Below are 57,393 nucleotides of genomic sequence, written 5' to 3'. Positions count from 1 at the left end.
GCCGCAGGATTTCGCCGCGCCGCAGCCCTTCGAGGAGATGTCCGCCGGGGCGGCGACGGTTCGTGTGCGGGCCAATGCCGATGCGTTTTCCCAGCCTTCGGCAAACATGCCCTTCGCGGATGAGCTTGATTTCAAGGTGGGTAACGGGCTTTTTCGCAAGCTCTGGGTGTCGTCACCCTCCTCGACCCTGGCCTCAGACGGTTTGGGGCCGCTCTTCAATGCGCGCTCCTGTCAGCGGTGCCATCTGAAGGATGGGCGCGGCCATCCGCCAGAAGGACCTGACGACAACGCGATCTCGATGTTCCTGCGGGTGTCGATCCCCGGTGGGGATGCGGGCCGGATGGCGGAAATCGCGGATTACATCGCCACATCGCCTGACCCGGTCTATGGCACGCAGATGCAGGATTTCAGCTTGGCAGGTCATGCGGCGGAATACCGGCTGCAGATAGACTATGAAGAGATCGAGGTGCCGCTATCGGACGGGGAGGTTGCCCATCTGCGCCGTCCAACCTACACGGCGGCCGATCTGGGCTATGGCCCGCTGCATCCCGGCGCGATGCTCAGCCCGCGGGTGGCGCCGCAGATGATCGGGCTGGGCCTGCTCGAAGCCATCCCGGCGGCGGATGTCCTCGCCAATGCCGATCCGGACGATGCCGACGGCGATGGGATCTCGGGCCGCGCCAACATCGTCTGGTCTGTCGAATATGACCAACCCATGTTGGGCCGGTTCGGCCTCAAGGCCGGGGCGCCCACGGTCATGCATCAATCCGCCGGCGCCTTTGCGGGCGACATCGGCATTTCCAATCCGCTCTTCCCCGCGCCCTGGGGCGAATGCAGCGCGGCGCAGGGGGATTGCCGGGCCGCACCGCATGGTGACGGCGATGAGCGGGTTTACGAGATCGGTGCCGAAGGGCTGGACCTTGTGACCTTCTACAGCCGCAACCTGGCGGTGCCGGCCCGGCGAAACGTGGGTGACAGCCAGGTGCTGCGCGGCAAGGAAATCTTCAACAGCATCGGCTGCGCGTCCTGCCACCGGCCTGCCTATGTCACTCATCGGCTGGAGGATCAGCCCGAGCAGAGTTTCCAGTTGATCTGGCCTTATACGGATCTGCTCCTGCACGACATGGGCGAGGGGCTTGCCGATCACCGCCCTGAAGCACGGGCCACCGGGTACGAATGGCGCACGCCGCCCCTGTGGGGTATCGGCCTGACCGAGCAGGTTTCGGGGCATAGCTATTTCCTGCATGACGGGCGCGCGCGGTCGCTTCTTGAGGCGGTCCTTTGGCATGGTGGCGAAGCTCAGGCACAGCGCGACAGTGTCGTCGACATGCCCGCGGAGGATCGCGCGGCTTTGATCCGTTTTCTGGAGAGCCTATGAGACGTTTCTGGTCTGTCCTCTTGCTGTGCCTTGGCCTGCCTGCCTTGGTGCAGGCGGATGAAATCTCCGACCTGATCCGGGATGTCGTGCAGCAGGATATCGTCACCGGTTTCGAGGCGCTTGAGGATGCCACGGGTGCGCTTGCGGAAGCCGCCGATACCTCCTGCGCCGGCCCAGAACTGATATCCGCCTACAAGGCTGCGTTCCGGTCCTGGGTCCGGGTCAGCCATCTTCGATTTGGCCCGTCCGAGGCGGAAAACCGCGCCTTTGCCCTTGCTTTCTGGCCGGATCCGCGGGGCAAGACCCCGAAGGCGCTACGCAAGCTCCTGTCTGACGACAGCGCCACGCCGTTGGACATCACCGCCTATCGCGATGTGTCGATTGCGGCGCGGGGGTTTTATGCGCTGGACTATCTGCTCTTCGATGACACCCTCCTCGCCGGGGGACGTAACGACCGCTACTGCGCGCTCCTGCGGGTGATCGCCGCAGATATTCACGCAACCGCCGGTGAGCTGGCGGACGGGTGGCGCGCCTATGCGCCGGGCCTGATCACACCGGGGCCGGAAACGCCCTACCGCACGCAGGAAGAAGTGCTTCAGGTGCTCTACAAATCCGCGCGGACCGGACTGCAATTCACCGCCGAAATGCGGTTTGGTCGCCCGCTCGGGACACTCGAAAAACCGCGCCCCAGAAGGGCCGAAGCCTGGCGGTCCGGGTTGAGCCTCACCCTCGTCGGGGAGGCCGTTGCGGGCAGCGGCGGGTTGGCGCTCGACCTGTCGCGCACCAATCCCAACCTTGAAAAGAAGCTCGACAATGCGCTCAGCCGGTTTGCCGCCAGTGTGACCACGCTGGACGATCCGGTCTTTGCCGGGGTGACGACGCCCGAGGGGCGGTTCAGGATCGAGGTGCTTCTGACCGAGTTGAACGGCATTCGCCGTATCGTGGACCAGGATCTTGGCCCGGCGCTTGGGGTGTCGGCGGGGTTCAATGCGCTCGATGGTGATTGAATGACAACGCGGCGGCATTTCCTTGCGGGATTGCTGGCCACAGGGCTGGCCCCCCGGCCGGGCTGGGCGGAGGCCGGTGATCCGGCCTATCTTTCGGCGGCGCGGTTGCCCTCGGGCGAGTTTGCCTTGATCGGGTTGAACCGGTTAGGGGTGGCGGTGTTCAAGATACCCTTGCCCGGTCGGGGCCATGCCGCCGCGGCCCACCCGACAACGCCCCTTGCGGTGGCCTTTGCCCGACGTCCGGGGCGGTTTGCCCTGGTTGTCGATTGCCTGCGCCACGCGGTCACCGCGCAACTGGACGCGCCAGAGGGGCGGCATTTTTATGGCCACGGCGCTTTCTCTGGTGATGGCAGATACCTTTTTACAAGCGAAAACGACTACGATGCCGCGCGCGGGATGGTCGGGGTCTGGGACGGCCGGAAAGGGTTTCGGCGGGTGGGAGAGTTTTCCTCCGCCGGGGTTGGTCCGCATGATCTTCGGATGCTGCCCGATGGCGAGACGTTGGTGGTGGCCAATGGGGGCATCGAGACCCATCCGGAATGGGGTCGGGCCAAGCTGAACCTGCCGGAGATGCGCCCCAACCTGAGTTACCTGTCACTGGACGGCACGGTGCTGGAGCAGCAGGAGCCGCCCGCAGAATGGCACCTGAATTCGATGCGGCATCTGACGGTAAGCGGCGACGGGCAGGTTGCCGTTGCCTGTCAATGGCAGGGTGATCCGGCGGGCACACCGCCCCTTGTGGCAACCCACCGTCGTGGCCAGTCGATCGAATTTCACCCGATGGGCAACGGGATGGAGCGAGACATGCAGGGCTATGTCGGCAGCGTCGCTTTTGCGGGCGATGGCCGGTCCCTTGCCTTTACCGGACCGCGCGAAGGTATTGCCGGGAGGATGGGTGCCGATGGGCAGATGCAGGCCCGTATGACCGCGCCCGACATTTGCGGGGTCGCGCCGCAAGGGCAGGGTTTCGTGTTCACCACCGGGGTGGGGGAGGTGCTGCAGGAGACTGCCGCGCACCGAGGACAGATCGCGCGCCATGATGTCGCCTGGGACAATCACCTGATCCCTGTCGGATGAGCGCCCGCCGGTGACGGCCCGCGTCAGGCCGAGGCGAACCCTTCGATAAGCTGGCGCAAACCGAAAGCCGCGCCGGCGAAGATCGCTGCGAAAGTCAGCGGCGCACCGTAGGCCAGCACGGAAAAAGCCGAGATGCCCTGACCGATGGTGCAGCCCATGGCGATCACCGCGCCGAAGCCCATCAGCACCGCGCCCAGGAACTGCCGCCGCAGTTCGCGCGGGTCTTCGCAGGCTTCCCACCGGAAATGGCCTTTGATGAGGCTGCCGCAAAAGGCGCCCGCAAGCACGCCGCAGACAGACCCGACACCAAAGCTCAGGCCGCCCGCGCTGGAGGTCATCAGGAACAGCATGGTTTCACCGGTGGGGGCGGTGAACGTGTGACTGACGATCGGTTGGGCGCTGAAGCCGGTATTGGCCACCCAGGTTGTCCCAGCCCAGCCCGACGTGATGGCCAGCCCCACGACTACGCTCCAGAAAAGGGCGCCGCGCCGCGCAAGAAAGGCGCGGGAGCACAGTGCAAAAACGGCGATCATCCCGCTTATCAGCATCCCCCAAAAGGCGACAGGCAGCCCCGACAGCCGCGTCAGCAGTTCGGGATAGCCCCGTGTTTGTGCCGCCAGCGACGTGGCCTCCATGAAGGCCACGCGGGTGGTGGCAAAGGGTCCGGAGAGCATCGCATAGGCCGAAACGCCCATGACGAGAACAATGACGAATGATCTGAGATCGCCCCCACCGACCCGGGCCAGCGCGCCAAAGCCGCAATTGCCCGCAAGTGCCATGCCGTAGCCGAAGAGTAGCCCGCCGATGACATGGGCCAGGGGCGAGAATGGTGCGATGTAGTAACCGGTTAACGTGGGGTCGAACGCTCCGGCCAGCACGAGGGCGAAGGTGGCAAAGCCCGCCGTGCCGATCGCGAGGATCCACATGCGCAGGCGGACATCGCTGTTTTGGTACATGAAGTCTTCGATGGCCCCAAGCGTGCAGAACCGCCCCAAACGCGCCGCCAGACCCAGAAGCCCGCCACCGGCAAACCCGATGAGCGCGACAATCACCGCATCGGAAACGGCTTCCAGCATCGTTGATAATCCCCCCTTGGTTCAGCCGCCGCAAACGGCGCCTTTACGCGTTCTTGCAGAACAGGTCGTAGACGACATCGAGGATCTGAACCGCGCGGCGGTCGGTCAGGCTGTAGTAGATCGCCTTTCCCTCCCGGCGCGGCGTCACCAGCCCCTCGGTCCGCAGGCGCGAAAGCTGTTGCGACACGGCCGCCTGCCGCGCCGATAGCAGCTCTTCAAGCTCGGTGACCGATTTTTCGCCGGTGGCCAGATGGCACAGGATCATCAACCGGCCCTCGTGGCTGATCGCCTTGAGAAAGCTCGCCGCTTCGCAGGCATTGCGCACCATCCGGTCCATCTCTTCGTCGGACATATCCTTGGTGATGACAGGCAGGTTCATGGCAGAGTGACTATCCAGCATTCGTTGCCCCGTAGTTAAACATTTTTGCCGCCAAGCTCAAACCGTCCCGGCCTGTTTTTGTGTCATGTGCTGCATATTTCGCAGCCTTTGCTGCAACAGGTGTCATTCGATCCGGTCTGCGTTGTCTTCGATCAGGCGGGCCAGCAGAAACCAGAAGAATTCATCGCCGTTGTACCCTTCCATCCGGCCCAGCTCCTGACCGTCCTGGACCAGGACGAAGGTGGGCGTAAAGACCGGTTGCGTGGTGAACCGGATTTCCTCCGGCAGGTCGCGCAGGTCAACCCGGCGCAAGGGGGCGGTGCGGCCTTCGTCGGTCTTGGGATAGATATGCGAAATCTCATCATCCCACCGCGCACACCAATGGCATCCCGCCTGCTCGACCATCACAAGCTCGGCCGCGCGGACTGCGGGTGCGAGCATCAGAATGACGCCCATAACGGCTGGCAGAGCAAGTTTCATCACGGTCCCGATTGACGATTGGCTTAAACATATAATATCTTGAATATGTATCTGGATCAAGCGCACTGAAAAGCGATTGGGAGGGTTCGGCATGTTGGACGTCACGATCCTGAGCGCGTTGGCAGGCGGCTTGATCGTTTTTTTCTCACCCTGTGTCCTGCCGATCGTGCCGTTCTACCTTAGCTACATGGCAGGTGCGTCCATGTCGGAGATCAGCGCCGAGGGGGCGCTGGCGCCGGGGGTGCGCAAACGGGCTTTCCTCGCCTCGATCATGTTCTCCCTCGGGATTGTCACGGTCTTTGTCCTGCTAGGCGCGGCGGCCTTCGGGCTAAGCCAGGCCTTTCGCGGGGCGCAGACGGAATTCCGGCTTATTGCGGCGCTGATCGTTTTTGTCCTGGGGTTGCATTTCCTGGGCGTGCTGCGGATCGGGTTCCTCAACCGGGTGTTCCAGATGGAGGCCGGAGAGACCACGGGCATGTCCATTCTGGGTGCCTATGTCGTGGGCTTCGCCTTTGCGGCCGGGTGGACGCCCTGCGTGGGCGGGGTGCTGACCGCGGTGGTGTTCACGGCAAGTACCGAGGCGACGGCGATGCGCGGGTTGATGCTCTTGCTGGTCTTCGGGTTTGCGATGACCGCGCCCTTTGTCATCGCGTCGCTTTTCATCGGGCCGTTTCTCCGGTTCGCGGCGCGGTTCCGCAAACATCTGCCCAAGGTCGAAAAGGCCATGGGGCTGCTTCTGATACTATTCGCTGCGTTGATCGCCACGGACAGGGTGAACTACATTGCCCAATGGCTGCTGGAGACCTTCCCGGTCTTCCAGAACATCTGACAGGAGAGAGATCATGACCCGTTTTCTGACGCTGTGTGCCGCCCTCATGCTGGCCTCGCCGGTGATGTCGGCAGAACTGGGTGACGACGGCCTGCACAAGGCGGATTGGATGCGTGATACGTTCAAGGACCTGTCGGAAGACCTCGAGGAGGCCAATGCCGAGGGCAAGCGGCTTGTCATCATGGTTGAGCAGCGCGGCTGCATCTACTGCACCAAGATGCACAAGGAGGTGTTTTCCCGCGACGAGATCGCAGGCTATATCCGCGAGAATTACTTCGTGGTGCAGATGAACCTGCATGGCGATACCGAAGTCACGGATTTCGATGGTGAGGTGCTGAGCGAAAAGGCGTCGGCGCAGAAATGGGGTGTGCTCTTTACACCGACGATTCTGTTCCTGCCGGAGGCGGTCGAGGAGGATGCGACCGCCGCGAAAGCTGCGGTGGCGATGATGCCGGGCGCGTTTGGACCGGGCACCACGATCGACATGTTCACATGGGTCAACGAAAAGCGGTACGAGCTTGATTCCGGGGAAGATTTCCAACGTTACCACGCCCGCCGGATACAGGAACGCGACAACGGATCCTTTGATTAAACCGGCGATGGGCGGTGTCATAAATTCAACAATTCGAATTTATCGTTGATCGCGCGCAGCGTTGTGGTCTACGATATGCAAAAAACAGAATATGTTTCGGGAGGACGCATGAAGAGACTTACTGCATCAGTGGTGGCACTGGTGGCGACGACAACGGCGCCCATCGCCGCAGAGATCGCGCCGTCCGACGTCACCTATGTCGATGGCGCGGTCGACGTATCGCTGACCGGCGAGCCGGGCGATCCGACCCGGGGGCGCGAGATCGTCGGCAGCAAGAAGCTCGGCAATTGCGTGGCCTGCCACGAAGTGTCGGACCTGGCCGATGTGCCGTTCCATGGCGAGATCGGGCCGATGCTCGACGGGGCTGCGGATCGCTGGAGCGAGGCGGAGTTGCGGGGAATCGTCGCCAATGCCAAGATCATGTTCGAAGACAGCATGATGCCGTCCTTCTACAAGACCGAAGGCTTCATCCGTCCCGGCAATGCCTATACCGGTGAAGCCGCCGACGACACGTTCGGCCCGCTTTTGAGCGCGCAGCAAATCGAAGATGTGGTCGCCTATCTGTCGACCCTCAAGGAATAATCCGGGCGGCTGGTCCGGACCCAGATCAGGAGATCAAGAGATGGAATTGACACGACGCGACGCGATCATTCTGGGGGCTGGCGCCCTTGTGGCCGCGGGCTTGCCGCTGAGCGCATCCGCCGCTGGCGAGGATCTGATTGCCGCCTTCACCGGCGGGGCAGAACTGGGCGAGGGTGGCATCACGCTGACCGCGCCGGAAATCGCCGAGAACGGCAACACGGTGCCGATCGAAGTCGATGCGCCGGGTGCGGCCGAAATCATGGTGCTGGCACTTGGCAACCCGACGCCGCCGGTCGCCACGTTCAAATTCGGCCCGCTATCTGCCTCGCGCGCTGCATCGACCCGCATCCGCCTGGCCGGAACGCAGGAGGTGGTGGCCATCGCCAAGATGGAAGACGGCACATTTGCCAAGGCATCCAGCACCGTAAAAGTCACAATCGGCGGCTGCGGCGGCTAATCAGGTTCGAAGGAGAAACAACATGGCAAAAGGTGTAAAACCCCGCGTCAAAGTCCCCAAAAAGGCCGCTGCTGGCGGTACGATCACGATCAAGACCCTGATCAGTCACAAGATGGAAAGCGGTCAGCGCAAGGACGATGATGGCAACGTGATCCCACGCTCGATCATCAATCGCTTCACCTGCGATTTCAACGGTGAGAATGTGGTTGATGTCACGCTTGAGCCAGCGATTTCGACCAATCCGTATTTCGAGTTCGAGGCCACGGTGCCCGAGGCCGGGGAGTTCAAGTTCACCTGGTACGACGATGACGGATCGGTTTACGAAACGGCCAAAAAGATCGCGATCGAATAGGCGCCGAAGGCTCAGGGGAGGGACAATAATGATAAGAACAAAAGGTGCCATTTGCGCATTTTTGACGGTGGCTTTCGGGTCGACGGTGCAGGCCGAACCGGTCGATGACACGCTGATCCTCAATGAAGAGGTGACGATGGTGACACGGACCGCGGCGCCGGCGCATCTCGAAGGTGTGTTGGATGAGGTCCTGTCGGGTTGGCATTTCCGCGGGACTGAGACCCGGGCGATGCAGGCGGATGATTTCGACAACCCCGGCATGATCTTCGTCGAACAGGCCGAGGAGGTCTGGAATACGGCCGACGGGTCCGCGGGCAAGTCCTGCGCCAGTTGTCACGGTGATTCCGCGGATATGGCGGGTGTGCGCCCGGTCTATCCCAAGTGGAACGAAGAGGCGGGCGAGGTCCGCACGCTTGAGATGCAGATCAACGATTGCCGCGAAAACCGCATGGGTGCCGAGAAGTGGAAGTATACCGGCGGTGACATGGTGAACATGACGGCGCTTATTGCGTCGGTCTCGCGCGGGATGCCGGTGAACGTCGCCACGGATGGCGGTGCGCAATCGACCTGGGAGGCGGGTAAAGATCTTTATTACACCCGTACCGGTCAGTTGGAGCTGTCTTGCGCGAATTGCCATGAGGACAATTACGGCAACATGATCCGCGCCGACCACCTGAGCCAGGGGCAGATCAACGGGTTTCCGGTCTACCGCCTGAAAAACACCAAGCTCAATGCGGTCCATGCGCGGTTCAAGGGCTGCGTGCGCGACACGCGGGCGGAAACCTACAAGCCTGGCAGCCCCGAATTCGTAGCGCTTGAGCTCTATGTCGCCTCGCGCGGTAACGGGCTTTCGGTCGAAGGGCCGTCGGTTCGCAATTGATCCCTGATGGCCCCGTTCCGCGCGCGCGGTGCGGGGCTTTCTTTACGGTATAATATTCAAAAAACCGCATATGTGCGGTGAAACGGAAAAGAGACCCATGATCTCACGGCGTGATTTTCTGCAGACCAGCATGGCGGCGAGTGCCATTCTCGGGGCATCCTCTTTTGGCAATTGGGGCCGTCTTGCGGCGCAGCAAGCCCTGACGCAGGACCAGCTTTTGCAGTTTGATACATTCGGGAATGTCTCGCTCATCCATGTCACGGATATCCATGCGCAGATGAAACCGATCTTTTTCCGGGAGCCGTCGATCAATCTGGGCGTTGGCGAGAACAAGGGCGCGGTGCCGCATATCACGGGCGCTGATTTCCGCAAGCTCTACGGGATCGACGACGGCTCCGCCTCGCATTACGCGCTGACCGCCGGGGATTTCGCGGCACTGGCGCAGGGCTATGGCCGGGTCGGCGGGCTGGACAGAGTGGCGACCGTTATCAACGCAATCCGCGCCGAGCGGCCCGATGCGCTGCTGCTCGATGGTGGGGATACGTGGCATGGCTCCTACACCTGCTATCACACCCAAGGCCAGGACATGGTCAACGTGATGAATGCGCTCAAACCCGATGCGATGACGTTTCACTGGGAGTTCACCCTGGGGTCCGAGCGCGTCAACGAGATTGTCGAGGGGCTGCCCTTTGCGGCGCTGGGGCAGAATATTTTTGATGCGGAATGGGATGAACCGGCGGAGCTTTTCCCGCCTTATGAATTCTTTGAACGCGGCGGCGTGAAAATCGCTGTGATCGGGCAGGCCTTCCCCTACATGCCGATCGCGAACCCCGGCTGGATGTTCCCGGAATATGCCTTTGGCATCCGCGACGAGAACATGCAGGAGATCGTCGACGAGGTGCGCGCCGAGGGGGCGGAACTTGTTGTGGTCCTGTCCCATAACGGCTTTGATGTGGACAAGAAGATGGCCGGTATCGTCACCGGCATCGACGTGATCCTGTCCGGCCACACCCATGATGCGCTGCCCGAACCGGTGCTGGTGGGTGAGACGGTGATCGTGGCCTCCGGCTCCAACGGGAAATTCGTGAGCCGCGTTGATCTGGATGTGCAGAACGGGCGCATGATGGGGTTCCGTCACAAGCTCATCCCGATCTTTTCGGATGTGATTGCGCCGGACCCGGAAGTGGCAGCCGTCATCGACGCCGAACGTGCGCCCTACATGGAACAGTTGACCGAGGTGATCGGCCAGACCGACAGCCTTCTCTTCCGGCGCGGGAATTTCAATGGCACCTGGGATGATCTGATCTGCGATGCGCTTCTGTCGGAACGCGAGGCTGATATCGCGCTCAGCCCCGGGGTGCGGTGGGGGCCGTCGATCCTGCCGGGGCAGGACATCACCCGCGAAGATATCTGGAACGTCACGTCGATGACCTATCCGCAGGCCTACCGCACTGAAATGACGGGTGAATTCCTGCATGTGGTGCTGGAGGACGTGGCCGATAACCTGTTCAACCCCGACCCCTATTACCAGCAGGGCGGTGATATGGTTCGCACCGGCGGACTTGGTTATCGGATCGACGTTACCAAGCCGCAGGGTGAGCGGATTACTGAGATGACGCTCCTGAGCACCGGCGAGAAGATCGACGCTGCCAAGACCTATCAGGTCGCGGGCTGGGCCTCAGTCAACGAAGGCACCGAAGGGCCGGCGATCTGGGATGTGGTCGAAAGCTACATCCGCAAGCAGGGCACCGTGTCGATCACTCCGAATGACAGCGTCCAGGTGGTGGACGCGTAACCGAAATCCGCCAATACGGAGGCGAAAATCATGTCAAAGACCTTCATGGGCAAGACGACGTCACGGCGCGCTTTCCTGCGCGGTGCAGCCGCCGCGGGTGCAGGCGCCATTACCGCCGGGACGGCCAAGGCCGGAACGCCCGACCCGCTGATCACCGAGGTTCAGCCTTGGGCCGCGGGCCTGGGCGACGGGGTGGATGCGACACCCTATGGCTTGCCGATCGAGTTCGAAGACGATGTGATCCGTCGCAATGTCGAATGGCTGACCGCCGATACGATCAGCTCGATCAATTTCACGCCGATCCACGCGCTTGACGGCACGATCACGCCGCAGGGCTGCGCCTTTGAGCGCCACCATTCCGGGGCAATTGAACTCCGCAAGGAAGATTACCGGCTGATGATCAACGGGCTGGTCGAGACGCCGTTGATCTTCACCTATGCCGATCTCGAACGGTTCCCGCGTGAAAACCACGTCTATTTTTGCGAATGCGCGGCCAATACAGGCATGGAATGGGCGGGTGCGCAGCTTAACGGCGCGCAGTTCACCCATGGCATGATCCACAACATGGAATATACCGGCGTACCCCTGCGCACCCTGCTGGAAGAGGCCGGATATGATCCGGCAGGCAAATGGGTTTATGTCGAGGGCGCGGATGCGTCGTCAAACGGCCGGTCGATCCCAATGGAAAAGGCGCTTGACGATGTGCTGGTTGCCTTCAAGGCCAATGGCGAGGCTTTGCGTAAGGAACATGGCTATCCTGTGCGCCTTGTGGTGCCGGGATGGGAAGGCAATATGTGGGTCAAATGGATCCGCCGGATCGAGGTCATGGATGGCCCGGTCGAAAGCCGCGAGGAGACGTCGAAATACACCGACACGCTCGCCGATGGGATCAGCCGCAAATGGACCTGGGTGATGGATGCGAAATCCGTTGTGACCTCGCCCAGCCCGCAATCGCCCATTACCCATGGCAAGGGGCCGTTGGTCATTACCGGCCTCGCCTGGTCGGGGCGGGGCGCGATCACGCGGGTCGATGTGTCCAAGGACGGTGGCAAATCGTGGGAGACCGCGCGCCTGGCCAAGCCCGGAGAGAAAATGGCGCTGACCCGGTTTTATCTCGACACCACATGGGACGGCGAAGAGATGCTGCTGCAATCCCGCGCGATGGATGAGACCGGCTATGTGCAACCCACCAAGGCACAGTTGCGCGAGGTCCGTGGCGAGAATTCGATCTATCACAACAACTGCATCCAGACATGGTGGGTGCGCCCGACCGGGGAGGCCGAAAATGTCGAAGTTTCTTAAGGCAGCGATTTGTCTTGCCCTGACGGCAGGCCCCGCTTGGGCCGACAAATACGGCCTCGGGCGTCCGGCCCTGCCCGAAGAGATTGCCGCGTGGGACAAGGATATCCGCCCTGATGGTACCGGCCTGCCGGCAGGGTCCGGCGATGTCTGGACGGGCGAGGAGGTTTTTGCCGACAAGTGCGCCGTCTGCCATGGCGATTTCGCCGAAGGGGTCGGCAATTGGCCCAAGCTCGCCGGGGGCGAGGGGACGCTGGCGGACAAGGATCCGCTCAAGACCGTCGGCAGCTATTGGCCCTATCTTTCGACGACCTGGGATTATGTGAACCGCTCCATGCCCTTTGGCGATGCGCAAAGCCTGTCACCGGATGAGGTCTATGCCATCGTCGCCTATATCCTCTATTCCAACGATCTGGTGGATGATGATTTCGTCCTGTCGGATGAAACCTTTAGTGACGTTGAGATGCCCAATGCGGACGGCTTCATCATCGACGACCGGATCGCCACGGAGCATTCGAAATGGGTGGGCGAGCCCTGCATGGAAGGCTGCAAGGACGATGTGCAGGTGACAATGCGGGCGATGGTGCTCGACGTCACCCCCGAGGAGGAGGGCGATGCGCCCGAAGCCGCAGCAGAGCCGGCGGAAGCAGTCGAAGAGGTGGTCGAGGTCTCGCTTGATCCCGCGTTAGTCGCCGCGGGCGAGAAGGTCTTCAAGAAGTGCAAATCCTGCCACCAGGTGGGCGAGGGCGCAAAAAATCGCGCGGGACCGATTTTGAATGGTATCGTCGGGCAGGCCGCGGGCGCGGTAGAGGGGTTCAAGTATTCCAAGGCCCTGCGCGCCAAGGCCGATGAAGGATTGATCTGGGATGAGGAGAACCTGCGGGCTTTCCTGGCCAAGCCGAAGACATTTATCAAGGGAACCAAGATGAGCTTTGCGGGGCTGAGAAAGGACGAAGACCTGGAGGCGATCGCCGCGTATCTGTCGTCTTTTGGCGAATAGCCTATGGGGCGGGGGTATCGCCACCTGCTTGCGGCAATCGTGGTCATCTTGACCGCGACGATGGCCCCTGCGGTCGAGACGGGCGACGCCGAGAAGGGCGCGAAACTCTTTTCCAAGTGCAAAGGGTGTCATGAGGTCGGCAAGGACGCGACGGACCGGATCGGCCCGCATCTCAATGGCATTTTCGGCCGCGAAGCCGCCGCCCATGACGGCTATGCCTATTCCAAGTCGATGCGGCGCGCGGGTGTGGATGGCCTGATCTGGACGGCCGAGACGCTGGATGCCTATATCGAAAATCCGCGTGCGCTCGTGTCGAAAACCCGGATGAGCTTTCGCGGGATGAAGGATCCGCAGGATCGTGCGGACCTCATGGCCTATCTGCGGGTCTATTCCGACAATCCTGCCGACATCCCCGAGGCGGAACCGACCGCTCGCGGTACGGATCATGACCTCGATCCGGCGATCCTCGCGCTGAAAGGAGACCCGGAATATGGCGAGTATCTTTCGAGTGAATGCCTGACTTGCCACCAGTCCGACGGCAGCGCCGAGGGCATCCCGTCGATCACCCGCTGGCCCGAAGAGGATTTCGTGATCGCCATGCACGCATATAAACGCAAACTCCGGCCGCATCCCGTCATGCAGATGATGGCCGGTCGATTGAATGACGAAGAGATCGCGGCATTGGCCGCATATTTCAAGAGCCTCGACTAGGGGCCATTCCAAGGGAGGAATTTTGATGAAACTGAACAGACGTGTGTTCCTGGGAACGGGGGCGGCTGCGGCGGCCAGTTTGTCCGCACCGAATGTGTTGGCGGACGGGCATGGCAAACCGCGCGTGGTCGTGATCGGTGGTGGTGCCGGTGGTGCAACCGCCGCGCGCTATATCGCCAAGGACAGCAAGGGTGCGATTGATGTCACGCTGGTCGAGCCATCGCGCACCTATTTTTCCTGCTTCTTCTCCAATCTATACCTCGGCGGTTTCAAGGAGATCGACGACCTTGGCCATACCTATGGCACGCTGGCCGCCAAATACGGCATCAACGTCGTGCATGACTGGGCCGTGGATGTGGACCGCGACGGCAAGACCGTGACGCTCGCCGGTGGCGGGCAACTGCCCTATGACAAGCTGATCCTGAGCCCCGGCATTGATTTCGTTGACGGATCGGTGGAGGGCTGGAGCCTGGCGGCGCAGAACGCGATGCCCCATGCCTACAAGGCCGGATCGCAGACCGAATTGCTCAAGGCGCAGATCGCGGCGATGCCGGAGGGTGGTGTTTTTGCGATGGTTGCCCCGCCCAACCCCTATCGCTGCCCGCCGGGGCCATACGAGCGGATCTCGATGGTGGCCCATACGCTAAGAGCGAACAATCCGACCGCCAAGATCATCGTGGCCGACCCCAAGCCGAAATTCTCCAAGATGGGACTTTTCCAGGAAGGCTGGGCAGACCACTATGAGGGCATGATCGACTGGATCGGCGAGGAATTCGGCGGTGGTGATGTCTCGGTCGATCCGTCGGCGATGACCGTGACGATTGATGGCGAAGAGACCAAGGTCGATGCCTGCAATGTCATCCCCGCGCAAAAGGCGGGCCGTATTGCCGAAATGGCCGGTGTGACCGATGGCAACTGGGCGCCGGTCAACGCAATCGACATGTCCACCAAGGCGGATGCGGATGTGCATGTGCTGGGCGATGCGTCGATGCAGGGGGACATGCCCAAGTCGGGCTTTGCCGCCAACAGCCAGGCCAAGGTTTGCGCCAATGCGGTCCGCGGCGCGCTGACCGGATCCAAGGTCTTCCCGGCCAAATTCACCAACACCTGCTGGTCGCTCATCGACGCCAATGATGGGGTCAAGGTTGGCGCGACTTACGAGGCGACCGATGAAAAGATTGCCAAGGTGGACGGGTTCATCTCGCAAACCGGGGAGGATTCGGCCACGCGCAAGGCGACCTACGAGGAATCCGAAGGCTGGTACGCGGGAATTACCGCCGACATGTTCAGCTGACCTCAAGAAAACCGGGCGGGCCTGATCCACGTCAAGGCCCGCCCCAGCCATTTGTGGTGCCCTTTCGCCCAAGGAGGATCTCCAATGAGAAACCTATTGTTTTCATGCGCCCTTGCCCTTGCCGCAACCGGCGCCGCGGCCGAAGATCAGGCAACAACCTATGCGTTTGACGGCGCGTTCGAAGATGCGGCCTTTGCCGTCGAAAGCGCCATTATCGGTCGCGGGCTGGTGATTGATTACGTGAGCCACACCGGCGAAATGCTTAACCGCACCGCGGCGGATGTGGGCAGTGACAAGGAACTCTTTACCGAGGCTGATATCTTCCTCTTCTGCTCGGCCCAGATCTCGCGCAAGGTCATGGAAGCCGATCCGATGAACATCGCCCATTGCCCCTATGGCATCTTCGTTGCTGAACGCGACGGCGCGGTGATGATCGGATACCGGAACTATCCCGAAGGCGAGATGCAGCAGGTGCAGGAATTGCTCGACGGGATCGTGCAAGAGGCGCTCGAATAGCACCCTGCGCGCCGGTCACGATTGACGCATATCAAGGTCATCGTGACGCCAGCCGCTTAACAAAAACACCATCGAAAGGAACGATGGATGTTGGAGATATTGCTCGACCGTTTCGGTGACGGTGCCGTGCTCGTCATGGCCGGGGCGCTGGTGGGCCTTGTCTTTGGCACCATGGCGCAGCAATCGCGATTCTGCCTGCGCGCCGCGACGGTCGAGGTGGCCGACGGGCAACTCGGTCCGCGGCTCTACATCTGGCTGATCGCCTTCGGGGCGGCGGTCTTTTCGGTGCAATCCATGGTGGCCCTGGGGTGGCTCGACGTCAGCGAGGCCCGGCAGATCGCGGCCACCGGCAGCCTCTCGGGCGCGATCATCGGCGGGCTGCTTTTCGGATGTGGCATGATCCTCGCGCGGGGGTGTGTCAGCCGCCTTCTGGTGCTGTCGGCGACCGGTAACCTGCGGGCGATTGTCACCGGCCTGGTGGTTACCCTTGCGGCGCAAGCCTCGCTCCGGGGGGCGCTTGCCCCCACGCGGGAGGCGCTGAGTTCCCTCTGGGTCGTCGAAGGCGGCCCGGACCGGAGCATTCTGGCCACGCTCGGCATGTCGTCTGGCGTCGCCGCAGGTCTTTCGGCCCTCGCTCTTTGTGCCGCGCTTTTGCTGGCACGGCGCAAGCAGGTTCGCCTGTTGCGCGCCTTCGCTGCGGTCGGTGTCGGTGTGGCGGTGGGTCTGGGCTGGGTGCTGACCCATGCCATCGCGCAGACCTCGTTCGAGGTCGTGCCGGTTGCGTCCATCACCTTCACGGGGCCGTCCACGGACACATTGATGGGGCTGGTCAACAGCACGGAACTGCCGCTTGGGTTCGGGGTCGGGCTGGTGCCGGGGGTTGTCATCGGCGCGGGGCTGGCGGCGCTCTTGACGCGGGAGGCGCGGATCGAACGCTTTGGCCCCGATACCCCGATGGAGCGATACTTGATCGGGGCGGTCCTCATGGGGTTTGGCAGCATGCTGGCCGGTGGCTGCGCCGTGGGTGCGGGCATGTCCGGCGGGGCGATCTTTGCGCTCACCGCCTGGGTGGCGGTGTTTGCGATGTGGGTGGGGGCGATGGCGACCCATATCCTTCTGTCGAAGGTGCGCTCGGGCCGCCAGGCCATGGTTTGAGGGATCAGCAGTTCTGACAGGTTTTCAGGCCGATGATCCGGTAAAGCGGGCAGAAACTGATCAAGGCGGTGCCCACCGGGATCAGGCCAAGCCACCCCCAGAGGCCAATCGTACCCGTCGCCGCAAGCGCAATCAGAAGCGCGCCGACGAGAAACCGTACCGCTCGGTCAAGAAGTCCCATGTTTTTCGAGATACCCATCTCTTGTCTCCTTTGGAAATATGTCGCGCGCTTATTCGAATTCCATCTGCTCAAAGACCCGACCGGCATTCTTGGTGGCCAGTTCTTCGAACGTGTCCAGATGCGCGTAGGGCGATTGATCGACGTAATAGGCCTCGACCAGACCGCCGCCATTTTCGAGGTGTTCGCCAATCTTTCCGCGCAGGTAGACGAGGTAGTCTTTGGTGTACCGCCGGACCTGATCCATGTTGGTCGGATGGCCATGGCCGGGGATCACATAGGTCGCGTTCAACGCCTCGAACTCGGTATCCCAGGTGTCGAGCCAATCGGCGGTATAGGTGTGTTCGAAAATCGGCAACATGCGCTCGTGAAAGGCCATGTCACCTGAAATCACGAGGCTCTGCTCCGGCAGCCAGACCACGATATCGCCGGGGCTGTGCGCCGGGCCGAGATACCGCGCCTCAATGCGAAACCGGCCCATATCGACGGTATATTCTTCGGCGAACGTCTCGGTCGGTCCCACAACGCTGGTGCCTTCGGCCTTGTCGCGGTTGTAGCGTTCCATGCCTTCGAGGACAGTGCCGCCATAGTCTTCGATTTCCTGGGCGGCCTCCTCATGGGCGACGATCGGCACCCCCTGTTCCGCCCAGTAGCTGTTACCCAGCATCGCGTGACCCTGGCCGTTTTCATTGAAGACAAGGCGGACCGGTTGATCGGTGATTGCCTTGATCTCGTCATGGAGCGCTCTGGCCAGCCCATACGCGGCACCGCCATTGACGACAACGACACCCTCGCCGGTGACGATGAAGCTCAGGTTGTTGTTATGGCCCGCGTTTTCATAGGTCGGCGGGGCGGTCGCGCCGATGGCGGAAAAGACGCCGGGGATCACCTCGACCGGTTTGTCATAGAGCATGGAGCCGGGATATTTGTCGGCAATGTCCTCGCTGGCCAATGCCGTGCTTCCGATGACCATGAATATCGCAATCCAGCGCATCACATCTCCTCCGTTACAAACCGATATGCATCGCCCTGCCGTTCGACCCGGCCGATACCACCACCGGGCAGGTGAAAACCGATCAATGTCATCTGCTCCTGCGCCAGTTTGTCGAGCAGCCTTTGCCGGGTCTTGGCGCCAAGCGCCGGATCCTGATCCGCACCGCTGCCCCAATCGGGCCGGGCAAAGGCGACGTGATGATTGCCGATGGCATCCCCGCCGACCAGGACGGCCTCGGTCCCGGCGCGGATTTCGAAGGATAGATGGCCCGGCGTGTGACCATAGCTGGCCACGGCAGCAACGCCCGGCAGGATTTCCTGGTCCGCGGTGATGAGCGTGATCCGATCCGCGATTGCCTCAAGACGCCGCGCGGCACCAACGGCAAAGGACGCCCGCGCGTCGCCAATCGTGTTGACGGTTTCCGGGTTGCGCCAATAATCCCATTCGACCTGGCCGATCATATATGCGGCCTCTGTGAAGACGGGATCGTCGAAATCGTCCAGAACGCCCCAGAGGTGATCGGGGTGGGCATGGGTGAAGACCACATGGGTCACCTCCTCGGGCGCCACATCCACTGCATCAAGGCTGTCGAGGAGTTTGCCAGCAGAGGACATGAAACCCGGCCCCGCGCCCACGTCGAAGAGCACCGTGCGCGTCCCGTCCCGCAGGAGGGTCACGTTGCAGGGCGGCACCAGCTGATCGGTCGGTACATCATGCGCGCGCAGGATCGGCAGCAATTCATCCTTGGGCAGGCCATCGAAGAAAAAACCCGCCGGCAGAACGAGATTGCCGTCGCTGAGCGAGGTCAGCGTGCTCGCGCCAATGCCGATTGTCGTCTTCGCGAAGGCCAGGGGGGGCATGGCTGCCAACAGGCTGGCGCCCGCCCCCCGGAGGAATTGTCTGCGTGTTTCCATCCCACTTTCTTTCATATTCTACATATTGAATATGTACGCTATGGTGGTCGGAAATCAAGCTGTATTTCTTGGTCCGGCGCGGAAATCCGGCAATGGTGCAAGCGGCCTCAGCGTGCAATCTGATTTATCGCACCAGTGTGGCCCCCACCACAGGGGGTATCGTGTTCCGTCGCAGCCGCGGTGCTTTCGAACGTGAAGGGACACCCGCGCTAGGCGGTCAGGATCTCGCGCAGTTTATCGGCGACGATGCCGGGCTTGTGGCGGGACATGGACACGTGGCCGAGGCCGGCGATCTCGTGGAACACCCCGTCGGGGGCAAGATCGGCCACCAGCTTGCACATCGGCGGCGGTGTCTGGATATCCTCGGAAAAGCCGATCACGCGGAATGGCACCGGGCAGGTCCTGAGCGCCTCGCGGCAGTCGAATTCAAGGCATGCCTCCCACTGGTCGATCGTGTCCTTGGGGTCGCGCCCGCTGAACCGCGCGGTATAGGCTTCCTTGATCTCGGCCCAAAGGTTGTGATCCGCCAGTGCCGAGGCCGGAAAGGCGTAGACGGCGTAATGCGGCGCCAGAAAGTAATTGGGCAGCGTCACGCCCGCTTTGCGGATATCGATCTCGGCCTGCATCCAGTCGCGGGTGAAGCCGTCGATATAGGCGGCGGTTCCCATTGGGATCGCCATGCGGACCTTGTCGGGATAGTCAATCGCCGTCGCCTGCGTGACCAATCCGCCCAGTGACAGCCCGCAAACCGCCGCTCGACCGCCGCAAAAGGCGTCGATAACCGCTGCACAGTCCCGCGCATAATCAGCCATCGTCCAGGGTGGGGGGGGAGAGGTGGTGACGCCCGCGCCGCGCGGATCGTAAGCGATGCAGCGAAATGTGTCCGTCAACCGCGCAAAGATCTGCGCATATCCTTCGGCGGGCGTGTCGCCGCCGGGAATGAAAACGATGTCCGGGCCGTCGCCTTCGATCACGACCCGCATGACTACCCCGTCATCGGTGGTCAGGTGATGGGTTTCGGCACCGGGGCCGAAGGCGGGAAAGGCGCTCACTCCGTCATCTCCTTGCAGTGGATTGTGCGATCGGTGGATGATGGTTGTGGGCGGTCAGGCGGCGGAAGAGGACCGCCCACCCGCCCTTGTGGATCGGCTCCGGTCGCCGGAGCCGCCTCCCGTGTTTCCATGGTGGTTGCGATCAGGCGAACCACCAGCGTTCGGTCCAGCGTCCGCCGTCCATCTCCCAGTTCGAGGCCACGTCGGGACCATGGGCGACCTTCTCGGACATCGCATAGACGTAGTTGGCAAAGGCCCAGACCACAACGCCGCCTTCGTCACTGACGATCTGCTGCATCTCGCCATACATCTCGGACCTGAGATCCGAGTTTAGCTCTCCGCGGGCCTGAACCAGCAATTCGTTGAACCGCTCATGCTCCCAGAACGTGTCGTTCCAGTCCGCACCTGACGCATAGGCGCTCGAGAACATCCAGTCGCAGGTCGGACGGCCGCCCCAATAGCAGGCGCAGAAGGGCTCCTGCATCCACACATCGGACCAGTATCCGTCATTAGGCTTGCGATCGACGGTCAGGTTGATGCCCGCCGGCGCCAGATGCTCGCGGTAAAGCACCGTTGCGTCCAGCGCGCCGGAATAGGCGGCGTCGGCCGCGGCGCAGGTCAGGTCGATGCTCTCGAGGCCAGCATTCTTGAGGTGGAATTTGGCCTTGTCCGGGTCGTAGGTCCGCTGCGCCAACTCGGTGTTGTGATAGGGGACCGATGGTGCGATCGGGTGGTCGTTGCCAACGATCCCGCGGCCATTGAGGATGGTCTTGACCATCGTCTCCCGGTCAATCCCGTGCTTGAGCGCGAGGCGGAGCTCATTGTTGTCATAGGGGTTCAGCCCGGTATTCATCGGGAAGGTGTAATGCAGGAACCCGGTGGCTTCCTCGACCTTGACCGATGGCACCCGTTCAAGCAGCCCGACGGTCTTGAGGTCCACGCGGCTCATGATGTCGATCTCGCCGGTCTGCAATCCGCTTTGGCGGGAGGAGACGTCGGGCACGTAAAGGATTTCGATCTCGTCGAACCAGGCGCGGTTCTCTTTCCAGTAGTCGTCGCGGCGCTTGAGGAGGGTGCGAACGCCCGCCTGGTGGTCTTCGAGTGTGTAGCCGCCGGTGCCGATGAAATCCTCCCAATTGGGTTTGCCGTCTTCGACTGGCATCAGGATGAAGTGATAATCCGCCATCAGGAACGGGAAATCGGCGTTCGGCCCCTGAAGTTCGAAGACCACGGTGTGGTCGCCATCCTTGCGGATATCGGTGATCATGTCCGCCGTGGTGCGCATGCCGGAGCCGGAATCCTCCCCGCCGTGGAACTTCAGCGATCCGATCACATCCTCGGGACGCAGGGGGCGGCCGTCGGAAAACGTCACCTCGGGCCGCAGTTTGAACGTCCAGGTCTGCGCCGCGTTGGAGCCTTCCCAGCTTTCCGCCGCGTCGCCAACAAGCGCGCCGCTCGGGTCGATTTCGGTCAGGGTCGAGTGTGTCGCGAAGCCCACGGACATCATGTAGATATCCGTGTAGGTCCACGGGTTGAGCGAGTCCTGCGTCGATCCTTCGGCCAATGCGACGCGCACAGTGCCACCGCGTTTGGGCGTTTCGGCCAACGCCGGCATGCCCGCAAGTCCAAGCGCCCCGAGGGCGGCCCCACCGCCAAGGACACTGCGGCGGGTCGGTTGAATGAAGCTTTTTGTCATATCTTGTCTCCCTGTTAATTCTGTTTCTCAGCCAGTGCGCTCGGACCGGGCCAAAGCGTTGTTTTCAAGGGCGCAGTCTTTTGGAATGATGACCGGTGAGTTCACCCAGATCATCCGCGCGGGTGCCTCACCATGGTTGCTTGTCTTGTGGGGGATGTCGCCCGGGATGCTGTAGCTGTCGCCGGCACGCAGCACGATCACTTCGTTGCGCAGCACCAGTTCTATTTCACCTTCGAGGACGAGGCAGTGCTGCTCTCCGTCGCGGATCACGATGTCTTCTTCCCGGGTCTCGGAACGCGGGGCGTATTCGCTGACGCCGAAGTAAAACTCGCCGCCAATCGTGCTGGACAGGAGCCAGTCGGTATAACCGCTCTCGTCGGATGTTTCGCCGTAAAGAAGGTTGAGATTGCGCCGGTTCTGCGACCGGACCACGTGGGCCCGCTCCAGCGGCCCTTCGCCGGGGCGGCGTGTGAAGAACCACGCCACCGGTACGGCGAGTGCATCGGCCAGCCGGTTGACCTTGTCGAGCGAGGCATTGACGGCCCCCCTTTCGATGGCGCTGAGGTGACTGACGGACACGCCGCTGGCGGCGGCCAGTTCGGCAAGGGTCATCCGGCGCGCCTTGCGAAGCTGCCGCACTTCTAGTCCGAAGGCGGCAACACTGCGCTCCTGACCGCCTGCTGCGCCGTCGCGCTCACCAATTTCTTCGATTTGCGCCATTTTCTCTCCCCTTGATTCCATAAATTTGCAGAGTGTCTTTCTCAATACAAGAAAAAACTACAAAAATTCTTGTATATGGTAGAAATTCTTGCAAATTACTTGGGAGTACCCCTAGACCTTTTGACGGCACGGGCGTGCAGATAGGGTCGGTGAATGTCCGTCGTTTCGATGGGTTTGGCTCCTTTGACGCCGATGACTTCACAGCGCGGCTTCTGTCTTGGGGTAGTCAGAAGGATGTGTTTTCGGCAGGCGAAGGCGCATCACAGAGATTTAGCAGGTGACCATGCGTCTATTCATCGCCACGCTTTCCACAGAAACCAACACCTTCTGCCCGATGCCGACGGCGATGTCGGGGTTCGAGGAGTACTTCCTGCGCCATGGCGATGCGACCCGCGAGGCTCCCAACCTGATGACCGAGGCGCTTCACGTCTGGCGGGCGCGGGCAGAGGCCCTGGACTGGGACGTGGTGGAAAGCCTTGCGGCCATCGCCGAGCCCGCGGGTCGGACGACGGCCGCGTGTTACACCGCTCTGCGTGACGAGATCCTGACCGACCTCGAAAAGGCAGGTGGCGCGGACATCATCTTGTTGCAACTTCACGGTGCCATGGTCGCCGAAGGAGAGGATGATTGCGAAGGTGACCTGCTGGCCCGCCTGCGCAGGATCTGCCCGGAGGCGACGATTGGCGTTTCTCTGGACTTGCATTGCCACCTGACCGAAAGAATGATGGAGGCCAGTGATCTGCTTATCTGTTTCAAGGAATATCCGCATGATGATGCTTCGGACCGGGCGGAGGAGCTTTTTGACCTCGCGCTGCGGACCGCCGCGGGTGAAATCCGACCGGTCATGCGGGATGCCGATTGCGGGATGGTCAATCTTTACCTGACCAAGACGGGGGTGATGCGGGACTATGTCGACGGGATGACGGCACTGGAGCAGACCAGCGGCATTCTGTCAGTCTCGCTGGCCCATGGGTTTCCCTGGGCCGATGTGGCGCGGGTCGGCGCGCGCACGCTGGTCATCACCGATGGTGACCCGGACCTGGCGGCGCGCACGGCAGAACGGTTGGCCAACGAGTTTTTCGAGCAGCGCCACGACGTGACGACCGAGTTGGCCACGCTTGATGCGGCGCTGGACGATGCGGCCACGAGCGCGAAGGGGCCGATCGTTCTGGCCGATATGGGGGATAATTCCGGCGGGGGCGCGCCGGGTGATTCCACCTTTGTCCTTCGCGCCATCCTCGACAGATCGCTGTCGCGGGTGGCAACGGGCATCTACTGGGACCCGGTCGCTGTGCGCATCTGCCAGGATGCGCGGGTCGGCGCCGATCTGCACCTGAGGCTGGGTGGCAAGACCGGGCCGTATTCCGGCGATCCCGTCGACCTCACGGTGCAGGTGATGAATATTGCCGCGGGGCTGGGGCAACATCTGGGCAAAGGGTTGGAGCCATTAGGCACGATGGTCTGGCTCAGGACCGGTGACGAGGTCGATATCGTGATCAACGACTTGCGCACGCAGGTCTATCACCCGGAAGCCTTCGAACAATTGGGCATCGACCTGTCGGCCAAGTCACTCGTGACGGTCAAATCCCTGTTTCACTTCTATGGCCCGTTTCAGGAGATTGCGCATCGGATCATACAGGTGGCCACACCCGGCGGGACGTCCCCGGATTTTCGGGACATGGCGTACACCAAACGCCTTTTGGACTACTGGCCAAGGACCGAGACACGCTTCGGATAGGTTATGCCGAGGGGACCGGGACCCTGTTCGAAACATCCCTTTGTGGGCGTGGTGAACTGGGGGGCGTCACGGCAGCGATAATCTCAACAACCATTCATGACGTCTTTCGCCGCGCGCCGGATCCCTTCGTCCATAATGTCGAACATCTGATTGATTTGCTGCTCGGTGATGATCAATGGCGGGGAAAAGACGCACATGTTGATGTTCGGCCGAAGGATCAGGCCCAATTCCTGGCAGTGGTGGTCGATGCGGGCGCCAATGGCGCGGTCGGTTTCGATGCTGTCGTCACCGGCTCCCGTGTGACATTCGACACAGCCGACAAGGCCCATGCCGCGGGTGTCGCTGACGATCGGGTGATCGCGTAGCCCGTGCAGCCGCTCCAGGAAGAGCGGCGCGACCGATCTTACATGCTCGAGAATCCCGTCGCGTTCGAAGATCTCGATGTTTTTCAGTGCTGCCGCGGCAGAAACCGGATGGCCGGAATAGGTGTATCCGTTTGAAAATGTGGCACCTTTGGCATTTTCGCCCGAAACGCTGTCAATCAGTTCGTCCGAGATGATGCACGCCCCCATCGGCACGTATCCCGAGGTCAGGCCCTTGGCGGTCGTGATGATGTCCGGCACGATGTCGAACACCTCTTCGGAGGCGAACCAGTGCCCCAGACGGCCCCATCCGGTGACCACCTCGTCCGAGATATAGAGCACGTCATGTTTGCGGCACACCTCGAGGCAGCGTTTGTGATAGCCCTTTGGCGGCACGATAACGCCGCCCGAGGCGAGGATCGGTTCGGCGATAAAAGCAGCCACCCTGTCGGCGCCGATTTCAAGGATTGCCTGTTCGAGGTCGGCCACCTTTTCATCAAGGAAACTGTCGATGCTCATGCCTTCGGGCCGCAGGGACGGGTTCACATTCGGCAGGAAATAGGCCAGCTCCTGCGCCTGGTCGAGCCATCCCTTGTCGCGTTCCTTACCGCTCACGCTGGCGGCGAGATAGGTCGAGCCGTGATAGGCCTTCTGGCGCGAGATCACGATTTTCTTTTCTGGCCGCCCAAGCAGGTTGTTGCGGAAATGCACGAAGCGGAGCGCGGTATCCACGGCGGTGGACCCGCCGGTGGTGAAAAAGACATGGTTGAGGTCGCCGGGCGTCCGTTCGGCGATCTCGTGGGCCAGCCGCGCGGGCATGGAGTGGGCGTTGTTGAAGGGTGAGAAATAGGCCATGTCACGCGCCTGCTCGGCCATGGCATCGGCTATTTCCGTGCTGCCATAGCCCACCTGCACGCACCACATCCCTGCGGGCCCGTCGATCAGACGCTTGCCGGTTTCGGTGGTGACATAGATGCCGCTCGCGGCTTCGGTGAACGTCCGCTGGTTGGTGCCGATCCCGGCCATCCCTTCCCAGGGGTGGACGAAGTTTTCATTGTCCCATTGCCGGATCTGGCCGAAATCATTGAACAGGGTCATTTGCGGTGCTTTCTCTGGAAGTAAGGTCTGCGATATGCGGATGTATCTGGCCCGGCATGGGTGGCCGGATCAGGGAACGCCATTCATTTTCTTGTAGAATTCATAGAAGTCGTTGATCGCCCATTCCATCTCGGCCAGGGGGCCGGGCTGAAAGAAGTTCGAATTCACGCCGGCCTGGTTATGGCGGATGATCCGTTCGTCATCCTGCGAGGTCACATGCCAGAGCCAGGTCAGTTCGTCCGCGGTATAATCGCGGCCCTCCTCGGCGTCCTTCCGGACCATCCAAACCACCTGAATATCCGTCTCCTGCACATCGCGCGGCACAAAGCGGTAGCCCACCAGGTGATCGGAGTAGACCAGGAAATAGTTGAGGATGCCGAGGCTCACATCTGTGGCCCCCCCGTCAAAATCCTGTAACGACCCGAGGAGGGGGGCCATCGGCACGCCGCTTCGGCTTCCGGTCTGGTAGCCATCGAAAAGCGGGTAGCGCCGGTAGTAGACATCTGCCCCCGGCGCGATGGCGTCGGCGCCGGACATATTGAGTTCCGTGGTGGGCAGGCCCGCGGCCACGCTGCGCTCCTGCATGGCGGGCAGGAGGGCGGCCATCTGCTGCGGTGATTTCAACGTGTGGGAGCGCGCATATTCCTGGTGGGCCGGAGCGCAGTGATAGCATTCGAGGTAGTTTTCAACCGCCAGTTTCCAGTTGGCCGGAACCGGGTAATGCGCCTCGTGCACCACCTTCAGGTCTTCAAACCCGAACGGCGCGGTAAGCGGTGCCAGCGCGTCCAATGCGTCCGCCAGGGGCGGGGCCTCGTCGCTTGGGCAGACCAGGATCATCCCCTGGAAAAGGATCACCTGCGCCGGCAACAAACCCCATTTCGCCGGATCGAAATCCGGCCCCATCTCGCGACCCGCGCGCAACTCGCCGGTCAGCTCATAAGTCCAGGCGTGATAGGGGCAGACGAATACCCGTGCCTTGCCCGCACCCTCGGTGCAGACGCGCGAGCCGCGATGACGGCAGACGTTGAGATGCGCGCGGACGGCCCCCTCGCGATCGCGCACGATGATAAGCGATTCAGGGCCATAGTCGAAAAGGAAGTAATCCCCCGGTTCGGGGATCTGGCTTTCATGACCGACCCAGATCCAGTTCCGGTTCCAGACCCGCGCGATGTCCTGATCGAACATCGCGCGAGAGGTGTAGAATTCCCGCGGCAGGGCATAGCCAGCCTTGTGCCTGGCCATGAGGATATTCAGATCTTCGGGCTGCGATGTCATGACGATGCTCCTTCGCTAAGAGACATGATTTCCCGGCGGAACCATTCTTGTTCCACGTCCGCTTTTGGGCGTTCGAAGTTGCGCGCCGCCATGTGGCCGGCATAAACCGCATCGGCAATGAGCGCGGGACCCGCCGCATCACCGATCAGCTCCAGCGTCGTCAGGCCACGGCCTTGAAGCGCATCATAGAGCGCGGTTTCGCGCAGGCGCTCGGTCACCAGAACCGCTGCGTCGCAGGCAATCTCCCGTCTACGCCCAGTATAACCACAGGCGATCTGAATCGCGTCGGGCTCAAGGCTCGCCAGCGTGTGGTTGCAGATGATGTCCACGCCAAGCTCCAGAAGCCGTGCCTGCACGCGGTGCTGCTCCAAGGTGAGGCTGGTGAAACCCGACACAAGGCTTTCTGGTGTGACAAAGGCAACCTTGTGCCCGTCCGCCGCCAGCTTTTCGGCCAACACACCGGCGAGGTAGGCGTGATCGTCATCGTAGACCGCGACGGGGCCGTCCGGCGGTAATGTCCCGGCCATGATGTCATCAGGGGTCAGGATGACCGCATCGGCAGCGATCACCGGGGGGGTGCGCATCGTGTTTCGCCCGATGCCGTCTCGGCGCCAGTGCGCGCCCGTTGCGACGAAAACATTCGGGATGCCGAGTTCCATCACCTGCTCTGCACTGAGGGGGCTTTCGGTGAAAATCTGGACATTGGCCCTTTGGCGCAGCTCGTTCAGGCGGTAATCGGCGACCCGCATCCACGCGCCCAAACCTGGCAAGGCGCTCTCGCGCAGGACGCGGCCTCCGGGTGCATCCGACGCCTCCGCCAGGGTCACCTGATAGCCGCGCCGCGCCAGTTGCAGCGCGCATTCAAGCCCCGCGGGACCTGCGCCCACAACTAGTGCTTCGTTTTCGTCCCGCCTCGGCGCGATCTTTTCCGGATGCCAGCCGCGCCGCCATTCCTCCCCCATGGTGGGGTTCTGGGTGCAGCGGATCGGCGCGCCCACGCTGTCGGCCATGACGCAGATGTTGCACCCGATACATTCGCGGATCTCGTCGATGCGGCCCTCTTCGATCTTTTTCGGAAGGAACGGATCGGCAATCGAAGGCCGCGCCGCGCCGATCAGGTCGACAACCCCTTTGCGGATCATCGACACCATCATGTCGGGTGAGGTCAGGCGGCCCACCCCGACAACCGGCTTGCCGGTCACGGATTTGACAAAGGCGATATGGTCGTTCTGATACCCGTCCTGCGGTTGGAACCGGGTGGTCATGGAATCGTTGGCCCAGTTCGACACGTTGACGTCCCAGAGGTCCGGCAGATCGGCCAGCATTTCGACCACGGCACGGCCTTCCTCGGCGGCCTGCATGCCGCTCGTGCCCATGACCTCATCAACGGCAAAACGGAAGGCCACGGCGCAGGTGTCGCCCACCGCCTCGCGCGTGTCTTCCAGCAGTTCGCGGGTCAGGCGCACGCGATTTTCCAGGCTGCCGCCATATTCGTCGGAACGGGTGTTCAGGTGGGGCAGCATGAAATGCTGCGGGATCGTCATTTCATGCCCGGCATAAACGTAGATGATGTCAAACCCGGCGTCCCGTGCCCGCAGGGCTGCATCCCGGTGCCAGCGGCGGAAGTCGCGGATGTCGGATTTGTCCATGGCGCGGGCCTGTTTCGGATAGGCCGCGTCGAGCGACATGTCGGACGGCGCCAGCACGGGCGCGCGGGTCATCAGGTTCTGCGCATGATGCCCGTTATGGGCCAGTTCGATCGCCGCCAGTGACCCCTTTTCATGCACCGCCTCGGTCATCAGGCGCAGCGCGGGAATGTCCCGCGCATCCCAGAGCCGGTTTTCGGCATAGGGAGAGAGATCGGAGGTCGGATGAATTTCCGTCTCCTGATTGCAAACGACGGCCCAGCCCCCTTCGGCCTTCATCGCGCGCATCGCCGCTTCGGCCTGCGGGCGAATGTGGCCCATGCCGTTGCAATGCGGTACCTGGAAGAAGCGGTTGCGCGCGGTGACCGGCCCGATGCGAACCGGCTCGAAAAGCACAGAATAGGGTGTCGCCTCGGACATGAGCGCGCCTTTTCGTTGATGGGTGACCCCGGGGGGCGATCTACCCCCCGGGGGAGATTGTCAGAGATCAAAAACCGGCTTTGATCCGCTCGAATTCCTTGAGCATCTTGGCCTCAAGCGCGGGATCGACCGCGTCGAAGAACAGGCTGCCTTCAAAGAATGCCTTGGGGTCATCGAACCCGTATTGCGCAATCAGATCCTGATCCGAGATTTCGTAGGCTTCGGCATTGGCGTGGGGATAGCCCCAGTTTTCGATGATGTATTGACCGCTCGCCGCATCCGAGAGGGCGTTGAGGTGGTCATAGATCTGATCGACCGGCGTGGTCGAGGATTTCAGGTGCACATAGCCGCAGACCCAGGTGGCAATGCCCTTGTCCACGTCGCGCATCATCTTGGCCGGGGTTTCGTTCCAGATGAGGTTCAGCTCGGACTGGTTCCAGGCCCAGCCCATTTCAAGCTCGCCACTGGCCATGGCCTGATCCATCTGACCGGCATCGGACCAGTAGAAGCGGATGTTGGGATGGACCGAGCGCAGGTAATCGGAAGCGGCCTGGAACTGCTCGTCGTTGAGCTTGGTGTAATCCGCTGCGTTGCCCGTTGCCAGTGAGGCCAGCGCATAGGCGCTCGACGCGGCATCGGGGATCGCGATCTTGCCCTGATAGGCGGGATCGGCCAGGAGTTGCAGCGAAATCTGATCGTCCGCGATCTTGTCCGTGCGGTAAATCAGCCCCGTGTTGCCCCATTCAAACGGCATCATGTAGACCTTGCCGTCGATCACGATGCCGTCGACATCCTTGATCTCGGCCAGCATCGCGTCCCAGTTCTTGAGCTTCGACGGATCAAGCGGCTGGATCAGGTCGGCGGCGACCCATTTGCGCACCGCGTCCGAACAGGGATGGGCCAGATCGGCCTCGAACCCCGATTGCAGCTTGGTGAACGCCTCTTCCTGGCTGCCGAAGAACGTGTAGGTCGGCGCCGCACCGTATTTCTCCATATAGGCGCCGAAGAAACCCTGATCCTCGTAACCGGACCAGTCGAACACCTTGAGCGCCGCCCCATCCGCCAGGGCCACCCCGGCGGTCAGTATTGTCGAGAGCGCCGCGGCCCCCATCGTTGTCGTTTTCATCGTTCTCTCCCTATTGTGGTTTTGATTGATTTTGGCCCAGGTCAATGACCGAGGCGCTTTGCACACCAAGCCAGACCGCGTCGCCGGGGCGATGGTCGACCGTGTGAAAGTAGTTGGGAACCGAGGCGGCAATCGGGCGTTCAACGCCGTCGACCTGCACATGGTAGTGGACGTTCTCACCGTAGAAGGCGACATCGCGGATCTTGCCTTGCACGGTGCCGTCATAACCTTCCGGCTCCTCCGCAGCGATCTCCAACTGTTCGGGTCGGATACCGATTTCGATCTCGCGGCCGGTTTGTTCGACATTGGGGTTCTTCTCGATCTCCATCGTGCCGAAACACGGTGTCGAAATGGTCAGGCCTTTGTCTTTGTCGCCATTCACCTGCGCGGGCAGGAAATTCATCTCGCCGATGAAACTGGCGATCTCCTTGTTGCAGGGTTTGGCATAAAGCGTGGGCGGCTCATCCACCTGCACCAGGCGACCGTCAAACATGACGCCGATCCGGTCGGACATGGTCATCGCCTCATACTGATCGTGGGTCACCATCACGAAGGTGATCCCCAGTTCCTGCTGCAAATGGCGCATCTCGAACTGCATCTGTTCGCGCAGCTTCTTGTCAAGCGCAGAGAGCGGCTCGTCGAGCAAGAGCACCTTGGGCCGCATCACCAACGCCCGTGCGAGTGCCACGCGCTGCCGCTGCCCGCCCGATAGCTCGGTTGCGCCGCGCGCCTGCAAGCCACCGAGTTCAACCATTTCCAGCGCCTCGGTCACGCGGGCCTCGATTTCCGATTTCGAAATGCCCCGGTTGCGCAAACCGTAAGCCACGTTGTTGCCGACATTGAGGTGCGGGAAGATGGCATAACTTTGGAAGACCATGTTGGTCGGGCGGGCGTTGGCGGGGATGCCGTCCATGTCCTGCCCGTCGATGATGACGCGGCCAGCGGTCGGTTCCTGAAAGCCTGCGATCATCCTCAGCGCGGTGGTCTTGCCGCAGCCGGAGGGGCCCAGCAGGGAAAAGAACTCGCCTTCGCGCAGGTTGAGGTCGAGGTTCGACACCGCCACGAATTTGCCGAAGCGTTTTTCGATCCCCTGAAGCTCGATGATGTTTTTCGCGGTCATGGGCGGCGCCTCATATCGTCGATTTGGTGGAGCGGCGGCGGAAGTATTCCGCCAGGACCAGAAGGGCCACCGATGCCAGCAGCAGGAGTGAGCCGAGCGCCAGCGTGTTGGGCAGTTTGGCGGGGAAACGGATCTGGCTCCAGATGTAGACGGGCAGGGTGGGTTGGTTGCCCGACAGGAAGAAGGCCAGCACGAATTCGTCGAAACTGACCGTGAAGGTCACGAGCAGGCTTGCCACGATGCCCGGTGCCACGATGGGCAAGGTCACCCGCCGGAAGGTCTCGAACACGCTGGAGCCGAGATCGAACGCCGCCTCTTCCAGCGAGGGGTCGAAATCGTCAAAGGCCGATTTCATGATCGACACCGAAAAGGGCAGGGCAAGGAAGGTGTGGCCCAGCGTGACCGCCGTCAGCGACGGTTTGATCCCGATGGAGATGAAGAGGACCAGCATCGACGAGGCCACGATGATGCCGGGGATGACCAGCGGTAGCATCACAAGCCCTTCGGAGGCCTTCTTGCCGCGGAACCGGTAGCGGACATAGGCGCGCGCCGCGAAAAGCCCCATGGATGTGGCCAGAAGCGCGGTCACGACGCCGACGATCATGCTGTTCATCAGGGCCTGTATCAACGTCTCTTCACCGCCGAGCTGTCGGTACCAGTCGAGCGTCCAACCCTTGATCGGGAAGGCGACGATGGTCCCTGAATTGAACGAAAAAAGCGGCAGGAAAAGCACCGGCAGGTAGAGAAAGACAAGATAGAGAAAGGCATAGATTGCGAGGCCGGAGGGTCGGGTCATCGGATGCGCCTCCCCAATCCAGTGGCCGAGAGCACGAAGAGGATGGCCACGAAGCCAACGGACATCATCGCCAGAAGCGACAGCGTCGCGCCCAGGGGCCAGTTATTGGCGGCGCCGAATTGCACCTGGATCAGGTTGGCGATCATCTTGCCGTCAGATCCGCCCACCAGCGAGGGCGTGACATAATCGCCGACCGTCGGGATGAAGATGATGAGGCAGGCCGCGATGATGCCGGGGATGGTGAGCGGTAGCGTCACCCGCAGGAAGCGTTGCACCGGGCCGTTGCCAAGGTCGGTTGCCGCCTCAAGCAGGCTCGGGTCGATCTTCTGGATCGAAACGTAAATCGGCAGGATCGCAAACGGTGCCCAGGCATGGGCCAGCGTCAAAACCACGGCGAACTCGTTATAGAGCAGAAAGGTCAGCGGCTCCTCGATCAGCCCAAGGCCCAGGAGGGCCGAATTGAGCACGCCGTTGAACCCGAGGATCAGCTTCCAGGCAAAGACCCGCAGCAGGTAGCTCGACCAGAAGGGTATCGTGATGAGCAGGAGCCACAGTGTCTTCCGTTCGGCCCGGAGCGCGATGAAATAGGCGATGGGATAGGCGAGGGCGACCGTGGCGACGGTCACCGCCGCGGCGATCAGGATCGACCGGATCATCAGATGGCGCACCAGCGGATCGGTAAACGCCTCGCGGTAATTGGCAAGTGTCGCCGTGCGGTCCACCGAAACATAGGTCTGCGTCCAGAGCGAATACGCCACCAGTATCGCCAGGGGGGCGGCAACAAGGAATCCGACATAGAGCGTCGCGGGCGCGCTCAACGTCATTCCCTTGGCTGTTTCGCTTTTCATATGGCCACACCCAATTCTAGCATCCCGCTGGCAGATTGACCGCTAATGGACGATCGTCCATTAAGTATTGCCTAGCCGGGGTGCATGTGTCAATCTTTCCGTGCAAGGGGCCGTTTTCATGTCCCGGAAAAGAGGCCATTCGCTTGACCCCCGCCGACGCAAACCCAGAGGCTGATACCCCCCGTAAACCTTCCCGACGGGACCCCGAAAGCAGCAGGCGCGCGCTGATCACCGCGACGCTCGACACGATTGCCGAGATTGGCATCACCGATACAACCGTCAGCAAGATCATCCAGCGTGCCGGGTTGTCCCGTGGTATGATCCACCTTCATTTTGGTGGGAAAAATCAACTTCTTGCGGCAGCAGCCCAGTCCTTTGGTGAGGAGTATTATCACGAGTTGGACCGGCTGGTGTCGCAGGCGGGCGATGACCCTGAGGCGATCATCATGGCGGTGGTGCAGGCCGATTTGAGCGAGGCGGTGATGAACGTGCGCTCGACCCGGATCTGGCACGCCTTTCGCGGGGCGGCCAACAGCAATACCGGCATCGCGCTTTACAGCAGTACGCGCGACAAACGGCTGCGCGCGACGCTGCATGGGGCCTTCAAGACAATTGCGCGGGATTACGGAGAGCAAGGTGATTCCACGCTGGCCCAAGACGCGACTTTCGGTCTTCTGGTTCTGCTGGAGGGGATGTGGGTCGATTACCTCACAAACGCCGATGTGTTTTCACGCGAGGTTGCGATCTCGATCATCCGGCGCTTCATCAAGGGGCTATTCCCAGATCATTTCACGACCGGAATGCCGGCGCGCTGAGTGATCGCATATAGCATGGCCGGGCTGCGTTTTGGGCCGGTCGTGATGTGTTCTTGCGGATATAGGATGCACCATTTGGCATTGGCTTACCTCCCCGAACGAATGGCTTCTAGCCTCATTCTGACCGGTTATCACAACCCAAAAGAGAGGGTTATTGGGCGAGTAACTCCCGTGAAAGTTGCGAAATTGGGAGAATCGTGTTAATTTTCGCCTTTATTTCTAGGATTTATTTGGAGTGGGATAAAATGGCAAAGGCGTATTTTGGCGTCATACTGGCCGTGGTGTTGATGCCCTTTGACCCGATTTCGGGGTCGGATGACATAGCCGCAGGGCCGTGTAACCCCGAGGTTCAGGACTGTCCCTGACGGGGCACCTGACGCACATTCATGAGTGACTGGATCTACGTCGGAGCGATCCTTTTCGGTGCGTTTTCCCTGCTGATCGAAGCGGACCGGAATTACCGGACCACGCTCGGCAACAGCCCGTTTCCCTATCACGCCATCCTCGAGAACGTCGAGCTTGAGAACCTCTGTACCCCGCGGGAGTGGATGTCGGGTTTTCTCTTCTATTCGCTGCTCTACCTGCTGGCCTATGCCATCATACTGAGTTCCACCGAACTGTTCCTGCTGGTCCGCAACGCCAACCTTGCAGAGCTTGAGGTCGGCGCCCATACCGATTTCGTCGGACCGCTTGCGGACCCGATGGAACTGGCCGATTCCACCTTTGGCAAGCCGATCTTTGTCTCGGCTTTCCTGATCGCGTTCCTGTCCGTGGGTGCGATGAAGCCTGTGGAGACCTATATGCGGGCGCTGGCCCATCGCCTCGCCGGGGTGCCGCGGGGTGTCTACAAGGTGCTCGAACGGCTGCAGACGGTTGAATACCTCAGACTGAACGCCAAATATCCCAGCCCGCTTCTGCAGAAGTTCGACCGGCTGACCAAACCTGCGGCTTTCAAGAAGGTGTCCGACCAGTATAACGAAGATATTCAGGCCCAGCTCAGCACCATCGACTGCCTCTCGCCATCGGTCACTGCGGGCTTCAGCCGTCTGCATTTTCCCCTGACGCATTTCGATGCCTTCAAGGATGTCCCCGAACAACTGGCCCGCGAGATCGAGGATGTCGAGGAGTTGATCGACAATATCCAGCCCAACGAGGCCGCCCTCAAGGCGCTGCATGAAAAGGCGGTTCTGGCATCAAACAGCGCCAAGGCCGTTTTCGCCGTGTTCTACGTGCGCAACAATCACGCGATCAAGAATACCGATCCGAGGTCGACGATTGCCAAGATCGAGAAGCTGATCGCGCGCGGCTATCGGACCGAGCTCAACTCCTTTGCCATGTCGATGTTTATCGGGGTACTGGTATCGCTTGCGGTTGCCTTTTCGACCTATCACTGGCGGAGCGCCTATACGGTCGATGACCGGCCGTCGCTTGCGGAGGCGCAAATCGCCAGCGCCTGGGAAGACACGGCGCCTGAACGTAAGATGACGCTCGGCAAAGGCGCCCGGGTTTCCATCACCCTGTCCGAAGGCACCGAAGCCGACGTTACCCTGCCCAAGGGAGACGACGCCGTTCAGACGCTGCCTGATAAGGAATCCAAGGTCACGCCCCTGCCGGAAGCGACCCCAGCCAAGATCGAGTTTCCGACGGATGGGACGGAGATCATTAAGCTGCCCGCGATGAGCCAGGTGACGATCCGGCAACTTCCTGAACTTGACCGTACGCCACGTGCGGGCCTTCCGGTGGTCGAAGTGGGCGGCATGCCCGAAGTTGTGCTGCCGGTCGGCACCGTTGCAGTCACCATGCTCAGCGAGGATCTCGACGTTGACGCGAAAGTGCCCGAAGAGGCGAAAGCCAATATCAATCTCGAAGACGGGGCACCCGCGACGGTCAACGTCGGCAAAGGCGCGCCGGCAGTGGTCACGCTAAGGGCGGGTGACGAGATCACCATTACCTTTGTCGATGAAACCCCGGCCCAGGCCAAACCCGACGAACCGTCAACGGCCGCAGCCGCCGCGCCCGGCGTGATTCTACCGATACCGACGTGGACGACCTGCATGTTCAGCCTCACCGCGATGGCCGAGGACAAACCTCGCACCGGCGGCGACGCGGCCACCGATGTGTTCCCGGCATGTGCGGCCGCCGAAGCCGAGGGCAAGTCGGATTGGCTGACCGGTCAATATGCGCGGATCGCTTCCTGGTCATTCTGGGACATCTTGCAGCGGGCGCTCATGGTCTTCGCCACCATCGTCGCCACCATCTTCTTTCGCGAAGTTCGGGTGGATCAGAACTCGTGGAAACCCTGGTCGTTCAAGCGCATCCCATTCCTGCGCCTGCTGTCGATGAGCGTTTCCCCGGCGCTGATCGGTGTTTTCGCCCTGTCATCGGCCTTCGTGATCCAGCTGATTTGGGAATCGAGCTTCAGTGTCACCCAAAGACAGGTGACCGATCTCTTCCAACACAACTGGGTCTATTTCGCCTGGCATCTGCTGCCCTGCATGCTGCTCAGCATCACGGCGCTGATCCTGATGGACAAGCATGATGACTGGCCGGTGGAAATCTCACTTCTTGTCGCGGGGATCTGTGCCATGTGCCTGATCGGGCTGTCCTGGGTCATCTACACGGTGACAAGCTCGGCGGTTGGCGATGTGCGCCTGGTGCTGCCATGGTTGCCGGGCGAGTGGACGATTGCCCGGGGGGCCTTGCGGGACACGATCATCACCGCGACGCTGCCCGCGCTCTTCATCGTTCTCTTCGCGGCCTTTCTCGAACTGACCGAGGATAGCCGCGGTTCCAACTGGCTGATTGCGCGCGCCGTTGGTGCGCCGCTTCTGCATGTTCGGGATATTGTCGGTCCCAAGGTGTTCAAATCCCTGCTTTATCTCCTGGTAATCGCGATCCTCGCGGCACTGGTCTGGATCTTTACGGCGGTGACGTCGGATGCTCAAACCGCCAATCTCCCGGCAGCAGAAAGCAATGTCACTCCTGACACGGATCCCGAAAGCAAAAGCCCGCATGACACCACCGATACGGCAGACATCCTGCTGCGCATCGGCGTGCGCAGCGACGCGCGGCCCTTTTCGTACCGGTCCCAAGGCAATTTCGACGTGCTCACCGCCGCAACGCCCGGGCCGCTTGCGAATGGGAAGTACACCGGCTTTATCGTCAAGATCTGCGATGCGGTGCTGACGGATCTGCTGGCTAACCCTCGCGACCCGGGAACCGAGGTTACTGAAAACGGGACGGAGGGCGACGAGACGATCAGGCTGGAGCGTGAGAATATCAAGATCGTCGATGTCGATCGCCTGATTGCGCGTGACAAGGACAAGAGCCGGTTCGACTATTTCGGGACCGAGTTCGACATCCTTTGCGATCCCAGCACCATCACAAACGAGCGCCGCAGCGGGCTGATCCTGTCGCCGCCTCTATTCCTCAGCGGTATCAGTTTCATTGACCTGCATTCCTTGCCGAAGCCACGGCCCGAAGGCTGCCCCAAGAGGCCCCTGATCGGTCTGGTCGGCAACACAACCGCCGCAAATAGCGGCATCCGGGCGATCCTTGAGGCCAATGAACTGCCGCGGTATCGCAAGTTGCTGATCGACTGGCTGGATGACGGGGAGAACCAGTGCGCCCAGGGGCAGGAAGGGTATAAGGCGGTTCGCATCCTCACCTCCCACACCGCCGCGGCCAAGGCCTTCTGCAATCGGGAATTTCACTATTACCTTGGGGATCAGGAGATCATCATTCACAGCGCAAGGCAGATCCCGGGATGCGAATTCGACCAGGCCGCGCGGACCTTCACCACGGACCGTTACGCCATCTTTGGCAAGATTGACTATTCCGACGCCGATCGCGCCCTGTGGGTGACCCGGTTCTTCGAAGTCCTCAGTCAGAAAGTCCCGTTCAGCCCCTCGATCCTCGACACCGCTTTCGCGGATACCTTTGTCGGGACCAAGAAATCCCGCGCGCTTGAGTTGTTTTTCTGGAGTGTTCGGGGGCCGATGTAGGGTGACGTGACGCACCACGCCTGCAACCGCAGGTCCGCCAAAGGCAGCGCAAGAGCGCCCGAGACCGCATGGGTTTCGGCGCAATCGGCAGGAGCTACGCTGCTTCAGTCCACCTTAAAGGTGATATCGTAACAATTTGATATTGTTATAATTTATTTCCGCAAGCCAGTTCCAATCCTCCATGTCGCTTTAAGGCGCGCCTGCGATGAGGTCCAGAACCCCCTGACGGATCTTTGTCCAGACTTCGGGGCCACGGATACTGTGACCCTGATCGGGCACGATCATCAGGCGGTGGGCTTTGTCTTGCGCGGCCAGGAGCGCGGCAAAGGCCCTTGCCTGCTCGGCTGAGACCCGGGTGTCCCGTTCGCCATGGAAAAGGAAAATCGGGGCATCAATCATCCCGACATGCTGGCTTGGCGAGAGAAATCGCAGCAGATCGCCCTGGTTCGCGGTGCCAAACTCCTTGTCGAACCAGCCATGAATGTTGGTCGCGCCATTCCTGTCCGGATCAACAACGGCAGGCAGGTCGTAGAAACCGCCGCCCGCGATCGCGAAACCCAGGTCGAGCCGCTCCGGCCCGGGATAGCTCAGCGTGCGCACCGCGGCCCAACCACCATGGCTATACCCGGTCGTACCGATCTGCCGGGGATCGGGGATGTCGAACCGCTCGATCAGATACCGCGCAATCGCCAGCGTGTCGCGGACGGGCGCATCGGCCTTTTCACGGTCATTGCTGTTGGCAAAGGCGGTGCCATAACGCCAATCGCCGCGTACTGCCGGGCTGACCGTGGTGATGCCCAGGGCGCACCATAGGTGATGATAGGTCGAGAATTCGTTTTCGCCGCCGTAATAGGCCGTGATAACGAATTTCTGATCGGGGAGTGGAGGCGGCACTCGAGGGCGGTAAATGAACGCATCCAGAGTGACGATACCTGGTGATGCGTCGCTTTGGTCCTCATGGGTGATCTGAACACGCTCAACCTCGCACTGGCTCAGTTGTTCGTTGATCTCGGTGAGGCCGTCGATGGCGTCGCGCGCGGTGAATGTGCCATCCGGTGACACGGTAAGCATCTCGAACGCGGCATAGATTTCCGGGGAAAACCTGCCGATGAAAACGGTGCCGTCATGGTCGTCCGCAAGCCAGGCATCTTCGGGGATTGAGGTCTCGGACAGAACATCGACAGTCTCCGGGCCGACCATCAGTACCTCGAGCTTGGTCTCAAACGATGTCTCGGTCGATACCAGGATCGGCGGTGTGTCACCTTCGCCGGCGAGGGCATAGTCCGAAATGGCCTGATCGAATATCCTGAGCAGGACGGTTTCGCCGGTGTCGAAATCATGTCTGTAAAGCTCGCGATCGGCGGAAAAGAGCGCCTGCGTTTCCCCACCCCAATTGCGCCAGACCCCGACCCAGGATTTACCATGGCCCTCGAAAAGGCGGGTTATGGACCCGTCGGTAAGGTCATAGGCATAGAGTTCCTGCTTGTTGCGGTCGCCGTCCTTCAATGCGGGGAAGACAACCCGCTTGCGATCGGCCCTGAGGCTGCTCCACCAGTTGATCCGGGCCGGCATCGCGGGGTCATCGTCGCAGATCAACTGACGGGTCCGGGTGCTTCCGCCCTCGTCAATTGACAGCTCCTCCAGGCAGCCCTTGGCGGCGTCCGATGCGCCATATCGTGCGGTGTAGTAGACTTTGCGATGGTCCTTTGATTGTGTGAAATCATAGACATAGTCCACATCCGTCAATTTCACCGCCGTGTCCGCGCCATCGGCAAAGAGCCAAAGGTTCATCCGCTCGGCCTTGTCATCATCGGCCTCAGCGATCAGGCCGTTGAGGCGGGTATTGTAGGCGCGGCGCCAGAAGTTGATGCGGTTCAGGTCGATATCCGTGACCTTTGTGGCGGCGTCACTATCCAGCGTGATCGCCGCCGCAGGGTCCCAATCGGTTACGAACAGGCGCTTGCCTTCGCCTTCGACATGGCGGCTGAAATACAGTTTTCGGTGTTCGAGTGACGCCCGTTCGATCCGGTAGGGAAAGGCATAGTAATAGGGGGCGCTATCCACGCTGCGCCCCTCGAAGGTCAGGATCAGCGCCTCATTTTCCGTGGCTTGCGCGTAGGCGGTGACCATTGGCGCACAAAGCAGCGTCAGGCCAGCGGCAAGCCGTTTCATCATCACTTCGCATCGTGGTTTGCGAGCGTAAAGCATGACAAGAACTTCCCCAAAAAGACGACCGGCATCCGCCACGCTAGTCGATTCTGGCTGCCTGCGAAACATTACTGCTAAAAAGCGTCCGTCGTAGGTCGGGCAGGGGGTCACCCGATCTTTCAAGGAATGCGTCTTGCACCTAAGCAAAAGTGTCAGTCAGCCGTTGGCAAACTCCCTGGCCCGGGCGATTTCCCTGTCGGACCAGAGCGTGGGTTCCGACCGAGTGTAGCGTTCAAGCGCCGCGGCCTGATCGCTGGCCAGCGTTCGATCATTTGCCTCGATGGCCGCGTCGATGGCCAGGCGGCGGAATTGGTAGTGGTTGTGCCCGACCGCCCCGGTTTCAAGCAGGGTTTCCGCCTGCTCATGCAACGCCCGCTGACGCTCGCCCGGTCCCAGGCTTAGCGCCAGCGACCCCAGAAGCCAGGGTCCGATAAACCGTTCGACCCCTGCTTCGTACATATCGCTAACCGCGGCCTCCAAGGTCCGGAGCGCCGTCGCGCGCTCATCCATGAGAAGTTGGGCATGGCCCAGGGCTTCGGACAGGAACGGCTTGAAACGGACGGCACCGGCGCCCCCCGCGACGGTGAGACCGATTTCGGCCTGCTCGATTGCCTCCGCGGGGTTGCCGGTCCAGGCATGCACCCATGAGGCCGTCAGACGCGAGACGACTTCGGCGCGGGCGTTGCCGATGGTCCGCGCCAGTTCGGCCGATTGCAGCGCGTCGCTGAGCGCACCCTCCCAGTCGAGCGCATAGATCCGGACGGTGCCGCGCATGAAGAGGTTCTGCGCCTTGATCCGCGCGAGCCCATGTTCCTCGCAGAGACGCAGGCAATCATCAAAAACCGTGCGGGAAGAACTCATCCGGCCCTGTGCATAAAGCGCATCGCCGCGACCGGAAAGGGCATCGGCGATCCGCTCGGGGTTACCCACCCGCTCGGCCAGGCGCAGCGCCTCGTCATGCGCGAGCAGCGAGGCCTGGAAATCCCCCGTCGGGAATAGAAGCGAGCCGCGCAGATAGGCCAGGTGTGACAGTTCGAGATCATGGTCGCCGCCTTGCGCTATCTCCTCGGCCGCGGCGATGCGCGCACTTGCCTCTTCGACCCGGTCCACAAGCCGCAGCGCCGTGATCTCGCCAATCGTCGCGGAGAGCCAGAATTTGCAGAGCCCGGTGGCGGCCTCGGCAGCGCGCCGGTAGGCGTCGATGGCCGCATTGGGACGGTTCAGCCGAAAAAGCGCGTCGGCCTCGGTCAGCAGCAACTTGCAACGGAGATCTTGTGCCTGCGCATGCGGCTGCCCGGCGGCGGCCAGGCGGACCGCCTCGCCATGTTGCCGGTCATTTGCCGCCGCAGATGCCGCGCGCAGGTAGGCGTCCGCGGTTTCCGGCGCGTCGATTTGGGCCAGATGATCGGCCTGCAACGCAAGGTTTCTGCTCGCGTACCAATCGGCGGCGGCGTGGTGGAAGAGCTTGCGCTCTTCGCGCAGGACGGTTTCGTAAACGCAATCGCGGATCAGGGCGTGATGAAAGGTAAGCCCCGCCTCGGTCTCCTGCAGGATGCGCCGTTCGATCAGGGAATGTGGGCTATAGCTGCGATCCTCCAGGATATGCCGGATCGCATCGATTTCGATCTGCTGGCCTAGGACGGCGGCGGCACGGGTGGCGCGCCTGTCAGCCATGTCCAGAAGGTCGATGCGCGCCTGGATGATCGTATGGATGGAATGCGGCAGGCCCGATGTCGTGTCCTCCTGCCCGTGGCGCAGAAGTTGCTCCAGATAGAGGGGGTGGCCGCTTGACCGCCGGACGGCGTTTTCGATGTCGAAGCCGTCGCCTGCGAGCGATGAGGCGAAAAGTCGACAATCCTTTTCGTCCAGAGGGCCGAGGGTGCGGGTCGATATGCGGGTGGGCGCGATCTGAGCAAGCCAATCGTCCCCAAGCCGGTTCCCTTCAATCCGCGTGGTCGCAATCACGATCAGCGGCAGATCTGCGGCAAGCCGGCTGCAATCGGCCAGAAGCGCCAGCATATCCTCATCTGCCCAATGGGCATCCTCGAAGGCCAGGAGCAATGGTGACAGTTGAGCCGCCGCGCCGAGAAGGGCCGCAAAAGCCTCCTGTCGGTTGCGCGCCTGGATCTCCGGTGTCGCCGCGTCAATGATCGCCATCTCGGACGGGCTGACGGGCAGGCCCGCCATGGCCGAGAGCCACAGCCTGTGCTTGTCGGCAATTTCCGCTCCGGCAAGCAGGCGTCGGACAAGCCGCGCGCGGACGGCCTGCGTCTGCGCCACGCCAAAATCCAGGATATGCGACGTATGGGTGACAAAACCCGCCTCTTTGGCAGAGGCGATCCAGCGGGCGAGCAGAGTGGATTTGCCGATGCCGGCCTCCCCCTGCAGAATCACGAGCTGTCCTTTGCCCTCGGCCTGCGCGGCGGTCAGAACCTCAGTCAGGTACGCGATCTCCGGCTTGCGCCCGATGAAATCCTGCGGCGTATCTCGCGCCAAACCCAGAAGGCGGTGGCAAATGACCGGCTCGTCGAAGCCTTTGAGGACATGTTCGGACTTGTCCGCGATCCGGATGGCGCTGCCGCAGGCCTGCGTGACATGGGTGGACAACAGCGTCTCGCCCGCCCGGGCCACTGATGAGAGCCGCGCCGCGAGGTTGACCGATGAGCCCACCACGGAAATATCCTCGCCCGGCTGCGACCGGACGATAACCTGCCCATAGGCGACGCCGACACGAACCTGCAGGTCAGTGCCATGTTTGCGGCCCAGTTCAGCCACCAGCCCGTGGACTCGGTGGGCGAATTTGACCGCCCGGATGGCCTCGTCCCCCCGCGCAAGCGGTGCTCCGAAGATGGCCATGACCGCATCGCCCAGGTGCCGCTCAACCGTGCCGCCGCTTTGACGGACGGTGTCGTCAACCAGGTGTAGGAAGGCCTGGATCAGGCCATAGGCATCCTCGGCATCCAGGGCCTGGGTCATCTGGGTGAACCCAACGAGATCGGCGAAGAGGACCACCACGTCGCGACGCTCGACCACGGCGTCGTTGCCGGGTTGATCGGCGAAGGCGGCCAACAGCCGGCGGCGATGCCCGAGCGAGGATACCCCCATCTCCTTGAGGTCGGCGTCGGTCAGGTCCGCGGCCAGCGCCAGGTCAATGTGGTTCTCCAGAAATCGCTCGGCATACTGGCTAAGGCCAAGATCAAGAAGAACCTTTTCAACACTCATATCTGCTGGTCATGATTGCCGCGACGACGCGCTCGGCCTGTTCAAAACACTCCTCGTGCAGGCCAGCCCCATTGGTCCAGCACCCTGCGAAATAGATCCGGGGATCAGGCTTGCCCTGATGCAAAGGCAGCTTGGCTTGCACCTCCAACAGGTCATCGGTCATCACCGTATGCCTGAACCAAGCCACCGCCTTGCCTGCGTCACTATGGTCTTCGGTCAATTCGGGGCCATAGCCCGGTTGTGCCGCGACCCGGCGCGCCTTTTCTTCGGGGGTGACGTCCAGCACGTATTTGTCGGGGATCGGCACCTGCGGGTTGAGCGACACGAAATAGACCGGCAGGCCGTATTCGTCATATTCCTCGCTTTCACGGTCGTTGCGATGACGGTTTTGCACATATGTCATCTGATACGGGATGAGCCCCGCCCCGTCGCGGATCATGACGTTATAGGTGCGCCAGCTATCGACATTGGCGGGCAGCAGGGCTGCGTAAGTATGCGCGACTGATCGGCTGACCGAATGTTCGATTTTCGACAGAAGGTCGGCCATTTCGGGGTTGAGGAGCCCATCCTTGCCCGGGGGTAAAGCGGCCAGTTGATGGTCCGCATGGGTGGCCATCACCACCCGGCCGAACCGTTCGGGCGCCGAGAGGGCGTGCATCCCGTCGGAGGCATCCATCACATGCACGCCACCGTCGCCGTCGCCTTGCACCTTGGCCTTGAAGTTGCGGACGATCCTGACGCCTTCGCCCTCAAGCCATTCGGCAAGCGCGTTGATCCAATCCTGCGAGCCGCGCCGGAAATACCGCCGATCCGATTGGGCATCGGTGCCGTACCCCTCCTGCAGGCGGTAGTAGCTCATCACCCCGCGGAAGGGCGCGGTGTCCGGCCCCTGATCCGGGGCGAAATACATCGCGGCAATCCGGGGCATCAGAAAGAGGCGCGCAACCTGGTCCAGCAACTCGGGCGAGAAAGGATGATACCGGTCCCCCACCTGTTTGATGCGATGGGTGCGGAAATACTCGACGTATTCACGTGCACCCAGGTACCAAAAATCCTTCTTGTCGGGCTGTTCGTGGTCAGGATTGAAATCCTCTTCGGCCGCGATGCGCATGAATTCGGCCTCGGCCTCCCGCAGCTCCTTATGGTCGTTGTTTTGCAGCGAAAACCGCAGGTCAACGACACCGCCGGTGTCGATCAACTCCTGATCCTTCGTCCAGATTTCCTGCCCGTCGCCGGTGAAGAAACACACGGTATCTTCGAGTTTCCGCAGGTTCTTTTCGTCCCGGCCAAGTTCGAAATATCCGATATCCGCCATGGCGTGCCGCAGCCGGTCATAGACGGTGATGTTGACGTCGTTTACGCCCAGATCGGCCTTGCGTACGAAAGGAACCTCGCAATCGCCGCGAAAATCCGAGCCGAGATAGACATTCGCGGTGTCGGCATTGCCGCCAAGAGTGGGTCGGGCCTCGAAAACCGTGATCTCGCCATTGAAATCGGCGTTCTTGACGAGGGTGTAGGCGACGGAGAGCCCGGAAATCCCGCCACCGATAATTGCAACTTTCTTGTCCATAAAATCTTCTCCCAATATCAAGGGAAGGCCCTGGTGCGCAGGGCCTTCCCTCGGTCCTTTAGATCAACTTACGCGAAATCGAATGCGTCTGGCACTACCGGAATGACATTTGTCGTCCAATCTTCGACGCCATCGGCCAGGCGGTTGGCCTGATCGACCACGATGCCCGCAGTGTTCGCGGCCGTCTTGATGTCGTTGGTCCAGCCGTCGAGCTTGTCGGCAAAGAGCTCCTGCGTGGTCGCGACGCCGGGATCTTCGACAAAGATAAAGGCGTCGAGGTCGGCGTTCGCATTGTCGGTCCAGGCAAACGGGATCTGGCCATCGCCGATCTGGTCAAAACCGTCCTTGGTTTCATCCCACCACTGCGACAGGCCGCCATTGGCCTCGAAAAGACCCGCGTCAAATGCCGCACCGAGGTCGATGTTGATGATGTCGTCCTGGTTCACGATCCGCAGGGTTTCGACCCGGTTATCCGCATCATCCATGTCCTTGATGACAACGGTGCCCATGTCGAGCTGATAGCCGCCTTCGGTCTGCAACCCGATGGTCAGATCGCCGGAATGCGACAGGTCGAAGGCCAGGTTCTCGATGCCGATATCGAAGACACCGAAGGGTCCGCGGATTTCCACCGCATCGGTGCCGCCGCCACCGCCGGTGATCGTGTCAAAGAGCCCGTCGCCCAGTTGCAGCAGGTTGGCCCAGTCGCGGACCGCGTTGAAACCGCCATCGTCGACCGTATGTTCGCCACCAAAGCCGAAGGTGAAGAGATAGGTGTCGTCGCCTTGACCGCCGACCATATCACCGCCCTTGGCGCCGCTGGCCAGGAAGTCATTGCCATCGCCGCCGAGCGATTGCGTGACCGAGATGTCGAACCAGGACATGATGTCATCGCCGACCGAACTGATCCAGTCGCTGATCGCGCCCAGGGGGTCGAGTTGATCGAGCATCTGGTTGATGTCGTTGATCGTATCGACGATTTTTTCCAGCGGGTTCAGGATGCCATCCATCGCCTCAGCAAATTCGACCAGCAGCTTGTCGGCGCCGACCGTGTTGGCCCAGAGCGAGAAGAACATGCTTTGGTCCATGATCCAGTCATCGTCGCTGCCACCGGAATAGATGCTGGTGCCGCCATCGGTGATCATCAGGTCGTCGCCCTCGCCACCGAAATTCAGGCCCAGGCTGCCGCTGCCAAGAAGGATATCATCGCCGCCCTGGCCCACCTGCACCTTGAGGTTGCCGCCGCCGACAAAAACGTCGTTATCGTCCCCGCCCAATTGCACGCTCAGCTCCGGTTTGGGTTTCAGGCTGTCGATCTTGGACTTGATCTTGCCGTCGACGAAGGTCTTGGTCATGTCATAGCGGCTCTGGTCGTCGCCACCGCCCTCGACAATCGCCTTGATATCCTTGAAGTCCTTGATCTGCTTCTTGATCTTTTCGATCGTGCTCTTGCCGCTGGCGGCTTTGCCGATCACGAGATCCTGACCGTCACCGCCATATTGCAGTTGCGCCGATCCCTGTTTGTGTTTGGCCGCGCCCAGCAGGATGTCATTGCCGTCCCCGGCCCATTGCACGTTGCCGACGCCGCGCGCGACCATGAAATCGTTGCCCGTATCGCCATGCTGGACATTTACCTTGCCGCCGCCGACGATGATGTCATCGCCTGTGCCGCCGAACTGCACCGCGGCTTGCCCGGCACCGACCATAACATCGTCTTCACCGCCGCCGAACTGCGCCAGCCCTTGGCCACCCGCGATCAACACATCCTTGCCGGATCCGGTACCCCCGACACGGTCCGCCAGATCCTTGAGCAGGGTGCCGACCTTGCCATCGCCCAGGGTGATCCCCGAGGGCAGGGCAGCCGTCAGCCCGTCGCCGAACTGCACGTTGCCCTGGCCATAGCCCGCCATGAAGTCGTCGCCATCGGCGCCCATCTGCACGTTGAAATTGCCAAGCGCGAACATGGCGTCATCGTCTTCGCCGCCATGCTGCACATTGAGGTTGCCGATGCCGACCATCGTGTCGTTGCCGCCTTCGCCGATCTGCAGGTTGAGCTTGCCCAGACCAAACATCACGTCGTCACCCGAGCCGCCGATCTGCAGGTTGGCTTCTGCGGCGGCAGCCATGATGTCGTCACCGGAACCGCCAAGCTGGATGTTTCCAGCCGCGGCCGCCCCCATGATGTCATCACCGCTGCCACCTTCCTGGTAGTTACCCACGCCACCGGCCATCAACGTGTCATTTCCACCTTCACCATACTGAAAATTGCCGGTGCCAACACCACCAAGAAAATCGTCTCCGGCCCCGCCACGCTGGTAGTTGCCGGAGCCACCCGCCAGCATCGTGTCGTTGCCGGCGTCACCCCATTGCAGGTTGCCGATGCCGCCCGCGATCATGCGGTCATCGCCGTTTCCGCCATGCATGTTGTTGACGCCGCCGACCGCATCCATCGTGTCGTTGCCGTCGCCGCCATACATGTTGTTGTTGCCGCCGAGGCCCAGCATGTAATCGTCGCCCGCATCACCATGGGCCGTGTTCACACCACCAATCGCCTCGATCCGGTCGTTGCCCGACCCGCCTTTGAGGATATTAACCGCGCCGAAACCCTTGAGCGTGTCGTTGCCCGTGCCGCCCTCGGCATGGTTCCACGCCCCGATGGCTTCGATATGATCGTTGCCATGGCCACCATACATGTAGTTGGTCAGGCCCTTGCCATAGATCTTGTCATTGTGGTTCCCACCGTCGAGATGGTTCCAGGCCCCGATGCCGTCCAGGCGGTCATTGCCGTCATTGCCGTACATCTTGTTCTTGGCGCCGCGCCCTTCGAGCGTGTCGTTGCCGGTGCCGCCATATCCCTGGTTATAGGCGCCCCAGCCAACGATCTTGTCGTTGCCCGAGGCGCCGCTGAGGTGGTTCCAACCGCCGTAACCAGCAATGTAATCGTTACCTGAACCACCATGCATATGGTTGGTGGCACCGCGTCCGTAGAGGCTGTCATTGCCGGATCCACCATCCATGTGGTTCCAGCCCCCCCAGGCCTCCAACCGGTCATTGCCGGTGCCACCGTAAAGTTTATTTTTAGCGCCATAGCCATAGACCTTGTCATGACCGCTGTCGCCGTAAAGGACATTGTAGGGAAGATACCCTTTGACAGTATCGTTACCGCCCCAGCCGTGCTTGACCGGCGATACAGCTTTAGTGACTTTTTTAACAACGCTACCCATCTGAAAAACCCTTCAAGAATCAAAAGCTAAAATCGTGAAGCCATGATTGCGCAGGTTGTATGGGTGCACCTGTGTTGCACGTCACACGGTACGGATTTCCTTACCTATCCGGCGACATGCCGATGTCGTGTGATCCGTCGGACGCTGCCGTCGGAATTGCGCCGCGTCCCATATCCGATCTGGCCCGGCGGAATGAAGCGGCAGGCCGCCCGCGTCAGCGCCGCGACATGCCCGAAGGGCGCCAAAAAGTCAGTAAACCAAAAGGCTTGGCCACTTTTCCAGTCATCTGCACGCAATACCCCATCGGCGAGGTATCGCGCCTCTGCCTCGGCATCCAGGAAGGCCCAGACAACCAGCCCCACGGGTTCTTCGTTTTTTCGGAAAACTCGGACCTGGTCGATCAGGAGAGGTTGCAGAAAAAGCGCATCGACACGGTCCAGGTCGGCATTTTCATATCCGGGGCTGTGCCGTAGCAACCAGGTGATTTCCCCCATACGTTGCATGACCTGGGGCGGCGGCGCCCGCATTTTCAGTGGCCCTGATCGTTGAGGGCCGCGTCGATCAGGCGGTCCTTGTCGAGGATCACCACCTCGCCCTGTTCGAACTGCGCAACGCCGTCTTTCGCCCAGGCGCCGAGTTGCCGGTTGACGTTTTCGCGGGTGAGGCCCGAGTAGTTGCCCAACCATCGCTGACTGACGCGGATACGGGTGATCGGCTCGCTGTCATCCTCCATCAGGCGGATGAGCGCGTTGGCCAGGCGTGCGCGCGCCGTCGTCAGCACCCGAAACTCAAGCACATCGGTGGCATTGCGCACCTTCTGGCACAGTGCCTCGATGACGATATGGGAGGTCTTGCCGTCCTCTTCCAGCAGCCGAAGCACCTCCGGGCGCGTCACAACAAGTGTCTCCACCGGCTCCAGCGCAGTGACATCGGCGCTGCGTTCCTTGCCATCCAGGCACGCGATATCGCCGAGGATGGTTCTGGGTCCGTAAATGCCCAGGATGGATTTCGTCCCGAAAACGGTGTTGAGGCTGACCTCGACCCGGCCTGACACCAGCAGAAACATGCTGTCGCCGGGATCGCCGCGGCGCATCATCGTCTCGCCCCGCTTGAACGTCCCGGGGCGGCCCGCCTCGAAGAGGCGGTCAATGATCTGGCTGTTGAGTTCTTCTAGGATCATCTATGTGCCTCCTCAGGATGACGTCCGGCAAACTCTTGCACATCGTTCCTTGCAAGCGCAACGGATGGTTGAAGAAATCCACGGTGATCTGGCGCGTTTGGGGCGTCTTCGGGTTGGCCGCGTCATTGGCGGCAGGTGCCGATAGGTACATGTCGAACTGGTGCGAATACCGCCCCGGAAGCTCAGGTTGATGGCGGTGCGGTCGAGGGGCAACAGGTAGCTTGGGCCGCGTGTTTCCGGGGAGGCGTCAGGCAGGCTCGAAACACGGATGAAGGAGCACGGTTTCCCGCGCTCCTTCCAAGTAATGCTGCATGATCTACGACAGGCTGGCGCAGAAGCCTTGGATGCGGGTGCAGGCTTCTTTAAGCGCCTCGTCCGAGGTGGCGTAGCTGACCCGGAAATTCGGGGAAAGCCCGAAGGCCGCACCAAAGACCACGGCAACGCCGGTCTCTTCCAGAAGTGCGGTGGCGAACACCTCGTCATTCTCGATGACCGTACCTTTGGCCGTTGTCTTCCCGATCAGGTCCGCGATCGACGGATAGACATAGAACGCGCCTTCGGGTGTCGGGCAGACGATCCCTTCGGCCTCGTTCAGCATCTTCACCACCAAGTCGCGGCGGCGCACGAAAACCTCGTTATTTGCCGCGAGGAAATCCTGCGTGCCGTTAAGTGCTTCGACCGCCGCCCATTGGCTGATCGACGACGGGTTCGAGGTGCTTTGCGACTGGATCTTGCGCATCGCGGCAATGAGCTTCTCGGGACCGGCCGCATAGCCAATCCGCCAACCGGTCATCGCATAGGCCTTGGAGACCCCATTGCAGGTCAGCGTGCGGTCATAGAGCTGCGGCTCGACCTGCGCCGGTGTGCAGAACTCAAAATCACCGTAGGCCAGGTGTTCATACATATCGTCGGTCATGATCCAAACATGTGGATGACGCAGCAACACATCGGTCAGTGCCTTCAGCTCCTCGCGGCTATATCCGGCGCCGGTCGGATTCGACGGCGAGTTGAAGATGAACCACTTGGTCTTGGGCGTGATCGCCGCCTCAAGCTGATCCGGGGTCAGTTTATAGCCGGTCTGCATCGACGCTTCGGCAATAACCGGCTCACCGCCCGCCAGCAGCACCATGTCGGGGTAGCTGACCCAGTAGGGGGCAGGTATGACAACCTCGTCTCCCGGGTTCAGCGTGGCCATCAGGGCGTTGTAAAGGATTTGTTTACCACCTGTCCCCACACTGACCTGAGCGGGCGTGTACTCAAGCCCGTTTTCACGTTTGAACTTGGCGCAAATCGCCTTTTTCAACTCAGGTATCCCGTCGGGGGCAGTGTACTTGGTTTTCCCATCATGGATGGCCTGGATGGCCGCTGCCTTGATGTTGTCGGGCGTGTCAAAATCCGGCTCACCGGCGCCCAGGCCGATGACGTCCTGTCCGGCGGCCTTCATCTCGGCCGCTTTGGTCGAAACGGCGATGGTCGGCGACGGTTTGACGCGTGATAATGTCGCGGAAAGCAGGTTCATCGGGGCCTCCGGTTTGTATAACCCATGCGCATCTCTTAGGTTGCGCGCGAATTCGGTTCAAGCAGGATCGTAGAAAAGGAAGTCATTATGAATGCCGAAACCTCCGAACATTGGTTCGACCCGCAGGCCACAACCTTTGGTGACCGTGTTGCCGGGGCCCGTGAACAGGCCGGAATGACGCAGGATGACCTGGCCAAGCGTATGGGCATCAAGGTCAAGACACTCATTGCCTGGGAAAACGACGTGTCCGAGCCGCGGGCCAACAAGCTGTCGATGATGTCTGGGCTGCTCAACGTCTCGTTGCGCTGGCTGCTGACCGGTGAAGGCGAAGGACCGGCGGCCCAGGGCGAGCATGGCTGGTTGTCGCTTGATGCGGTGACCGTCCTGACCGAAATCCACGACGTGCGCGCGCAACTGGCCGCATCCTCGTCACGTCTGGCCCGGCTCGAGACCAGCCTGCGCGAGATGCTCAAGGCAGAACCGGTTGACTGAAGACCGAGAGACGCGGCTGAAACGGCTCCGGATGCGGTCCATGCGGCGCGGCATCAAGGAGATGGATATCATCCTCAGCCGCTACGCGGATGACCGGCTGGCGGCACTGGATGCCGCGCGACTCGATCTTTATGACGCGCTCTTGTCGGAAAACGATCAGGATTTGTATCAATGGGTCACGGAGCAGGTCGCTGCCCCGGCCCGTTTCACCGACATCGTGGCGGACATCTCGGGAACGGCGCTCACTTTTCGATGAAAGCGGCGCTTGCCCTCACGTCTCCAGCGGTCCCGTTAGCCGCTCCGCCAAGTACCTCTGAAACTCCCAGATCGTCTGCTCTTTGGGCGAAAGCCGCCCGGGTTCTGCGGCAAGGGCGGCGGCATTGCGGGCGATGGCCGCGGTGATGGGTTTGTCCTCATCGTTGATCGCGTGAAAACTCTCCTTGAGGGTCTCGACGCGCTCGGCAAAAGCATCGCCCTCGGGCATTGCGGCGGGATGCACATCAACGCCCCAGAACACCTGCACCTTGTCGGTCGTGATCGGCATCAGGGACATCCAGAACGTCCGTTCCGCCGAGATCGAGCACATATGCGCCGGAAATGCCCCGAAGAGCGGCACTGACATTGCCTCTTCTTCGCTAAGCGCAGGGTTGGGGTTCTGCATCGCCTCGCCATACTCGAAGGCGACATCGGGCATACGTCCTTGAACATAAAGATTAAACCCCAGCCCCCCGGTCACTGCATGGGCGTGTTTGGTGGGCAGAACCGGCTCCACCGTGTGCGTGTGAACGGCGAAGAGGTGGTAGGGCTCCATGAAGTTCTGGAAGAGGATTTTCCAGTTGGTGTCCCAGACCTCGTTTACGCGGAAAAGTGCTCGGTAGCTCGCCACCTGATAGTTCGTGAAGCGTTCCGCCAACGGGGCAAGGCGCGGGGCCAATGGGGCGGCGTCAGGGTCCAGATTGACATAGACAAAACCCAACCAGACCTCGACCTGGTACTGCGGCAGCCGGCAGGTGGATTTATCGAAATTCTCGCGCATATGCGATGCGCCAATGAGTTGACCGTCCAGCGTATAGGTCCAGGCATGATAGGGGCAGGTGATCTTGCTCGGGATATTGCCGTCGCCCTCCAAAAGGCTCATCATCCGGTGCCGGCAGATGTTCGACATCGCGCGCAGGGTGCCGTCACGGTCGCGCAGGATCACGACCTCATCGCGGCTGATCCGGGTCACGCGGTAATCGCCCGGGTTGGCGAATTCGTCCTCGCGCCCGACGCAGATCCATTCGCGGTTGAAGATCTGCGTCAACTCCAGTTCGAGGAATTCGGGCGAGGTATAGACCTGCGGCGGCGTGGCTTCGGCCTGATCCGCGGGCAGGCTGGCGTTGCGGCGGACGGCGTCCAGCAGATCGGGCAGGGGCATGTTCGGGGTCATGGCTCGGACAGCACCCGGCTCAGGGAGGTCAGCATGCGTTGCAGGTCGATGCTCCGGTACTGGCCCACGCTGCGGATATCGTTGTTGGCCATCGCCGTTCGGATTTCGCGCAGCTCGTTGATCTGGTTTTCGATCGCGTCATCCCAGCCAAGCTGCGGCAGAAATGTGAACCAGATGCGCGCGACGCGGTAGTAAAGAAGCTCGATGATCTCGCGCAGCGGTCCATTGCCGGTCAGGTCCGACAGCAAGCCTTGCAGGCGGTTGATGATCCGGGCCAATGCGTCGTAGTCGCCCCGTATCGGCGCCAGTGCGCGGGTCTCCGCGATCAGATCGTCGATCCGCGCCAGGTGGTCGGGCGTGATTTCCACCGGTGACAGCTCTCCCATCAGTTCGGCCAGCCGTTTGCGCAGATCATAGGTTTCCTTGAGTGTTTTCAGGTCGATATCGGTTACGATCGTGCCGACGCCATTCCTGATCTGCACCAGCCCCATGAATTCCAACTTGTGAAACACCCGCCGGATCGGCGTGCGGCTGATGCCGAATTCCCGCGCCAGGGCGACCTCACTCAATACCGTCCCGGGCGGGTAGGCCAGAAGGCAGATGCGATCGCGCAACGCGCCGAAGATGCGGTCAAACCGGGCAGGGCCGGTTTCATCCTCCGGCGAAGGTGTGGTTTCCTCGGCTGTTCGGCTCACCCGGCACTCCCCATTGATTTGCATTGACACGACTCATTTTTAGAAGTGAAGATTGCTAAAATCAAGCTGTATACAGGATGACCATGCCTTCTGACACGACGATATCCAAGCCTGACGCGGTGGAAATCCACTCGGTCCGCTCCGAGATGGTCACCGATGCGGGGCCGGGAAGGTGGCGCATCGGGCTCATCGTGCTCAGCAACGACTACACCGTCGAACGCGACTTCATGAACATGCGTCCGAGCGATGATGTGGCGATCTTCACCACGCGGATCGAGAACACGCCGGATTGCACCGTTGCCACGCTTAGGCAGATGGCGCCGCGGATCACCGCGGCAACCGAATTGCTGGTGCCGGAGGGGCGGCTTGATGCGGTGGCCTATGCCTGCACCTCGGGGTCGGTGGTTATTGGCTATGACACGATCCGTGACCGCATCCGGGCGGCGCGGCCCGATGTGGCCTGCATCACGCCGATCACCGCATCGCTCGCGGCATTGGACCGGTTCGGGGCGCAAAGGCTCGCGGTGCTGACACCCTACGTGGATGACGTGAACGCCCAGATCGCACGGTACCTGCAGGCGGCCGGGAAAGAGGTCGTCGGGTTTTCGTCGTTTCAGATCGAGGACAACGAAGAGATGGCCGCGCTGACCAGCGACGCGATCTACCGCGCGGCGCTGATCGCCGACCGACCCGAGGCCGATGCGCTCTTCATCTCCTGCACGGCGATCCGCGCGGTGGAGGTGATCGAGCGCATTGAAGAGCGCCTCAACAAGCCGGTGGTGACCGCCAACCAGGCAATGTTCTGGCATTGCCTGCGGGCCGCAGGCTGCGATCTTGAGGTGCCCGGGTATGGCGCGTTGATGCGCTCGGGCTGACGGTGAAAGGGGGGCGAATGAACACGCAGAACAGTCGCAATGAACCACCTCGGGTGCTGAGCCCGGGGGACCAGCAGTTCTATGCGGATCAGGGGTACCTGGTCAAAGAAGGCGCGATAGATCAGGCGTGGATTGACCGGCTGAACAGCGCCATGGCGCGGCTTGTTGATGGCACGCGCGATATGACCAAATCCGATCAGACCTATGACCTCGAAACGGGCCACACCCGTGACACGCCCCGCCTGCGCCGGATTGCCTATCTCGATGACCTCGATCCCGTATTTTGGGAGTTCTGTAAGGATTCGCCGCTGGCCGATCTGGCGGCGGATCTGCTCGGACCGGACTTGCGGTTTCGCGAATGCCTCATCAATTTCAAATGGGCCGGAGGCGGGCAGGAGGTCAAGTGGCACCAGGATTTCCCGTTCTATCCGCTGACGAACACGTCGGTCGCGCAATTCCTCGTCTGTCTCAACGATGTGGGCCCCGAGCAAGGCCCACTGCAGGTAGTCCCGGGCAGCCACAAGGGGCCGTTTTACGACCATTACGACGGTGACGGGAACTGGCTTGGGTATATCGACGACAAACACTTGGACAACGCGGGGCTGGAACGTGCGGTTGACCTGACGGGACCGGCTGGAACCGTCACGGTGCATCACTGCGCCACGCTGCATGCGTCTCGCGCAAACCTCAGCGACCTTGGGCGGCCCGTCGTCATCGTGACTTATTGTGCCTGCGATGCGATGGCCTACACGGCGGTGTCCTATCCCTCGTCCAACTGCAAGAAAGTCGTGCGCGGGGAGGAGGCGAAATTTGCTCGGCTGGAGCCGATGCAGATGCGCCTGCCGCCGGACTGGTCCGATGGCTACACCTCGATTTTCGAGCATCAGGAGGAAGAGGCGTAAATGGCACCCCCCTTTACCCGCGAAGAATACACCGACCGGCTGAACCGCGTTCGCACCCGCATGCAGGAGCTTGGGTTCGATGGGTTGGTGATCGGCGATCCGGCCAATATCAACTGGCTCACCGGTTATGACGCCTGGTCCTTCTACACGCCGCAGATCATGGTTGTGGGGCTCGAGGTCGATCCCACATGGATCGGACGCGAAATGGATGCAGGCGCGGCGAAATTCACCACCTACTTGCCGGAGGAGCAGGTTATCCCCTTCCCCGAAACACTGGTGCAGCAACCTGACGTGCATCCGGCGCAGTTCATGGCCGATTGGATGCGCGGGAAGGGGTTTGACGGCAAGCGCATCGGCTATGAAAGCGATGTCTATTTCCTGACCCCGGCGGCGGTGGATCACCTGCGCGCGGGGCTGCCCAACAGCCAATGGGCGGATTGCGCATTGCTCGTGAACTGGCAACGCCTGACCAAAAGCTCTGCGGAAATCGCGATGATCGCGCAGGCCTCGGTGATCGCGGGGCACGCGATGCAAACCGCCTATGACGGGGTTCGGCCCGGTGTGCGGCAATGCGACCTGATGGCGGAGATCGTGGCGGCACAGATCCGGGGCGCGCCAGAGTTCGGCGGCGACATGACCGCGCTGCATCCGCTGGTTCTGGCCGGTGAGGCCGCATCCACCGCCCATCCGATGTGGACGGATACGCCCTTCGCCGCCGATCAGACGATTGCCTTCGAACTCGGCGGGTGCCGCAAACGCTATAACGCGGGGCTTGCGCGCACGGTGCATCTCGGCACCCCGCCCGAGACCCTGCTGACCACCGCGGAGGCCGTTGGTGAAGGGATGGAGGCCGTGCTGGACGCGATGCGCGCGGGGGTGCCGTGTTGCGACGTGCATGCCGCCTGGCAAGCGGTGTTGGACCGCTACGGGTTGGAGAAGAAAAGCCGGATTGGGTACTCTATCGGTCTGGGCTATTCGCCGGACTGGGGCGAGCACACGATCAGCTTCCGGCCCGATGACCGAACGCTCCTGCCAACCGATGCGGTGGTGCATATCATCCTTGGCATGTGGATGGACGGCTGGGGCATGGAGTTGAGCGAAACGGTTCATGTGCGCGAAAGCGATGCGGTCTGCCTGACGCAGTTCCCGCGCGACGTGCATGTCATTGATATCTGAACCCGGGGGAGGTTTGAGCATGGGAAAGAAACTGACAGACGCGCAGATCGAGGCCTTCCACCGCGACGGGTTTGTCTCGCCGATTGATGTATTTTCCGAAGAAGAGGCATTGGCGTTGCGCGCCCGGTTAGAGGAGGCCGAAGCGAAATGGCCCGAGGCGTTCGAGGGGGCGGCGCGCAACAATGCGCATCTCAACCTCACCTGCCTTGACGAGATCGTGCATGACAGTCGCCTTGTGGACGCCATCGAAGACCTGATTGGGCCGGATATCCTGAACTACGGCACCGTGCTTTTCATCAAGGAGCCGCATGATCCGGGCTTTGTGAGCTGGCATCAGGACGCGCGGTACATGGGGTTGGAGCCGCATGTCGGTGTCACCGCCTGGGTCGCGCTGTCGCATAGCAATGACGAAAGCGGCTGCATGCAGATGATCCCGGGCAGCCATGGGGAAATCCGCGAGCATGACGACACCTATGGCGAGACCAATATCCTGACCCGCGGGCAGGAGGTGCAGGGCGTGGACGCAAGTCAGGCGGTGTCATTGACCCTGCGGCCCGGGCAGATGTCGATCCATTCGGCGCGGGTGATCCACGCTTCTCAGCCGAACCGGAGTGACGACCGGCGCATCGGTTTCGTGATCCAGCCCTACATGCCGCCCAACGTGCGCCAAACCATCGTGCCCACCGGTGCGCAGCTTATCCGTGGCACCGATCCGAACGGTCATTTCAAACCTCTGGGGCGGCCCAGGAGCGATATGGATGCAGGGGATATCGAGGTCCGGAACTGGGTGAACGAGACCTGGTCCGATATCCTCTATCACGGTGCGGAAAAACGGCGGGATTACTGATCCGGTCGCATGGTCAGGCCGTGGTGCGCATCAAGCAATCCACGGCCAGAACGCTGTTTTCATAGACAAAAAGCGGGTTGATTTCGATCTCTGTGATCTCGTCAGCCTTGGAAAGTGCGAGATCCGCGAGGCCCTGTAGGTGTCGCGCCAGCATGTCGCAATCCACCGCGGCCCTACCGCGATACCCGTTCAGCAACCGCCAGACCCGCAAGCTCCGTATGGCCGCCGAAATCTCATCCGGGTGGGTCGGGAGCAGGAGCGTGTGGCTGTCCTCGATCAACTCGACCAGGATACCACCGCTGCCGATGGTCATGGTCAGGCCGAATTGCGGGTCCTGCCGGATGCCCACGATCAGTTCGGCCAGCGGGGGTGCCGCCATCCTCTCGATCAGGAATT

Annotated in this window: 51 protein-coding genes (2 of these 51 running past the window's edge); 25 read left to right on the top strand and 26 right to left on the bottom strand. The window is 61.4% G+C overall.

Annotated elements, in window-relative coordinates; all coding sequences use genetic code 11:
• The 3 genes in view from RBB29_RS06400 to RBB29_RS06390 are tightly spaced (each overlapping or abutting the next) and all read left to right on the top strand, a layout consistent with a single transcriptional unit that may run on beyond the window.
• Nucleotides 1–1,378, top strand: partial view of a di-heme oxidoredictase family protein gene (locus RBB29_RS06400; RefSeq protein ID WP_306113725.1) — the 3' portion only. Its footprint begins 167 nt before the window's first position; 1,378 of the gene's 1,545 nt are visible here — the last part of the coding sequence; the start codon falls outside the window, past its left edge; it ends in the stop codon at nt 1,376–1,378.
• Entirely contained in the window at nt 1,375–2,385 is a 1,011-nt protein-coding gene (locus RBB29_RS06395; protein ID WP_306113724.1) for an imelysin family protein, read from the top strand. Before RBB29_RS06400 ends, RBB29_RS06395 begins: the two co-directional genes overlap by 4 nt.
• Nucleotides 2,386–3,462 carry a DUF1513 domain-containing protein gene (locus tag RBB29_RS06390; protein ID WP_306113723.1) on the top strand — a complete coding sequence of 359 codons (1,077 nt, stop codon included), beginning with the start codon at nt 2,386–2,388 and terminating at the stop codon, nt 3,460–3,462. It begins immediately after the preceding gene.
• Nucleotides 3,463–3,485: 23 nt separating this feature from the next.
• Here the strand turns inward: RBB29_RS06390 and RBB29_RS06385 are convergent, their stop codons facing one another.
• The 3 genes from RBB29_RS06385 to RBB29_RS06375 all read right to left on the bottom strand — a co-directional run bounded on the left by RBB29_RS06385 (nt 3,486) and on the right by RBB29_RS06375 (nt 5,397).
• On the bottom strand, nt 3,486–4,538 hold the full coding sequence (locus tag RBB29_RS06385) for a YeeE/YedE family protein (protein ID WP_306113722.1): 1,053 nt from the start codon (nt 4,536–4,538) through the stop codon (nt 3,486–3,488).
• A 43-nt stretch (nt 4,539–4,581) separates the two neighbouring features.
• A complete protein-coding gene (locus tag RBB29_RS06380; RefSeq protein WP_306113847.1) occupies nt 4,582–4,917 on the bottom strand; it encodes a helix-turn-helix transcriptional regulator in 336 nt (111 codons plus the stop codon).
• Between the two features lie 123 nt (nt 4,918–5,040).
• Complete coding sequence (locus tag RBB29_RS06375) at nt 5,041–5,397, bottom strand: hypothetical protein (protein ID WP_306113721.1); 357 nt, start codon at nt 5,395–5,397, stop codon at nt 5,041–5,043.
• Nucleotides 5,398–5,488: 91 nt separating this feature from the next.
• Between RBB29_RS06375 and RBB29_RS06370 the strand changes: the two genes are divergently transcribed.
• From RBB29_RS06370 to RBB29_RS06310, 13 genes are all read left to right on the top strand, one after another.
• Complete coding sequence (locus RBB29_RS06370) at nt 5,489–6,226, top strand: cytochrome c biogenesis CcdA family protein (protein ID WP_306113720.1); 738 nt, start codon at nt 5,489–5,491, stop codon at nt 6,224–6,226.
• Nucleotides 6,227–6,239: 13 nt separating this feature from the next.
• A complete protein-coding gene (locus tag RBB29_RS06365) occupies nt 6,240–6,818 on the top strand; it encodes a thioredoxin family protein (protein ID WP_306113719.1) in 579 nt (192 codons plus the stop codon).
• Nucleotides 6,819–6,926: 108 nt separating this feature from the next.
• Nucleotides 6,927–7,400: a sulfur oxidation c-type cytochrome SoxX gene (soxX, locus tag RBB29_RS06360; protein ID WP_306113718.1), complete on the top strand. Its 474-nt coding sequence runs from the start codon at nt 6,927–6,929 to the stop codon at nt 7,398–7,400.
• A 40-nt stretch (nt 7,401–7,440) separates the two neighbouring features.
• Nucleotides 7,441–7,857 (top strand): thiosulfate oxidation carrier protein SoxY, encoded by a 417-nt coding sequence (soxY, locus tag RBB29_RS06355; protein ID WP_306113717.1) that lies wholly within the window; start codon nt 7,441–7,443, stop codon nt 7,855–7,857.
• A gap of 22 nt (nt 7,858–7,879) precedes the next feature.
• Nucleotides 7,880–8,209 (top strand): thiosulfate oxidation carrier complex protein SoxZ, encoded by a 330-nt coding sequence (gene soxZ / locus RBB29_RS06350; protein ID WP_306113716.1) that lies wholly within the window; start codon nt 7,880–7,882, stop codon nt 8,207–8,209.
• 28 nt (nt 8,210–8,237) lie between these two features.
• Nucleotides 8,238–9,089 carry a sulfur oxidation c-type cytochrome SoxA gene (gene soxA, locus RBB29_RS06345; protein WP_306113715.1) on the top strand — a complete coding sequence of 284 codons (852 nt, stop codon included), beginning with the start codon at nt 8,238–8,240 and terminating at the stop codon, nt 9,087–9,089.
• A gap of 97 nt (nt 9,090–9,186) precedes the next feature.
• Entirely contained in the window at nt 9,187–10,884 is a 1,698-nt protein-coding gene (soxB, locus tag RBB29_RS06340; protein WP_306113714.1) for a thiosulfohydrolase SoxB, read from the top strand.
• Nucleotides 10,885–10,914: 30 nt separating this feature from the next.
• The gene (gene soxC / locus RBB29_RS06335; protein ID WP_306113713.1) at nt 10,915–12,186 is read left to right on the top strand and encodes a sulfite dehydrogenase; all 1,272 of its coding nucleotides are present in this window, start codon (nt 10,915–10,917) and stop codon (nt 12,184–12,186) included.
• A complete protein-coding gene (locus RBB29_RS06330; protein WP_306113712.1) occupies nt 12,170–13,183 on the top strand; it encodes a c-type cytochrome in 1,014 nt (337 codons plus the stop codon). The genes soxC and RBB29_RS06330 overlap by 17 nt, the downstream gene beginning before the upstream one ends.
• 3 nt (nt 13,184–13,186) lie before the next feature.
• A complete protein-coding gene (locus RBB29_RS06325) occupies nt 13,187–13,894 on the top strand; it encodes a c-type cytochrome (protein ID WP_371931432.1) in 708 nt (235 codons plus the stop codon).
• A gap of 25 nt (nt 13,895–13,919) precedes the next feature.
• A complete protein-coding gene (locus tag RBB29_RS06320; protein ID WP_306113711.1) occupies nt 13,920–15,188 on the top strand; it encodes an NAD(P)/FAD-dependent oxidoreductase in 1,269 nt (422 codons plus the stop codon).
• Nucleotides 15,189–15,272: 84 nt separating this feature from the next.
• Nucleotides 15,273–15,704: a DUF302 domain-containing protein gene (locus RBB29_RS06315; RefSeq protein WP_306113710.1), complete on the top strand. Its 432-nt coding sequence runs from the start codon at nt 15,273–15,275 to the stop codon at nt 15,702–15,704.
• A gap of 87 nt (nt 15,705–15,791) precedes the next feature.
• Entirely contained in the window at nt 15,792–16,859 is a 1,068-nt protein-coding gene (locus RBB29_RS06310; protein WP_306113709.1) for a YeeE/YedE family protein, read from the top strand.
• A 4-nt stretch (nt 16,860–16,863) separates the two neighbouring features.
• Here the strand turns inward: RBB29_RS06310 and RBB29_RS06305 are convergent, their stop codons facing one another.
• The 6 genes from RBB29_RS06305 to RBB29_RS06280 all read right to left on the bottom strand — a co-directional run bounded on the left by RBB29_RS06305 (nt 16,864) and on the right by RBB29_RS06280 (nt 22,413).
• Nucleotides 16,864–17,058, bottom strand: coding sequence for a DUF2892 domain-containing protein (locus RBB29_RS06305; RefSeq protein WP_371931430.1), 195 nt, complete (start codon nt 17,056–17,058; stop codon nt 16,864–16,866).
• Nucleotides 17,059–17,089: 31 nt separating this feature from the next.
• Nucleotides 17,090–18,031 carry an MBL fold metallo-hydrolase gene (locus tag RBB29_RS06300; RefSeq protein ID WP_306113708.1) on the bottom strand — a complete coding sequence of 314 codons (942 nt, stop codon included), beginning with the start codon at nt 18,029–18,031 and terminating at the stop codon, nt 17,090–17,092.
• A complete protein-coding gene (locus RBB29_RS06295; protein ID WP_306113707.1) occupies nt 18,031–18,945 on the bottom strand; it encodes an MBL fold metallo-hydrolase in 915 nt (304 codons plus the stop codon). Before RBB29_RS06295 ends, RBB29_RS06300 begins: the two co-directional genes overlap by 1 nt.
• Nucleotides 18,946–19,154: 209 nt before the next feature.
• Entirely contained in the window at nt 19,155–19,997 is an 843-nt protein-coding gene (locus RBB29_RS06290; protein WP_306113706.1) for an alpha/beta fold hydrolase, read from the bottom strand.
• A gap of 142 nt (nt 19,998–20,139) precedes the next feature.
• A complete protein-coding gene (locus tag RBB29_RS06285) occupies nt 20,140–21,693 on the bottom strand; it encodes an ABC transporter substrate-binding protein (RefSeq protein WP_306113705.1) in 1,554 nt (517 codons plus the stop codon).
• Between the two features lie 27 nt (nt 21,694–21,720).
• Nucleotides 21,721–22,413, bottom strand: coding sequence for a helix-turn-helix domain-containing protein (locus RBB29_RS06280; RefSeq protein WP_306113704.1), 693 nt, complete (start codon nt 22,411–22,413; stop codon nt 21,721–21,723).
• A 283-nt stretch (nt 22,414–22,696) separates the two neighbouring features.
• On the opposite strand from RBB29_RS06280, the gene RBB29_RS06275 reads away from it, so the two are divergent.
• Nucleotides 22,697–24,151 (top strand): M81 family metallopeptidase, encoded by a 1,455-nt coding sequence (locus RBB29_RS06275; protein WP_306113844.1) that lies wholly within the window; start codon nt 22,697–22,699, stop codon nt 24,149–24,151.
• Between the two features lie 83 nt (nt 24,152–24,234).
• On the opposite strand, the gene RBB29_RS06270 is transcribed toward RBB29_RS06275, so the two are convergent.
• From RBB29_RS06270 to RBB29_RS06240, 7 genes are all read right to left on the bottom strand, one after another.
• Nucleotides 24,235–25,611 carry an aminotransferase gene (locus RBB29_RS06270; RefSeq protein ID WP_306113703.1) on the bottom strand — a complete coding sequence of 459 codons (1,377 nt, stop codon included), beginning with the start codon at nt 25,609–25,611 and terminating at the stop codon, nt 24,235–24,237.
• Between the two features lie 69 nt (nt 25,612–25,680).
• The gene (locus tag RBB29_RS06265; RefSeq protein ID WP_306113702.1) at nt 25,681–26,886 is read right to left on the bottom strand and encodes an aromatic ring-hydroxylating dioxygenase subunit alpha; all 1,206 of its coding nucleotides are present in this window, start codon (nt 26,884–26,886) and stop codon (nt 25,681–25,683) included.
• Entirely contained in the window at nt 26,883–28,952 is a 2,070-nt protein-coding gene (locus RBB29_RS06260; protein ID WP_306113701.1) for an NAD(P)-binding protein, read from the bottom strand. Before RBB29_RS06260 ends, RBB29_RS06265 begins: the two co-directional genes overlap by 4 nt.
• Before the next feature lie 67 nt (nt 28,953–29,019).
• Nucleotides 29,020–30,078: a PotD/PotF family extracellular solute-binding protein gene (locus RBB29_RS06255; RefSeq protein WP_306113700.1), complete on the bottom strand. Its 1,059-nt coding sequence runs from the start codon at nt 30,076–30,078 to the stop codon at nt 29,020–29,022.
• Between the two features lie 10 nt (nt 30,079–30,088).
• Nucleotides 30,089–31,198 (bottom strand): ABC transporter ATP-binding protein, encoded by a 1,110-nt coding sequence (locus RBB29_RS06250; protein WP_306113699.1) that lies wholly within the window; start codon nt 31,196–31,198, stop codon nt 30,089–30,091.
• Between the two features lie 10 nt (nt 31,199–31,208).
• On the bottom strand, nt 31,209–31,994 hold the full coding sequence (locus RBB29_RS06245; RefSeq protein ID WP_306113698.1) for an ABC transporter permease: 786 nt from the start codon (nt 31,992–31,994) through the stop codon (nt 31,209–31,211).
• Nucleotides 31,991–32,842: an ABC transporter permease gene (locus RBB29_RS06240; RefSeq protein WP_306113697.1), complete on the bottom strand. Its 852-nt coding sequence runs from the start codon at nt 32,840–32,842 to the stop codon at nt 31,991–31,993. The genes RBB29_RS06245 and RBB29_RS06240 overlap by 4 nt, the downstream gene beginning before the upstream one ends.
• A gap of 143 nt (nt 32,843–32,985) precedes the next feature.
• Between RBB29_RS06240 and RBB29_RS06235 the strand changes: the two genes are divergently transcribed.
• Nucleotides 32,986–33,657, top strand: coding sequence for a TetR family transcriptional regulator C-terminal domain-containing protein (locus RBB29_RS06235; RefSeq protein ID WP_306113696.1), 672 nt, complete (start codon nt 32,986–32,988; stop codon nt 33,655–33,657).
• 386 nt (nt 33,658–34,043) lie between these two features.
• A complete protein-coding gene (locus RBB29_RS06230) occupies nt 34,044–37,661 on the top strand; it encodes a hypothetical protein (protein ID WP_306113695.1) in 3,618 nt (1,205 codons plus the stop codon).
• Nucleotides 37,662–37,850: 189 nt separating this feature from the next.
• Here the strand turns inward: RBB29_RS06230 and RBB29_RS06225 are convergent, their stop codons facing one another.
• From RBB29_RS06225 to RBB29_RS06195, 7 genes are all read right to left on the bottom strand, one after another.
• Nucleotides 37,851–39,836: a S9 family peptidase gene (locus RBB29_RS06225; RefSeq protein ID WP_306113694.1), complete on the bottom strand. Its 1,986-nt coding sequence runs from the start codon at nt 39,834–39,836 to the stop codon at nt 37,851–37,853.
• Nucleotides 39,837–40,025: 189 nt separating this feature from the next.
• Nucleotides 40,026–43,091: an AAA family ATPase gene (locus RBB29_RS06220; protein WP_306113693.1), complete on the bottom strand. Its 3,066-nt coding sequence runs from the start codon at nt 43,089–43,091 to the stop codon at nt 40,026–40,028.
• Nucleotides 43,081–44,661, bottom strand: a complete 1,581-nt coding sequence (locus tag RBB29_RS06215) for an FAD-dependent oxidoreductase (protein ID WP_306113692.1) — start codon at nt 44,659–44,661, stop codon at nt 43,081–43,083. The genes RBB29_RS06220 and RBB29_RS06215 overlap by 11 nt, the downstream gene beginning before the upstream one ends.
• Before the next feature lie 68 nt (nt 44,662–44,729).
• Nucleotides 44,730–47,882: a calcium-binding protein gene (locus RBB29_RS06210; RefSeq protein ID WP_306113691.1), complete on the bottom strand. Its 3,153-nt coding sequence runs from the start codon at nt 47,880–47,882 to the stop codon at nt 44,730–44,732.
• A gap of 104 nt (nt 47,883–47,986) precedes the next feature.
• The gene (locus RBB29_RS06205) at nt 47,987–48,409 is read right to left on the bottom strand and encodes a toxin-activating lysine-acyltransferase (RefSeq protein ID WP_306121111.1); all 423 of its coding nucleotides are present in this window, start codon (nt 48,407–48,409) and stop codon (nt 47,987–47,989) included.
• A gap of 2 nt (nt 48,410–48,411) precedes the next feature.
• Nucleotides 48,412–49,062 carry a Crp/Fnr family transcriptional regulator gene (locus RBB29_RS06200; RefSeq protein ID WP_306113689.1) on the bottom strand — a complete coding sequence of 217 codons (651 nt, stop codon included), beginning with the start codon at nt 49,060–49,062 and terminating at the stop codon, nt 48,412–48,414.
• Nucleotides 49,063–49,378: 316 nt separating this feature from the next.
• The gene (locus RBB29_RS06195; protein WP_306113687.1) at nt 49,379–50,581 is read right to left on the bottom strand and encodes a pyridoxal phosphate-dependent aminotransferase; all 1,203 of its coding nucleotides are present in this window, start codon (nt 50,579–50,581) and stop codon (nt 49,379–49,381) included.
• 87 nt (nt 50,582–50,668) lie between these two features.
• Between RBB29_RS06195 and RBB29_RS06190 the strand changes: the two genes are divergently transcribed.
• Nucleotides 50,669–51,073, top strand: coding sequence for a helix-turn-helix transcriptional regulator (locus RBB29_RS06190; RefSeq protein ID WP_306113686.1), 405 nt, complete (start codon nt 50,669–50,671; stop codon nt 51,071–51,073).
• Nucleotides 51,066–51,329 (top strand): succinate dehydrogenase assembly factor 2, encoded by a 264-nt coding sequence (locus tag RBB29_RS06185; protein WP_306113685.1) that lies wholly within the window; start codon nt 51,066–51,068, stop codon nt 51,327–51,329. The genes RBB29_RS06190 and RBB29_RS06185 overlap by 8 nt, the downstream gene beginning before the upstream one ends.
• Nucleotides 51,330–51,344: 15 nt before the next feature.
• On the opposite strand, the gene RBB29_RS06180 is transcribed toward RBB29_RS06185, so the two are convergent.
• Both RBB29_RS06180 and RBB29_RS06175 read right to left on the bottom strand, forming a co-directional pair.
• Complete coding sequence (locus tag RBB29_RS06180; RefSeq protein ID WP_306121110.1) at nt 51,345–52,490, bottom strand: aromatic ring-hydroxylating dioxygenase subunit alpha; 1,146 nt, start codon at nt 52,488–52,490, stop codon at nt 51,345–51,347.
• 8 nt (nt 52,491–52,498) lie between these two features.
• Nucleotides 52,499–53,197, bottom strand: coding sequence for a GntR family transcriptional regulator (locus RBB29_RS06175; protein ID WP_306113683.1), 699 nt, complete (start codon nt 53,195–53,197; stop codon nt 52,499–52,501).
• A gap of 77 nt (nt 53,198–53,274) precedes the next feature.
• Here RBB29_RS06175 and RBB29_RS06170 point away from each other — a divergent pair, with 77 nt between their 5' ends.
• From RBB29_RS06170 to RBB29_RS06155, 4 genes are read left to right on the top strand one after another with little or no spacing between them, the layout of a single operon-like run.
• Complete coding sequence (locus tag RBB29_RS06170; RefSeq protein WP_306113682.1) at nt 53,275–54,072, top strand: ectoine utilization protein EutA; 798 nt, start codon at nt 53,275–53,277, stop codon at nt 54,070–54,072.
• Between the two features lie 17 nt (nt 54,073–54,089).
• Nucleotides 54,090–54,974 carry a phytanoyl-CoA dioxygenase family protein gene (locus RBB29_RS06165; RefSeq protein ID WP_306113681.1) on the top strand — a complete coding sequence of 295 codons (885 nt, stop codon included), beginning with the start codon at nt 54,090–54,092 and terminating at the stop codon, nt 54,972–54,974.
• Nucleotides 54,975–56,150: a Xaa-Pro peptidase family protein gene (locus RBB29_RS06160; protein ID WP_306113680.1), complete on the top strand. Its 1,176-nt coding sequence runs from the start codon at nt 54,975–54,977 to the stop codon at nt 56,148–56,150.
• 19 nt (nt 56,151–56,169) lie between these two features.
• Nucleotides 56,170–56,997 carry a phytanoyl-CoA dioxygenase family protein gene (locus RBB29_RS06155; RefSeq protein WP_306113679.1) on the top strand — a complete coding sequence of 276 codons (828 nt, stop codon included), beginning with the start codon at nt 56,170–56,172 and terminating at the stop codon, nt 56,995–56,997.
• A gap of 13 nt (nt 56,998–57,010) precedes the next feature.
• Here RBB29_RS06155 and RBB29_RS06150 read toward each other — a convergent pair whose 3' ends face one another.
• Nucleotides 57,011–57,393 carry the end of an acetate--CoA ligase family protein gene (locus tag RBB29_RS06150; protein WP_306113678.1) on the bottom strand. It continues 1,711 nt past the right edge of the window, so the window shows 383 of its 2,094 coding nt (coding positions 1,712–2,094); its start codon lies beyond the right edge, outside the window — the gene reads right to left on this strand; its stop codon occupies nt 57,011–57,013.

This window comes from Roseovarius sp. MMSF_3359 (assembly GCF_030733385.1).
Lineage (GTDB): Bacteria > Pseudomonadota > Alphaproteobacteria > Rhodobacterales > Rhodobacteraceae > Roseovarius.
Note: the sequence above shows the minus strand (reverse complement) of the source record. Positions and strands in the feature narration are given on the sequence as shown.

Bases quoted from the DNA above. Each gene is read 5' to 3' on its own strand.
- RBB29_RS06395 (WP_306113724.1), top strand. From the start codon at position 1,375: ATGAGACGTTTCTGGTCTGTCCTCTTGCTGTGCCTTGGCCTGCCTGCC.
- RBB29_RS06390 (WP_306113723.1), top strand. From the start codon at position 2,386: ATGACAACGCGGCGGCATTTCCTTGCGGGATTGCTGGCCACAGGGCTG.
- RBB29_RS06385 (WP_306113722.1), bottom strand. From the start codon at position 4,538: ATGCTGGAAGCCGTTTCCGATGCGGTGATTGTCGCGCTCATCGGGTTT.
- RBB29_RS06380 (WP_306113847.1), bottom strand. From the start codon at position 4,917: ATGAACCTGCCTGTCATCACCAAGGATATGTCCGACGAAGAGATGGAC.
- RBB29_RS06375 (WP_306113721.1), bottom strand. From the start codon at position 5,397: ATGAAACTTGCTCTGCCAGCCGTTATGGGCGTCATTCTGATGCTCGCA.
- RBB29_RS06370 (WP_306113720.1), top strand. From the start codon at position 5,489: ATGTTGGACGTCACGATCCTGAGCGCGTTGGCAGGCGGCTTGATCGTT.
- RBB29_RS06365 (WP_306113719.1), top strand. From the start codon at position 6,240: ATGACCCGTTTTCTGACGCTGTGTGCCGCCCTCATGCTGGCCTCGCCG.
- soxX (WP_306113718.1), top strand. From the start codon at position 6,927: ATGAAGAGACTTACTGCATCAGTGGTGGCACTGGTGGCGACGACAACG.
- soxY (WP_306113717.1), top strand. From the start codon at position 7,441: ATGGAATTGACACGACGCGACGCGATCATTCTGGGGGCTGGCGCCCTT.
- soxZ (WP_306113716.1), top strand. From the start codon at position 7,880: ATGGCAAAAGGTGTAAAACCCCGCGTCAAAGTCCCCAAAAAGGCCGCT.
- soxA (WP_306113715.1), top strand. From the start codon at position 8,238: ATGATAAGAACAAAAGGTGCCATTTGCGCATTTTTGACGGTGGCTTTC.
- soxB (WP_306113714.1), top strand. From the start codon at position 9,187: ATGATCTCACGGCGTGATTTTCTGCAGACCAGCATGGCGGCGAGTGCC.
- soxC (WP_306113713.1), top strand. From the start codon at position 10,915: ATGTCAAAGACCTTCATGGGCAAGACGACGTCACGGCGCGCTTTCCTG.
- RBB29_RS06330 (WP_306113712.1), top strand. From the start codon at position 12,170: ATGTCGAAGTTTCTTAAGGCAGCGATTTGTCTTGCCCTGACGGCAGGC.
- RBB29_RS06325 (WP_371931432.1), top strand. From the start codon at position 13,187: ATGGGGCGGGGGTATCGCCACCTGCTTGCGGCAATCGTGGTCATCTTG.
- RBB29_RS06320 (WP_306113711.1), top strand. From the start codon at position 13,920: ATGAAACTGAACAGACGTGTGTTCCTGGGAACGGGGGCGGCTGCGGCG.
- RBB29_RS06315 (WP_306113710.1), top strand. From the start codon at position 15,273: ATGAGAAACCTATTGTTTTCATGCGCCCTTGCCCTTGCCGCAACCGGC.
- RBB29_RS06310 (WP_306113709.1), top strand. From the start codon at position 15,792: ATGTTGGAGATATTGCTCGACCGTTTCGGTGACGGTGCCGTGCTCGTC.
- RBB29_RS06305 (WP_371931430.1), bottom strand. From the start codon at position 17,058: ATGGGTATCTCGAAAAACATGGGACTTCTTGACCGAGCGGTACGGTTT.
- RBB29_RS06300 (WP_306113708.1), bottom strand. From the start codon at position 18,031: ATGCGCTGGATTGCGATATTCATGGTCATCGGAAGCACGGCATTGGCC.
- RBB29_RS06295 (WP_306113707.1), bottom strand. From the start codon at position 18,945: ATGGAAACACGCAGACAATTCCTCCGGGGGGCGGGCGCCAGCCTGTTG.
- RBB29_RS06285 (WP_306113705.1), bottom strand. From the start codon at position 21,693: ATGACAAAAAGCTTCATTCAACCGACCCGCCGCAGTGTCCTTGGCGGT.
- RBB29_RS06280 (WP_306113704.1), bottom strand. From the start codon at position 22,413: ATGGCGCAAATCGAAGAAATTGGTGAGCGCGACGGCGCAGCAGGCGGT.
- RBB29_RS06275 (WP_306113844.1), top strand. From the start codon at position 22,697: ATGCGTCTATTCATCGCCACGCTTTCCACAGAAACCAACACCTTCTGC.
- RBB29_RS06270 (WP_306113703.1), bottom strand. From the start codon at position 25,611: ATGACCCTGTTCAATGATTTCGGCCAGATCCGGCAATGGGACAATGAA.
- RBB29_RS06265 (WP_306113702.1), bottom strand. From the start codon at position 26,886: ATGACATCGCAGCCCGAAGATCTGAATATCCTCATGGCCAGGCACAAG.
- RBB29_RS06260 (WP_306113701.1), bottom strand. From the start codon at position 28,952: ATGTCCGAGGCGACACCCTATTCTGTGCTTTTCGAGCCGGTTCGCATC.
- RBB29_RS06255 (WP_306113700.1), bottom strand. From the start codon at position 30,078: ATGAAAACGACAACGATGGGGGCCGCGGCGCTCTCGACAATACTGACC.
- RBB29_RS06250 (WP_306113699.1), bottom strand. From the start codon at position 31,198: ATGACCGCGAAAAACATCATCGAGCTTCAGGGGATCGAAAAACGCTTC.
- RBB29_RS06245 (WP_306113698.1), bottom strand. From the start codon at position 31,994: ATGACCCGACCCTCCGGCCTCGCAATCTATGCCTTTCTCTATCTTGTC.
- RBB29_RS06240 (WP_306113697.1), bottom strand. From the start codon at position 32,842: ATGAAAAGCGAAACAGCCAAGGGAATGACGTTGAGCGCGCCCGCGACG.
- RBB29_RS06230 (WP_306113695.1), top strand. From the start codon at position 34,044: ATGAGTGACTGGATCTACGTCGGAGCGATCCTTTTCGGTGCGTTTTCC.
- RBB29_RS06225 (WP_306113694.1), bottom strand. From the start codon at position 39,836: ATGATGAAACGGCTTGCCGCTGGCCTGACGCTGCTTTGTGCGCCAATG.
- RBB29_RS06220 (WP_306113693.1), bottom strand. From the start codon at position 43,091: ATGAGTGTTGAAAAGGTTCTTCTTGATCTTGGCCTTAGCCAGTATGCC.
- RBB29_RS06215 (WP_306113692.1), bottom strand. From the start codon at position 44,661: ATGGACAAGAAAGTTGCAATTATCGGTGGCGGGATTTCCGGGCTCTCC.
- RBB29_RS06210 (WP_306113691.1), bottom strand. From the start codon at position 47,882: ATGGGTAGCGTTGTTAAAAAAGTCACTAAAGCTGTATCGCCGGTCAAG.
- RBB29_RS06205 (WP_306121111.1), bottom strand. From the start codon at position 48,409: ATGCGGGCGCCGCCGCCCCAGGTCATGCAACGTATGGGGGAAATCACC.
- RBB29_RS06200 (WP_306113689.1), bottom strand. From the start codon at position 49,062: ATGATCCTAGAAGAACTCAACAGCCAGATCATTGACCGCCTCTTCGAG.
- RBB29_RS06195 (WP_306113687.1), bottom strand. From the start codon at position 50,581: ATGAACCTGCTTTCCGCGACATTATCACGCGTCAAACCGTCGCCGACC.
- RBB29_RS06190 (WP_306113686.1), top strand. From the start codon at position 50,669: ATGAATGCCGAAACCTCCGAACATTGGTTCGACCCGCAGGCCACAACC.
- RBB29_RS06180 (WP_306121110.1), bottom strand. From the start codon at position 52,490: ATGCCCCTGCCCGATCTGCTGGACGCCGTCCGCCGCAACGCCAGCCTG.
- RBB29_RS06170 (WP_306113682.1), top strand. From the start codon at position 53,275: ATGACCATGCCTTCTGACACGACGATATCCAAGCCTGACGCGGTGGAA.
- RBB29_RS06165 (WP_306113681.1), top strand. From the start codon at position 54,090: ATGAACACGCAGAACAGTCGCAATGAACCACCTCGGGTGCTGAGCCCG.
- RBB29_RS06160 (WP_306113680.1), top strand. From the start codon at position 54,975: ATGGCACCCCCCTTTACCCGCGAAGAATACACCGACCGGCTGAACCGC.
- RBB29_RS06155 (WP_306113679.1), top strand. From the start codon at position 56,170: ATGGGAAAGAAACTGACAGACGCGCAGATCGAGGCCTTCCACCGCGAC.